Here is a 55,917-nt window from a genome sequence, read left to right on the forward strand (position 1 = left end):
GTTCGCCTCGTGACCTCGGCGCCGCCCGGTGGTTCGGAAACTCACCGACTCGTCGCGCCCGAGGACGACTACGTGGCCGACATGGACATCAGCGACCTGGCGAGGAAGCTGTGGCAGGCGACGGTCACCAGCGACGTGCACTGGTCCGTCATCCGGGGCAGTGCGCTCGAGGCCGTCGCCCGGGAGCTCGTACGACAAGGAGCCCTCACCTTGGACGACCTGCCCCCGGCCGCGGCCTGATACGGACCCGACGTACTTCCGTTACTTGCTCAAATCGCTTGACTGAAAGGCGACGTGACCCGTGATCGTGCCCTTGTTCACGCCCTGAGCCGCTGCTATACAAGATCCCCGAGTCGCTCAACAGAGCGACTCGGAAGGCGACAGAAAGGGAAGCACCATGAGTGACGAGCAGAAGTCGCACAGCGGCGAGAAGGGCAAGAACAAGATCATCCGTGCGGCTGCCACGGCTGCCGCGACCGCCGCTGTCGCCGCCGCGGTGGCGGCGACGGGTGGCACGGCCGCGGCCGCGAGCACCGACGCGCAGGACGGCCGGTCCGCCTTCACGGTCCAGCAGCTCGACGAGATGCTGGCCTCCGCGGACCTCGAGAACACGGACAACGTCCGTGTCGTGAAGGCCCTCGAGATCGCGCCTGGCTCCATCGCCGCAGTGCAGTACGACCGCTGATCATGACTGTCCGGATCGAGGACCTCCTACCTCGCACCGTCCGGGAAGTCCTCGACCGGCAGGACCAGGACTGGACGACACGCTTCCCGCACGCCTCCGGCGACGCGTCGGTTCTCTACCTCGCGAGCTGCGGGACGACCGACATCACTCAGCCCTACCACAGCCTCTCCTACCTCGCCGGTGCGCTGGACGAGTCGGGGCACTCCTATGTGGTGCGGGATCTCGCCATCGAGTTCTGGCACTACATGATGTCGCCGCCGGTCGTCGCGCAGCTGCGTGACGTCTGTGTCCGGCGATACGAAGCGGAGCCCGAGGAGGACTCGCTCCTTCCCTTCTTCATCGACACGCTCGATGACGGCCGGCGCTTCCAGCAGGCGTTCGCGACCCTGCGTGACGAGAAGGCCTTCTACGAACTCCCGGCGTATCTCGATGCCGTTCGCGAACTCAGCCTGCTGCCACGGCTGTTGACGCTGCTGTCCCGGACCTCGGTCTACCGGACCTTCAGCAGCGCCTCGCCTCCCGGCATGGAGCGCGACCGCATCAACCTCGTGACCCTGCGCCGAGAGATCGAGGCAGGATTCGGCATCGACGTCGTCGACGCCTTCTACGACCACCACGCCGACCGGATCGCGGCCATGCGCCCCGGCCTGGTGGGTCTGACGATCCCGTTCATCTCCCAGCTCGAACACACCATGGCCCTCGCGTCCCGTCTGAAGCGGCGCGGTGTCCCGGTGGCCATCGGCGGACCGATTGCCGCCAAGTTCTACAAGTACATCGACGACATCACCGAGTTGAAGGCGCTCGATTTCGCCGTCGACTACCTGGTCACCGGTGAGGGCGAGACGCTCATCAAGCGGCTGGCGGACCACTGCCAGCGAGGGGCCGAACTGGGCGAGGTCGACAATCTCGTCCACGTCCGGGACCCCCGCCCGCTGAAGCGGTACTTCTTCGAGAACGTCAACGCCCTGCCGTCCCCGAACTACGGCGTGTGGGACTACGCCCTCTACGCCTCGCCGAAGCCCGGCGCGCTCTACTCGCCGACCCGCGGGTGCTACTGGAACAAGTGCTCGTTCTGCGACTACGGGCTCGCGATGAACGCGCCGACCTCGCCGTGGCGCACCCGTACGCCGGAACGGGTCATCGAGGACCTGCAGCTCGCCTCCAAGTACTCCGAGCACTTCTTCTTCGCCGTTGACGTGCTGTCACCGGCCTACGCCCTGAAGATCTCCGAGGCGCTCATCGAGAGCGACCTGGACATCAAGTGGAGCGCCGACTTCAGGCTGGAGAAGAGCTACCGCATGGAGAACACCGCGGTGTTCGCCCGTGCCGGGTGCCTCGGCGCGGCGTTCGGGATGGAGAGCACCGACCAGGAGGTCCTCGACCTCATCAACAAGGGCACGGAGGTCCAGCGTCTGGAGACGCTGGTCAGCTCGTTTGCGGACGCCGGCATCCCCGTCCAGCTGATGGGCTTCCTCGGACATCCGGGGGAGACCCGCCGCCAGGCCCAGCTGACCCTGGACACCGCGGAGGCGCTGCTCGAATCCGCCGCGACGGTCGCCCTGGGGAAGTTCGGGCTGACACCGGGCGCGGACATCGCCCTCAAGCCCGACCACTACGGGATCGACATCCACTACGACCCCTCCGGTGACCCGGCGATCCCGTGGGAGCTGGACTGGAGCCACCGCGAACCGGTCGACGCCTACGACGAGGACGACTTCGATCACCAGCTCCGCCTGGTCAGGGGCTTCCCGTACCCGTTCCTCGGCGCCACCTGCACTCTGCACAGCCTGCTGTACTTCGAGAAGCGTCCCCGGGCGCCATTCCCCATCCCGCAGTGGGGTTACGCGGAGACCTGGGAGGCGTTCGACATCATCCCGTTCTACCACTCCCACACCGACGACAAGGGAACCACGCTCTTGAGCGGACTCACCGGGCGCGCCGTCGTCCTCGACGGCGAACGGGCGAAGCTCTTCGCGACCCTGTTCGACCGCGGTGGATGGCTGCGGATCGACGCGCGGGACGGCCTCTCCCCGCAGGTACGGATCCTGCTCGACTTCCTCATCAAGAACGCCTTGGCGATGTTCCTGCCGGCGGAGAAGACCACATGACACAGCCCAAGCTTCTGGTCGTCGTTCCGCCGCAGGCGGTGAGCATGCTCAACGGTCCGCCGCTGGCCCCTGTCCTGCTCGACTACGCGCTGTCGCCCCACGGGGTGGACGTCGAGTTCTTCGACGGCAACCTGAGTTTCTTCGACTGGCTGCAGAGCGATGTCGTACGGGCGGCCGTCACCGCCCGGCTCAAGGCGCTCACCGCCGAGGAACTCTCGCAGGACGTGCTGGAGTCGGGGGACCTCACCCGGATCGGCCGGTATCTGTCGTTCCTGGAGAGCGACTACTGCCGTGGCGCGGCGATCAGTGGCGCCCGGGCGGGGATCGACTGGAACGCCGTCCACGAACTCCTCGTCAACCCCCGGGCCGAGGTGCCGGATCCGGACTTCCGTGATCTGTGGCTCACCCGCGCCATGGACGTGCTCTGCCAGGAGATCCTGCGGCGCGAACCGGACCACATCGCGTTCTCGACCCTGTTCCACACGCAGACCGAGGCGGCGACCGAGCTGTGCGAGAGGCTGCACGGAGCCGGATTCGCCGGGCGGATCGTGTTCGGCGGAGCGGCGATCAAGCTGACGGACGACCTGGACCTCGAACGGCTCATGACCGTCTGCGGCGCCGACCTCGCCTACAAGTTCAGCGTCTACGGGGAGTTCCCCAGCCTGGCGGCGTACCTGCGAGGCGAGTGCCGGGCCGACGAGGTGGCGAACGCGACCTACCTCGACGAGAAGGGCGGACTGCGCCATGCGAAGGCGAAGGGCGGCACCATCCGCTCCATGGTCCGCGGCCTCTCGTACGACCTGGTGGAGCGCGCGGAATACCTGGACGAGCGCATCTACCCGGTCCTGGTCTCGGAGGGCTGCTACTGGGGGAAGTGCGACTTCTGCGACTACCCCTTCCTCGCCTCCCAGGACCCGTTCAAGGTCAGTGCCTTCTTCCGGCGGGCCGGCGACGTGGTGCACGACATCGGCGAACTCGTCGAGAAGCACGGGGTGTCACGGATCGACCTGATCTCGGATGCCGTGCCGATGGGGTACTTCCGGCTGCTCGCCGACGCCGGCGCGAGACGCACGCGTGAGCTCGGCGCACGACTCGAATGCTCGATCCGCGCCGAACCGAAGGCGCAGGCCCACCACTTCGAGGCCATGGCCGAAAGCGGCGTCGACCTGGTGACGATCGGCGTCGAGTCGCTGGCGGACGAAGTCCTCGAAGGAATGCAGAAGGGCAATACATATACCGACATCCTGCGGTCGATGAGGTTCGCCCGTGAACAGGGCATCAAGGTGAAGGCCAATCTCATCTTCGACCACCCGAGGATGCAGCTGCGCCACGTGGACGAGACCCTGGAGAAGCTGGACGAGATCCTCCAGTACGTCGAATCGCTCGGCGTCCACTCGTTCGGACTCACCCCGCACGCCCCGCTCGCGTTCACCCCCGAGAGCGCCAACCTCGTCGTGCTCAACGGCCGGCGGACCACCAACGACCACGGTGAGCACCATCTCCGGTTCGTGCGGACCGACATGACGCCCGAGCTGGAGACGCGCCTCTCGGACCTGCAGACGGCCGTCGAGGCGGCCGCCTATCAGCTGGAGTACGCGCGCCTCGGCGGCACGAAGACACCGGACCGGCGGAAGATCGTCCGTCTTCCCTACCGGTGGGACGGCGAGCGCGCGGTCAGGGACGCCGCCGCGGACCTGAGCCTCAGCATCCCGGGCGAGTCCGCTCCCTTCTCGTACTTCGTGAAGGGCGGTGCCGATGGGTGAGGCGCCCGACGACCCGGACGGCACCGGACGGGTGGGGTTCGGGGGCGCGCCGGTCGTGCCCCTCGCCGAGCTGACGAGCGGCCCGCTCGCGGCGGCCTGCTTCTTCGGCGTCGATCCCGACCTCTCAAGGAGGTTCGGCGAGAACTCCGACGGAGCCGCCGCCTTCGTCCGGCGCTCGTCCGCCCGGATGCGGCCCTGGACCCGCCGGTACCGCCCCTCGGCCGTCGACGTGGGCGTCCTCTCCGGGGACGTGGGCGACGTGGTCCGCGGAATCTCCGAGGTCTCGACGGCGGTCTTCGAGGCGGGGCATGTCCCCGTTGTCGTCGGAGGCGACCACACCGTCAGCTATCCGGTGGCCGTCACCGCGGCCGCGCGGCACGAGGATCTGACCTACGTCTACCTGGACGCCCACCTGGACCTGGGTCTCCATCTCGACGGATCCGGCGAGCTGCACAACGGCAACTTCGTGGCGGCGCTCGCCGCCGGCGGCGCCTTCCGCGAGGTGGTCAACGTGGGCGCGAGGGCCTGGACGACCTACGACGAGGCCTACGATCCCGGCGGCCCCGTCACGGTCGTCCGCGACGTCGACCCGGCGGCGCTGTCCGCGCTGAGGGGGAGGAAGGTGCACGTCAGCCTGGACGTCGACGTACTCGATCCGGTGTACGTGCCGAACACGGGGAGCAAGGAGCCGTTCGGCGCCACCCCGGAGCAGGTCAGATGCGTGATGGCCTGGATCGCGGACAATTGCACCGTCGTGAGCGCCGACGTGTCGGAGATCGTGCCCGATCCCGCCCACTGTGCGACGGCCGAGATCGCGATGCGATGTATCCATGAACTGGTCAAGGAGCGAAAGCGCGATGAATGAGAGGCCGGCGGCCCAAGTGGCCGATGTTGCCGTCGAGTTGCGGCCCCACACGTCGGCGAGCCTCGAACCGCTGCTGCGGTGGAAGAACGACGTCGAGATCCAGCGGCTCAGCGACGACGAGATCCGGACGTACACCCGTGAGCAGGTCGCCGAGACACTGGAACGCTGGATGCGCTCCAGCGACGACATCGTCCACCTCGCGATCGGGCTCGCGGACCGCGCGGAACCCATCGGCTTCCTCCATCTGGCGCTCATCGAACGGGCTCACCGGCGCTGCCGGCTGGGGATCGTCATCGGCGAGAAGGACCTGTGGGGGCGCGGCTACGCGTACCAGGCGGTCGTGCAGGTGGTGAACCATGCCTTCGACGTGCTCGATCTGCACCGGATCACGGCGGAGGTCTTCGCCGACAACCCGCGTTCCGTGCGGCTGTTCGAGCGGGTGGGCTTCGTGAGGGAGGGTGTCATGCGGGAGAACCTCCAGCGGGACGAGGAACGTGTCGACGAGCTGATCCTCGGACTGCTGCGGCACGAGTGGAGCGGGGGAGAGAAGTGACCAGGATCGGGATCAGCGTCTCCGACTTCGTGCCCGCGCTTGGCCACCTCGACGAGACCGTGTACCGGCGGGTCTCATACGTCGAGTACGGCGGCCACCACCCGCCGGCCAACGACGCCGGCATGCGGCGCCTTCTCGACGAGGGGATCGTCGGCGACATGACCCGGCACCTCGTGTCGGTCGAACTGCCCGACGCCCTCGACATCGACAACGAGGCCAGGCTGATCGCGGAGAACCACGTGGGATGCGAGCCGCGCTACATGGTCACCGACTTCGGTTACTGGAGGCTGGGCGGGCGTGGCGAGCGCAACCTCTGGTTCCGCCCCACGTCGCTCGACCGCGAGGTCGCCGGACACGTCGCCCGCAACGTCCAGGGTCTTTCGGCGGAGCTGGGCGCCCCGGTCCACGCCGAGAACCCGTTCAGCCTCACCCATGACGGCGAGCTGAGCCCCCGTGAGTTCATGCAGGAACTTGCCGAGCGCGGCGCGACGCTCTGCTTCGACATCGGGCACTTCTACGCCTGGTGCGTCAACGAGGGACTGGATATGGAGCGGGAGCTGGACCGGGTGCCGTTCGAGGCCGTCCGGGTGGCGCACATCGCCGGACTGAGCGAGGTCCGGTACGGCGACCGGCTGCTGCTGCTCGACAACCACAACGTCCCGCCGCTGCGGGGCTGCCTTGAGGTGCTCCGGACCGTGAAGGAGCGTTGTCCGGAGCTCGGTTGGGTGACTTACGAGGCAGAACTGGCCCCGGCGCAGGTCCAGCACCGCGGTCTCGACGCGATTGAGAGGGTAATGGCATGACCACGTCCGAAGACGTCGCTCGCGAGGTGCCGGAGGCCGACTGTTTCCGGAGTCTGGTCCGGCGGCCCCCGCACGACGAGGCGACGACGGAGTACCTGGCCTGGGCCCGCCTCATGGCACAGGTCGTCGACGACCTCAACCGGTGGGCGCCCAACTTCGCGGTGGCCGTGGCGTCCTCGCTCAGGTCCCTCGACGGGCTGCGGCCCTACTGCGAGTCGGGGGAGTACGAGAGGGCGTACACCGAGCCCCTCGCCCACGCCGTGAACTTCGTGCGCCACTTCGTCGCGCAGGAGCACCCCGAGTGGCTGAAGGACCTCGCCCGCTGCGAGCTGTGGTCCAGCCCCCAGGCGCAGCAGCTGGACGACGTGGAGCGGAAGGCCGTGAAGGAGGCCCTCGGCATCCAGGAGCGAGCGGGCAAGGAGTTCGTGATCGTGGGCCATGACGTCCTGGAGACCCTCCAGCACGTCACCGGCTACCGCGACATGACCTTCGTCCGGTCCGCTCCGCTGATGTGGCTCCTTCGGGTGCCGCCGCTCGACGTGACGCCCGCACCGGAGCCGCGTCCGGGGATCGTCGTCTTCCACCGGCTCGACGACGGCGTCTCCCTGTCCTACGTCCCCGCCGGAGGCGCGCGGTGATCGGCGGCGTCAGCATCGGAGTCGCCGTCGAGGCCGCGTGCGATCAGTACGCCCGCGGAGCGGCCTCGCAGGGCTGGGTCACCGACTTCGTCGAGTACGGCGTCCACACGGCCGTCGGGGTTCCGGACTGGGTCGTCGAGACCCGGCGGGCGCTGGGCTCCGGGCTCACCCTCCACCCGCTCGACCTGAACATGGCCCAGCCGGAACAGGGCACCGGACCCTGGGTGGAGTCGCTGACGTCCCTGGTCAAGGAGCACGAGGTCTCGGCGCTCGTCAGCGACGCGGGCTTCTGGTACCTCGGCCGGCGCGAGGGTACGTGGTTCCGTCCCCCGGACATGAACGTGGCGGCGGCACGGTGCCGGGAGAGCGCCGCCACGCTCGCGGCCGCGTGCGGGGTTCCCTTCCGGGTGGAGAACCCGCCACTGGAGTGGCTTCCGAACTCCCCCTCCCTCTGGTCCTTCCTGGACGAGGCGTCGGACCACGAAGGCGTGCAGATCTGCCTCGACCTCTCGCACGTCCTTCAGTTCGAGCGTAACGTCCACGGACGCAGCCCCGTCCTGCCCCGCTCCTTCCCGTGGGAGCGAGTCGCGGAGATCCACCTCGCCGGCTACGTGAGGGCCGAGTACGGGGGCCGGACCGTGTACCTCGACCAGCACCTCGCCGACATCCCGGCGGAGGAGTACCGCCTCCTGTCCCAGGTCGTCGAACTACGCGGTACGCAGACCCCCTTGGGTATCTGCCTCGAAATGGAACCGCGCGAGCCGGGGGCTTTCGTGGCCGCCGTCGACAACATCCACGCGGCGATCGGCGCGGCGGCCTACTGAGGTTGAACTCGTAGTGGCGGGGCGGTCGATCATCCGGCAGCCGTGATCAGTCCGGTCTCGGTGAGACAGCCGTCGATCAGCTCGGCTCGGTACGGGATCTTCTTGAGCTTGCGCTTCATGACGGGGACGAGGTGGTCGAGGTTGGCGGCGGCGAAATCGACCAGCCCGCGCTTGATCATCGACCAGACGCCTTCCTGCGGGTTGAGCTCAGGGGCGTAACTGGGCAACTGGAACACCGTCAGCCACTCCTGGTTCTCCACGAAGAACAGCGCGAACTCCTCGGCGAGATGGATGTTGAGACTGTCCCAGACCCAGACCGCGGGGGCCTTGAGCTGGTGGTGCGCCACGACGATCAAGTCGCGGTAGTCCTGCCAGACGAGGCTCTTCACCTCGTCCTTCCGTCCTCGGTACACGTGCAACCGGTAGAACAGGCGGGAGCGTTCGCCGCTCTTGTAGCAGACCACGCCGGCCACGGAGACGCGTCCCCGGTTCGCGCCGCGCACCCGTACCACCGGTGTCTGTCCGCGCGGTGCCCACGTGTGTCCCTTCGGCGGCCTCAGTCCCTGTCCTGCTTCGTCCTCGAAGCAGATGTAGGCGCCCTGGGCCGCCGCGGTGGTTTTACGGTCTCCCACACCTCGCTCCGCCACCGCTCGACACTCGCGTCGTCCCGCTCCAGCGCCCGCCTTGCCGGGACCTGCGGGGACCAGCCGTGTCGCCGCATCAGCTTCCACACCCCCTGCACCGTGTACTCCACCAGGAACAGCCGGATGATCAGCGCGCGGATCCGTACCAGGGTCTAGCCCCAATGCCGTGACTCTGTTGGCGATCTTGTGTGGGGTGCTGACAGGTCGTCCGTTCGGCGGTTCGCTGGAGTGGAGCGGGGTGGTTTCGGGGAGAGGGGCGGAGATGTCCTTGCGGGCCAGGAGTTTCCAGCGCATACCGACGCGGACAATGGTGACGGCGTGGGCGGCGTGTCCGAAGGGCACGCCGGCGATGCTGATACGGGACCGGCTGGATGTGGTGTTCGAGGACGGCGAGTTCGCTGACCTGTATCCGAAGGACGGTCGTCCGGGACTGTCACCTGGGCAGTTGGCGCTGGTGTCGGTGCTGCAGTTCGCGGAGAACCTCTCGGACCGCGCGGCCGCGAACGCGGTCCGCACCAGGATCGACTGGAAGTACGCCCTGGGCCTGGAGTTGAACGATCCCGGCTTCGACCACTCGGTGCTGTGCGAGTTCCGGGCCAGGCTGGCCCAGGACGACGCGGCCGACCGGCTGCTGCGAGTGATGCTGCATCGGCTGACCGAGGCCGGGCTGCTTAAATCCGGCGGTCGGCAACGCACGGATGCGACCCATGTGCTTGCGGCGGTGCGCACGCTCAGCCGGCTGGAGCTGGTCGGCGAGAGCCTGCGGGCCGCCCTCGAGCAGCTCGCCCAGGCGGACCCGGACTGGCTGCTGCCGCTGGTCGAGCCGGAGTGGGACAAGCGCTACGGGCGCAAGATCGAGATCGGCAAGGTGCCCGGCGGGAAGGCCGGGGTCACCGCGCTGGCCGAGACCTTCGGCCGGGACGGACACAAGGTCCTGGCCGCCGCGTGGGCGGCCGACGCCCCTCCCCAGCTCCGGGCGTTGGCGCAGGTGGAAATCCTGCGCCAGGTCTGGGTGCACCACTACGTCTGGGATACCCGCGGGCGGCTGCGCTGGCGCGACGGACACGCGCTGCCTCCGGCATCGCTGCGGTTCGACTCCCCGTACGACACCGACGCGCACTACTGCGTCAAACGTGACACCGCCTGGTCCGGCTACCGCACTCACTTCACCGAGACGTGCACGTCAGACCTGCCGGAGGTGGTCGTGCATGTGGCCACCACGATCGCCCCGGTCCAGGACGGCGAACTCACCGCCCAGATCCACGACGATCTGGCCCAGGTCGGCCTCATCCCGGCCGAGCACGCCGTCGACGCCGCCTACATCAGCCCCGCGCAGATTGAACGCGCTCACCGGGTACACAGCATCACCCTGCTCGGCCCGGTCGTGCCCGACCACAGCCACCAGGCCAAAAGCGGGGCCGGCTTCGACAAGGCCGCCTTCGCCATCGACTGGGACCGCTGCCAGGCCACCTGCCCCCAGGGCACCGTCAGCCGCGAGTGGCGTCCCCTGCACATCAGCGGCCACAACTACATCCAGGTCAAGTTCGACAAGGCCACCTGCCTGGCCTGCCCCGTCCGACCCCAGTGCACCAAGGCGGTCAGTGGTCCGCGCTCGCTCGCACTGCTGCCCACCCGCGAACTGCACGAGATCCAGCAGCGCAACCGCCTCGACCAGCGCACCGAAGACTGGCAGCGCCGCTACGCGATCCGCGCCGGCATCGAAGCCACCCTCTCCCAGAACGTCCGCACCTGCGGCCTGCGCCGGACACGCTACCGAGGCCTGCCCAAGACGCACGTCCAGCACGTACTGACCGGCCTGGCCTGCAACGTCACCCGCATCACCGACTGGATCGCCGACCCTACGCGCCCCCGGCGAGCACCCAGCCACTTCCACGCCCTCTGCACCGCCGTCACCTGACCCCCACAAGATCACCAACAGAGTCATGCCGTTGCTTTTGCCGTGGGCGTAGGCTGGTTGGCAGTGGGTCCCGGGGGTGGTGTGGGTGGCTGCGAGTGCGTCTGACTTATCGGGTCTTGGTCTGTTGACCTGGGTGTATCCGCCGGGGTTGGTGGACCGGGTGGTGGCTGCGTGCGGACGTTTAGAGCAACGTAGGCGACTGTTTCCTGCGCGGTTGGTCGTGTACTTCGTATTAGGGCGCGTATCGAGTCGTGATCAATGGGTGGTCCGGGTGAGGTCTTTGATCCAGATCATCGAGGCGCGCAGGTGGAGGCCGGCGAGGTAGCTGTCCGGTGTCTTGTCGTAGCGGGTGGCGATGCCTCGCCAGGCCTTGAGCTTGTTGATCAGGCGTTCGACGGTGTTCCGCTCTTTGTAGAGGTCCGCGTCGTGACTGACGGGCCGGCCGCCCCTGCTGCCCTTCTTCGTCCGATTGGCGGCCTGGTCCTTCTTCTCCGGGATGACTGCCTTGATGTGGCGTTTCCGCAGGTGGGCCCGGTTACCGCGGGACGAGTAGGCCTTGTCCCCGGCGACCGCGTCCGGCCGGGTGCGGGGGCGGCCGACGGGCCCGCGGACCCGTATCTTCCCCAGCACGGGGATGAACTGCGGGCTGTCGGCGGCCTGTCCCGCGGTCAGGACGAACGCCAGCGGGCGGCACTTGCGGTCGGCGGCAAGGTGGACCTTGCTGGTCTGCCCACCTCTGGAGCGTCCGAGGAGGGCGGCCTTCAGTCGGAGTTTTCGGCGACGCCGGATGCGTCGTCGCTCTTCCCGCTCGGGATCGGATTCTGTGTCCGGCCCGGTTTGTTCTTCGAGGCCGCCCCCTTTGATCTGGCCTTCTCCTCCTCGGCGGCGGCCTTCTCCAGCGCGGCGACGACGTCCTGTTCCAGATGCATCCCGGCAGCGTCGTGGTGAGCCCGCGCGGTGGTGGAGTCGACGCTGACCAGGGACAGGTCTACCTCGCCCCGCTTCGCGGCTTCCGCGATCAGGCCCTCCAGCAGGGCCTCGAAGACCCCCGCGTCACGCCACTGCCGGAAGCGGTTGTGGACGGTCGACCAGGCACCGAACTCCTTCGGCATCTCCCGCCACTGCCCGCCCGTCTTGAACCGCCAGATCACGCCCTCGAACTGCTGCCGAAGCCGCTCGGGATACGGGCCGTACTCGCCGATGGGCAGGTACGGCTCGATGAACTCCCAATCCGTGTCCGCCAGTTGCACTCGCGTCATGCAAGAACATCTACCGGTCCAGGCGCCGCCGCGAGGGCGAATCCCGCAGATTGATCACGACTCGATACGCACCCTAGGGCTGGCGCTGTTCTCGCCTGCTCCCTATCTCGAGGTCATGCGGCATCTGGTCGCGGGTCTGCGGGGGCTGGGACTGCTGGGTAAATGGCACGTTCCGGCGAAGTCTTCGCTGTTCAGAGCCCGGCAACGGCTCGGCTTCGAACCGCTCCAGGTGCTGTTCGCGGCGACCGCAAAGCCGATGGCCAACGAGTCGACGCCTGGCGCATTCTGGCGGGGCCTGCGGCTGCTGGCCGTCGACGGGACCTGCTGGGACGTCGCCGATACCGAAGCCAACCAGGCCGCCTTCGGCCGTCCCGGCAACGGCCGCGGAACCAGGCGCAGTGCATTCGTCCAGGTGCGGATGGCGGCCCTGGTGGAAGTAGGCAGCCATGCGGTGCTGGACGCGGAACTCGCCGGCTGCCGGACCGGTGAAGTCACCCTCGTCGGCCGCCTGCCCCGGTCCTGCGACGCGGGCCAGCTGGTCCTGGCCGACCGCGGGTTCCTCGGCGTCCCGCTGTGGCGAGCCTTCACCGCCACCGGGGCTGACCTGCTGTGGCGGGTGACTCAGCTTCCGTGCACCACAGGTGTTGCACCCGATATGATCACCTCGACCGCCTCTGAGCTGCGTTGATTCCTCCCGCACGCTCGCGGAGCCCCGGAGAAGCGTCGGAGACTTCGACTGCTCGGGCGACGACATTCAACGTGACTGGGTGGCGCGCACCCACAGCTGGTCGACGGTGGAGCGGGTCCAGGTGCACTCAATGACCATGAGTCGGATGGGGGCATTGACCTTATGCCCATCGCTCATGGACGCTTCCCGCACGCTCGTCTCCTGCAGGTCCTCAGCCAGCGCGCGCATCTCTCCTCGTCCGGGCTCCCAGGTCCACGATCCCGAGTTGATCATGAAATGTCCGTTTGTCCATCGGGTCATCTGTGAACTCTTCACGTAGCACCCGATCTTGATCTGCCTCCCGTCGACGAGGCTTCTTGCGAGCCGTCGCTGGCCCCAGTGGAAGAGCCGAAGGGCCAGGATTCCGCCAAGCGAAACCTCCAAAATGAGCAACTTCAGCGAATCCATGCGCGCATTCAAGCAGACAACCTTGGTTGTCAGGTCGTCCGTACGGCGATTACCGCAGCCGTGACCTGCAGTTACAGGTGTGATGATCTTGTAGAGGCTGGTGTGATCGCGGCATCGGAGCCGTCTTGGACGGCGCTGTTCACCGGCCTGAGTCCACGCCGTCTCATGGATCAGTTCCACATGATCGCTCTGGATATGCCTCCGGAGGCCGACCTTGCGAGGGTTCAACGGCTCCTGGACCATGGCGAGTCCAGGGGTGGTGAGAGTTCGAGGGGGATGCGTAACCCGCGCGTGTAGGGCAACTCGGAAGTCGGCCTGACATCCGCAGCTGACTGTGAGGATGTCGATGGCGCTTTCTCTACGGGTTCACGGCTCACCGCTCCGCTCGTCGCGCGCTCCCCGGCTCACCGCCGGGGCCCTGCGCTCCTGTTTCCGCCCCGCACTGGGCCCCGGCTACGCCGGTCGCGCAACTAGAGCGAGACAACCTGGACGAGGTGGCTACGCTCACGAGTTCCGACAGGAGCGGCGGATGCGGCATTCGGCAGCTGGAGCATCCCGATGGTGCCGCTGTCGCCGAAATCACAACGGTGGGTCTAGCCGTCCACAGCAGGAGTGGCCATGATCGGGAACATGGACGAGGGGGGTTCGATGCTGCACGTCATTTCGCTGGTCGCCCTGGGGGTCGCCGTGGTGCTCTACGCTGCGGCGGGTGTCCTGGCCCTCACAACCGGCCGGGCCGTGCCGTGGCAGCGGGGGTACATCCTGCGGCCCCGGCTGTGGGGCTCCGGAGCCCTGGCGTTCGGCGCGGGGATGGCGCTGACCCAGTACGCCGGCACGGTGCACGACCTCACCACCTCCGACGCCCTCTTCGCCTGCAGCATGCTCATGCTGATCTGCGGTGGGATCCTGCAGTACGTCGGCCAGCGCGTCGGCCGCCTTCGCAAATGACAGCTGCACGGCACTCACCCTCCTGAAGGACACCGGATACCACCTGGTAGCTCGGTGGCGACGCACTCCGGGCCGACGCGCCGAGAGCTGTCGTTACTCGTGAATAAAGACAACGAGGGACACGGAAGGCACAAGACATGCCTCCGGCGGGGGCGCTCAGACTCCGGGATGGACGGGGCGCCGTTCGCGAGTGCCGGCCGGAGAGTGGCGTACGCGGGGAGCTCCCATCCCGTCTGCCATCGACCCAGGCGGAGCCGAGTAGACGCGGCCCCTGGCGTCCAGGTCGTACGTACAGAGGCGCGCTCCACCTGGACGCCAGGGACCACGCCCGCTCCACGGTGTGTGGGTCGACGGCACCCGGGATGGGAGCTGGGGAGAGTGGTGGCTTGAGGTGAGAAACAGAGCCAGGGTTACTGCAAGTCTGCCGCGCTCCGAGCATCAAGGTCTGAGAAGAAGCGGTCCACGATCTCACTGGTGACGGCACTGTCAATCGGCTCGCCGAGCACCCGACCGGCCAACTCTATGGCCAACGACACGACGTCCCCCCGTAGCTCTGTCTCCGCTATGACGCGGTCGGCCTCGAACCGCGCCTGAGCTTCCGTAATCATCACCTCGCGTTCCCGCAGGCCCTCAGTGCGAATCTCGGCGATCAGTCGCGTGCCCTGCTCCAAAGCCTCCTGACGCAGGTGAGCCGACTCGTGTCGGGCCTCAGCCAGCTCCTCGCGATACCCGGCGAGGACTTCACCCGCCTCCATCGTCAACTGTTCAGCACGTTCCACCTGGCCCTCGATAGCGTCCTTCCGCTCATCGAGGACCTTGTTGACGCGCGGCAAGAGAACCTTGGCCATAGAGACGAAGACCACCGCGAAGGTCACCACACACACGACTGTCGGCGCGAGCCCAGGTATCAGAATGCCCATGCCAAGATCGTATGGGAGTCACCTGCACGTTGAGGAGCACTTCAAGTAAGAGCTCTCTCCAATCTGGTGGGCATCAGATAACTGACGGCCTATGTGCCCGTTGCGTGCCCGTTCCGGCGGGACGCAGCGGGGACTCACGGGGAACAGCGGCGCCGATCGATCTCCGGCCCAGGTCAGTGCCTTGCCAGGTCAGCCGTCATCCGCATACGGCGTCTTCCGAACTGGTGAAGCAGGGAAGTTAGCAGTTGAGACGTGTCGCGGATTGCCCGTACTTCATCCCGAAGGAGTACATCACCGAATCACGGGTGTCGCGTCCGGTGAACTTGATGCCATTGAGACGGCGCTCGACTTGGGCCAAGCGGATAGCACAGCTGCCGTATAGAGTCGACAACTCCACGACGTTTCCGGATTCGAGGCTCTCGGCGAGCACGATGACAGTCATCCGCCTCTTAGTTTCCCTCGCGCTCGTTCAGTTGCGGTTGTACAGCAGCGGAGTACAGCAACCACGGCCGTCCGTAGTCAACCGGTATCGGCCCCAGGCGCCCAAGTGACCGGCTCAGCAGACCTCGGCGACCAGCGCGAGCATAGTTCGCATCGAGAGGGTCAGTCCGTGCCACAGGCGTGCCAGGAGCGGGGACTCACGGGGAGCCGCGGTTGCCAGCGGAGGTGAGGTGTTGTTGGCGCAGGAGCTGGCGTTACCCAGGTCAACGCCCAACTCACCCCACCACACTCCTAAAGCGGGGTCGCAGTTCGGATACTCCTCCGGTCGAGATCAACGCCGGACGGCGTCGCTCATCCCTTCCTCGGGCGTATCAAGGGCACAGGCGCCAGTCGCGCCACGGAGGAGACCAGCCCTGGAATGAGGAACCACGCCGGCAGATTCTCCGCCGGCATTCGCCGAAGAGGGCCGCCACGGACAGCATCAGCTGCGCCGCTGCCACGAAGCAGCCGAGCGTCCGGTTCGGAGGCAGCCAGGGCAGCGCCGCCCAAGCGACGGGCAGCAGTTGTGAACTGGCCCTGCATGACAGTCCGGCCGAGCTCAGAAGATCCTCAAGCTTTACAGCCCTGGATACCGCGAGCCCGAAGAGCATGTCATGGTCATCCCACGCTGAATGGATGAGCAGCCACAGAGGGGGATCCTTGATCGAGCTTGGCGTCATGTTCGGACTCATGGGTGTGACGGCGGTTGCCCTGATCGTCAAGCTGCTGCGGCGCAACCGCACAGAGAACGTCGACGGACTCCTCATCGAGCAAACGAGCCGGGCACAGGCGCACAACGACCGAGTTACCTACAGCTCCGCCGCAGTGCATAACTCTTCACCGACTGTGCGCGACCACTACCGCCCCTAGCTCCGAGACCGTCGGGCTCGTCGGTAGGGAAGGGCCGATCCGTGCCTCTTCGCGCCCGATCAGCCCGGCAGTGAATCAGGCAGTACAGCAGCTCCGTGCCCGATCCTGCCCGACAGGGCGGGGAACCACGGTCAACTACGGGTGCTAAGGCGAGCTCCGCGGTTCTCCTTGGCACCCATTCCCGCTGGTCAACTCGCCGATGGGGAACAAGGCCCGGTGATTCCCAAGCTCAGACCCTCCTGCATCACCTCTCGGGACCGATCGTCAAGTCCTGACTTCGGGCAAGGTTGCTCCTTACCATCACGTGATGAGCTAACGACCTCGGGGGAAATTGAGGTCGGGACGTGCTGGCCTGGCGGTTCGGCTGGTGTGATCAGCAGGCGCCTTTGCGGACGAGGATGAGTGCGGTGCTCGTCCGGCGCCGGGTGGGCCGCTGTGCGGAGCGGTCGGAGACCAGGCCAGCGATCGCCAGGTGGGTCTCCTCGTAGATTTCAGGGCGTCCGGTAAAGCGCCGCAGGGGTGCCCACTGCCGCAGCTCGGCGTTGGTGTGCTCGACACAGATCCGGGCTGAGGACTCGTGCCGCCGCGCCTCGTGCCAGGTCCGCTTGTCACCGTCGCACGCGTCGTTCTTCGGCTTCTTGGGCGGGGCGGTGACCTGGCGGGGGAACTCCTTGGCCAGCCCCGCGTACCCGGCGTCGACCTGGGACATCACCGAGGGGTGGATTCGGAGCTGTTCGGCGAAGCCCTCGGTGCGCAGGGCCGTCTGGTCGTGCATCCGGCCGGGCCGGACCACCCCGGACAGCAGCATGCGGCCCTGCCCGTCGCTGAACGTGGTGGTCTTGATCGTGTTCTGCCGGCGCTTGCCCGAGACGAAGGCCCGCCGCCCGGGTCGGCCCGCCCGCGGGCGTCTGACCTGGGTCTCGGCGCCGTCGAGCCGAAGCTCGACGTCCTCGGCCTCGGCGTAGGCGAAGAGGTCCTCCAGTGTCCGTAGCCGCACTCCAGGCCGGTCGGGCACTGCGAAGCCCCGGGCCGCAAGCAACGGCTGCACCTGCCGAATCGCCGTCGAGACGGTCGAGCGGTCGACGCCGTACAGCTCGGCCAGGACCTCGTGCGGCAGTTGATGGCGCAGGTGCACCAGGGCAAGAAGCAGCCGGTCGCAGAAGACCAGCTTCGGCTTGCGCCCGGCGCCGGCCGCCCTGCGGCGTTCCCCACCTCGGGCTTCGCGAAGTCCGGACTGCCGCGCGGCCTCCCACGGGGCGGCGAGTTCGGCGAACAACTCGCCGAAATGTGCGCGGGAGACACCAGACAGGGCAGGATGGGAGCAGGCCGCGCGGGCCCAGGTCAGCTTCACAACTCACCCAACCCGCACGGCCCTTGCTACGGCACGACCAAATCAGCCGGAACGTCGCTGCGAGCGGCAACCGCTTCACATGGGCTCAACCAGAGCCGCCCGCCACTCCGGGCGCGGATCAGCCCCAACACTCGTCCAGTACTCCCGGCCACGCACGATCCGTCCCTGCTGGATGGTCCAGAACGAGGCCACGCGGAACACGCCGAACTCGTCATGCGGCACCTCGACTTCGGAGACCACCTCGCTGCCGTCAGCCACGATCCGCAGCACCCGAATCGACCAGCCCCCCGGGTATTCGCTGTTCACCGCGACGAAGTTCTTGTTGCCAACGATGCGCTCCGCGCTGACCGGCCACTCGACCACGACGTCCTCTGCGACCAAGTCGGCGACACCTGACCAATCGCGCGCCTGGATCCGATCCCACAATGCCTCAATCACTCCCGAAGGTTCCATGGGGGCACCCTTGCATGAACCACTGACACCCCGGCCCTGGGAGCCCAGAGGCGACCCGGCACATCGCCCCTCAAGCAGCCGCTCTGCCGCTAATAGATCCCAATGTCGTAAGAAGCCGTATCTCAACCGATCTTGGCTCGTGCAGATCGAAGAGGCGTCTCGCCCGGGTGATCTTCCGACTGAGCGCGCATGAAGGCAGGGCCTCTCTGTAGCTCGGGGGTGCGATCCCATCCGAGCGGCTCCAGGAGGCCCTGTTGTTCTTGTTGTACGCGCCCGAGCCCACCGAGTTCAACTCGTCCTCGGTGTCGTGCGATTGCCTCGCGCACGTGACGGCAACGCGGCCGATCACCCGGACCGGGTGCGCCGGTATCCATCGGACATGACCGACGCAAAGTGCGCCGGACGGGTCATGGACTTGCGCGTCTACGGGCACGAGCGCTTCCGGCAGTGCTGCATGCTCGTGAGGTTCCCGGACCTGCAGGTCGACGCTCACGGAGTCAGGCCCCCAGATGGCGATCACCTCGGTGCGGTCAAGCTGACTCCGGAGTTGCGACGCGCCAACGAACTCCGCGGACAGGATGTGTTCAAGCACTGCGCGCTCGTCGGCGTTCAACGGGCGCGGGTCGATGGAAAGAGGAGCCATGCGCCCATTTTGAGGTGGCGGGGGCAACCAGCCCAACGCCTACACCGACCTTCGCCGGGGCCGACCGGCAGCGGCATCATGACCGTTCATGGGCGGGGATCTGTCGCAGCGGCTCGTGCCGGATGATCTATGGGCAATGGTCGAGCCGGTACTGCCGTCCTTCCGCTCGCGCCCGCAGAGCGGTGGCACCGCGCGGATTGACCAACGTGCCGTGTTCACGGCCGTCGTGTACGTGCTGACCAGCGGGTGCGCGTGGCGGTATCTGCCACCGACGTTCGGAGTGCCGCCGGCGACGGCTCACCGGAGGTTCTCAGTCTGGACCGCATCCGGAGTGTGGCGTCAGCTGCACCGCGTGGTTCTGGACGAGATCGGTGCCCGTGGTGGACTCGACTGGAGCTCAGTGATCGTCGATGCCGCCTCGGGAGGCGGTCGTCGCCGTACCGGACGAGTTGCCGGACGAGGACGCCGCGCACAGAGTTGAAGAGCCCCCACGCCGCATCAAGCTCGCGGTCCGCTACGAGGCAACCGTTCTTACGCTGCGGCCATGCCGAAGCGGACGCTCCGGAGACGATCTCTAGCCGACCAGACGGCGGCGCCACTGCAGGGGGGTGACGGTGATGGCCCGGCCGGGGTCACGGTCCCAATCGGCAACGAGGCCGGCTGCTTCCAGGGCGGCCACGACCTCGTGGCCGATAGCAGCGGTGGTCTCGGACGAGCCGTCGAAACCGCCGTAGAGGAGCATCAGTCCGTGGCCGGCCGCGGCGGAGTCCGTGCACTGGGAGTGGAAATAGACGAAGCCGCGGGCGTCGGCACCGCCTTCGCTGCCGATCTCGGACTGGCCGCAACTGCGGCAGCAGGTGAAGTTCTCACGGGCGGTGATACCGGCCTCCTGCAGGGCGGTGAACGCGCGGGTGAGCCGCTCAGGGTCGGTCTCGCCTTGCCATTCGGCCTGCTCCGCGACACGCTCCAGCCACATCCGGTCGGCCATCGCCTCCGCCTGCTCGCGCGACACGGGCCGACGGTCCGCGGTGACCAGGTACTCCTCAGCGAGCTCCGCCAGTTCGGCGCGGGTGGCGTAGCCGCCGACCAGCACCTCGCGGACCCGCTTCTCCAATTCCTCGCGCTTGTCTTCGTCCAGGTCGAGCGGCGGAACCTCGCAGGTGAGGCCCATATCCAGCAGCAACCAGCTCAGACCAGTGCCCCAACCGGACCCCTGTCGGGCCCAGCCGGTCATCGCCGCAATCACTGCCTCGGAACCGTCGACCATCACCTGGAAGTGCCGGTTGGCGGCACCGTCGCGGTGCTCCAGCGTGTAGTTCCCGCCGGCCTCGTGCCAGACCTGGGCGAAGACGTTGGGCACGTCGGGTATCCGATGGATCACCAGAAACCGGTCACTATCACCGCCGATTCGCCGGACCAGCCCAGCCAACTCCTCGGCGGACACACGAACGTGCCGCTCCCCGTTCTCCGTCTTCACCACGATCTCGAGCATGCGCAGACTCTGGCACACCCCCCTGACAGCATGCCTCCGGGGACCTGCGACGCAGCCCACTGCGACGGCCCAGGAGCACCCCGATCCCGCGCAGAGGTCCGGATCGGTGGATTCTCTATCCATTGGCTGCAGTTGCCGGTTGGGGCTGGTGTTGAGCGTAGTAGTTGGCCTCGTGTTCGTGGGGCGGGTTGGTCCCGATCGCGGTGTGGAGGCATTGAGATCCCCGAATACCTGCGCCAGCCGACCGCAGACAGGCGACAGCCCCGAACGTTCAATCCCCCCACACGAGGTGGTCCAGGCCCCACCAGAACGGCATGCCAGAGCCCTCATCCCCCGTCCGGCCCACTTCGACCGCGGGATGGGAGCACTACGCGGACACATTGCCGGTCTGTAAGAGACAGCAGCAGAGCTTCAGAACTGAAGAACACCGAGGGACTTGCAGCTCCGTAACACGTCGCGGTTGCTCACCAGGAGCGGTGGGTCAGTCAACCGCCACGACGTTCGGCCTCTGGACCGTTATCAGGCTTCTGCTCCTCCGGGGCAGCAGGGTCACTGGCTGCCCGCCGGGTTAGCGTCTTGGCGTGATCGCAGAGAGCGCCTCCGTGCGGGTCGACATCCGGAAGTACGACGGCAGCCTGAGCGCCCAGTGGACTGCTACCCGGCTCGGTGAGGACGAGCACGGCGTGTGGTTGGGCACGGCTCAGGGTGTCCCCGTCAGTTCGGACACGGGCGGCTGGAAAAGCCGGTTCGCATACGTGATGTTGGTCCCGCGCGGTGAGTGGTGGACGGCCACGTTCTGTGTGGACCCGGGCCCCGAGATGTACTGCGACGTGTGCACGGTGCCCGAGTGGAGCGCGGACGGGACCGTCGTGCGCATGGTGGACCTCGATCTCGATGTCGTGCGGCCTCGTGGCGGTGAGGCCCATGTCGAGGACGAGGACGAGTTCGCCGAACACCGGGTGCGCTATGGCTACCCCGATAGCGTCTTCGACAAGGCCCAGCAGACCTGCGAGTGGTTGATGGAGGCGGGCCGTCGCGGTGGTGTTGGCATCGAACCCTTCGTTTCGGTGCATCGCTACTGGCTCGGCCTCATCGGGTAGCCAACGGGCGACCGACGCTCTGCTCGGCACGCGCGTCACCCTCCTACCGGGGTTTTCCGAGAGGACCCTGAGTCGCTTCAGGCACGCCGGCACAGGCATCTCCGCAGACCTTCGATCTCGACGGGCCGAGGCCGCTCAGAGGCGTGAACAATGAGGACGGGGCATTGGACGCAAGCGTCTTCGTGAGCACAGTCGGTTCCGTCAGCGCGGCCGCAGTCGCCCAGTGCGAGCTTGCGACGTTCGCCCTCTTCCCCACCCCCGTCGTCGCCGGATCCCTCCTGGACCGGGCTCATCAACACCAGCCACTCGGTCATCATGAACGGCCCCAGCTGCCGTCCGAACAAGCGGCCCAGGAACACCACTGACAAAGCACGCTAGTTCCGTCTTTGCGGCTGCTGTCGGTGGTTTCTCAGCGGCGCAAGCCGGCTTGTCAGAGGCATCCGTTAGCTTGCGGAGCATGGGAAACTCAGGCGGATCATTGACGACCCGGTCCACGGGGGAACTGCACCAGCTCATGCGGGCGGCCGGGTTCACGGGCATTGACGGCACGGAGGCGTTGGCGGAGGGCTGGCAGACGACGCACTTCGCCGACGCCGGACGGCGGAGCCTGACGGCCCTCGTCCAGAGAACTGGGACACCAGCCGTGATGGTGTCCTTCCTCGACAGCGACGTGGGGTTCATCGAGGCGGCCACGCCGGAGGGCAGCACCTGGGAGGGTCTGCTCAATCGCGACATGGCGACGAGCTACGAAATACCTCTGGAGCAGTTCCCGATCGAACCCGCCGTGGTCGGCGCGCTCGCCTGGGCGGCGACTTCCGGGCTGACGCCCGATGAGGAAGCTATCCGGCAGACTCTCACCGGGTCGGCCCTGTTCGCGGAAGAGCTCTCCTCAGCCCTCTTGGCCGCTCTGGGTCTACCCGGCGCAACCTAGTCCACTCAAGCCAGCACCTGGGGAACGTGAAATTGCAACTTCAGTCATGGGAGAGATCCTCTTGTCCCGAGGTCGAGGTCTTGGCTGTGGCAGGTGAGGCAGCGCCAGCATGCGCGGTGGTGGTAGGCAGCTGAGCAATTGCGGTGAGGAAGCGGACCGGTTGCCGCGCCACCGCGCCATGTGACGAGCGGCAGCGTCCGGTTCTGCTGACGTCGTGCCTCCGGTGAGACCCGACTGGACTGAGTGTCTCCGTCGAGTAGCCGATAGCCGGCGAGCGTGCCTCCGCAGAGCGCGGTGCCCGGGCCGGGACCTCGCTGGTCTGCCCGGGACTCGTTGGCGTACGGCCGGTGCTGAGCATCGCAGCAGTGGGCGGCAGTGCGCAGACTGGACGGTGGTCGCGGACGGTGCACCGGGGCGAAGCCGAGTGCCGTGGCCTGGGCCGCTGGACGACGCATGGCCAGACGGAGCCGGTCCATTCACTGCCAGCGACCTGTCGTTCGGCGACTGGACGCTGCCGGGCGGCGGAAAGGACCCGGTGCTCGACAACACGGTTGTGGCCCGCACCAATCACCGCAACGAGTCGGGGGGCCGCGGGCCTGCCACCTATGCGTTTGCGACAGCACCCGTCTCCGTGCCTGACGGAAAGCGGATCAAGAGTGTGACGCTGCCCGACAACGCCAACTTGCGCGTCTTCGCTGGGCACTGGATGACGAGCCGTTGCTGCACTGACCGGCGGGGATGCCGTCAGGCGACCCAATGCGGCCGTCGGCTGGCGGACGAGGGCGGGAGGCCGTCGGCGAGCGCGGTGGCCATGCGACGCACGGCCTCGCGCAGGATGTCGGGAGGCGTTGTGTACGGGATGCGGAGCCGCTGTTCGAAGATGCCGGGGTCGGTGGCGAAGTAGGCGCCGCCCTCGATCCGCACCCCGTAGTCCAGGGCGCGCTCGGCCAGCGGTGAGGCGATGGGCTCGCCCAGGTCGACCCACAGGGAGAGACCGCCGGGCGGCAGCTGCCAGGTCCACTGCGGAATGTGCTCGGCCAGGGCAGCAGCCAGGGCAGCGCGCTGCTCGCGCATCTGTTGCAGGCGTGGCGGCAACAGCTCCCCGGCCCGCGCCAGTAGGGCGAGGGCCAGGAGCTGGTCCAGGACCGAGCCGCCCATGTCGGTGGCGATCCGCTGGCCGGCGAGCTCGGTCACCAGCTGCGACGGGGCACGCAGCCAGCCGATGCGCAGACCGCCCCAGTGGGTCTTGCTCATCGAGCCGATGGTGATGACCTGGCCGGTCCCCCCGGGCGTGGCATGGGCGGCGAAGGGCAGCGGGGCCGGGACGTCGAGGGCGAGGTCGGTCAGGGTCTCGTCGATGACCAGCCAGGTGCCGGAGCGCTGAGCGGCGCGCAGGATGCGGACGCGCTCCTCATCGGGCATGAGGCAACCGGTCGGATTGTGGAAGTCAGGGATCAGATAGGCCAGTTGGGGCACCACTTGGTGCAGGGTCGATTCGATGATCTCGATATCCCAGCCGGTGTCGGTCACCGGGACCGACACGGTACGGAGGTGGGCGCGGCGCATGGCCTCCAGGGCGTTCGGGTAGGACGGATTCTCGACCATGATCCGGTCGCCAGGTCGGCACAGCAGTCCCATGACCAGCGTGAGTGCGTGCTGGGCGCCGGAGGTGAGCAGGATCTGTTCGGGCACGGTGGCCAGGCCGCGCCGAGTGAAACGCTCGGCGATGGCGGCGCGCAGTTCCGGAAGGCCGTAGGGGTGATAGCCGGGCGTGTGAGCGTGTTCGGCCAGCCGAGGGGAGACCTGGACGAGGGCGTCGACGAGGCTCTGTTCCGGCAGACCGGGGGCGGCCCTGGCCAGGTCGATCGCGGTGTCCTGCGGTTCGAGGAGTCGGTTGATGCCGCTGGGCGTACGGCCTTCCGGAAGGGCCGTCCAGGTACCGGAGCCCTGACGGCTGTGCGCGTAGCCGCTCTCGCGCAGCAGGTCGTACACGGCGGTGACGGTGGCCCTGCTGGTGTTCAGAGCGGTGGCCAGCTCCCGCTCGGCAGGCAGTCTGACGTGCAACGCGATCCGTCCGTCCAGGATCAGCGCGCTGATCGCCCGGGCCAGGTGACGGTAGGCGGGCCTCATTCCCGTCGGGTCGGGCAGCAGCGCGGCGAGCTGTCGGCTTCCCAGGGTCCGGCCGGTGCGGTTCACCCGGTCCACCAGCCGGAACGGATTCGAGTCAGCCATACCACTCTCTCCACATTGGCTGTGTTGTCTGGGCCAATCACTGTACAGACTCGCCGCCTGTGGCCTTGAGTCACCCGAACTCGCTGGAGGCGACTGGTATGCAGCAGAAGAAAACGGACCGCTGCGAGCGCGGACTCCGGCGCCGTCACGAGGGACGCAGTGCCGCTCCACCGGTGCCCATGACGCGCCCGTCTCCGCCGTCCCTCACCTATGTCCCCCTCGGTGAGCACTTGCGCAGGCGTCTTCCCCAACTGTTCCTCGGCCTCGCCCTGTACGGATTCAGCCTCTCGCTCATGGTCCGTGCCTCGCTGGGCGTCAACCCCTGGAGCGTCCTCAACGAGGGTCTGGAGCACCACACCTCCCTGAGCTTCGGTACGATCACGGGCGCCGTCGGTGTTCTGGTGCTCCTGCTGTGGATCCCGCTAAAGCAGCGGCCGACGTTCGGAACCGTCGCGAACATCGTCGTTCTGGCGTGTTCATCCGACCTTGGTCTCCTGCTCATCCCCGAGCACCTCGCCTTCCCCGCCCGGGTCGGCCTGCTCGTCGGGGGTGTCTTCCTCAACGGGTTGTCCGTCGCCGTCTACGTCGGCGCGCGCTTCGGCCCCGGCCCCCGGGACGGGTTGATGACCGGTGCGTCCGCCGCAACCGGGCTTTCCATCCGGCTCATCCGCACCCTGATCGAGATCACCGTGCTCGGCGCGGGCCGGCTGCTCGGCGGGAGCGTGGGCGTGGGCACGGTGCTGTACGCGCTCGCGGTCGGCCCGACCACGCAGTTCTTCATGCCGTGGTTCGCCTACCGGAGCGCTGCCGAACGCGCTGCGACGGAAGCGCGATCCGCGAGGGCGACCCGGACTGCACCGGTCAAGGCTTGAGAGGGACGCGCGGGAGCGGCTGAATGACGGTGACTCAGTCACTCCTGCTCGGGGCGAGGGCCCTTAGCCTGGAGCCCGTCACGAGAGTGCGTGCCCGAGATTTCCTGGGGCGGCTCATAGACATGATTACTTCATGGAGGCGTTGATGGCCGTTCGCCGTGTCGTGCCCAACATCCAGTCGGAGACCGTACAGGAGAGCCGCGACTTCTACGGTCTGCTGGGCCTCGAAGAGGTCATGAACCACGGCTGGATCATGACGGTTGCCTCTCCGTCCGCTCCGACGGCACAGGTCAGCTTCATGACGCACGACAAGACCGCACCGGTCGTGCCCGACATGAGCGTCGAGGTGGACGATGTGGACGCGGCCTACGCGGTCGTGCGTGACAGCGGTGCGGAGATCCTGCACCCGTTGCAGGACGAGGAGTGGGGAGTGCGCCGGTTCTTCGTCCGTGACCCCAACGGTCGGGTCGTCAACGTGCTGGGCCACCGATAGCGGTCATCGCGACTGCCGTTCCGGGAACCGGTGCTTCCCCGGCGCGCGGTCCGCCGCAGCCACTGCCCTTCCTGACCGGTCGGTCTGCGAACCCGGATGGACCAGCACCGTTCGCGTCGGCCGGCGGCAGGCATTAGGACAGAGATGACGGGTGGCAGGGAGGAGCGGGCCGAGATGCAGATCGTCGTCGACCTCAATCGCTGCCAGGGGTATGCGCAGTGCGTGTTTCTCGCACCGCAGGTGTTCGAGCTGCATGGCGAGGAGGCCCTGATGTTCACGCCGACTGTGCCCGACGATCAGCATGAGCGCGTCCGCCGGGCAGCGGCGGCCTGTCCGGTACAGGCCATCCTCGTCGGCGAGCCGGCGGGCGTCGGCGCTCCGTGAGCGGCGTCGGCCGGATCGTCGTCGTCGGTGCGTCGCTGGCCGGTCTGCGCGCCGCCGAGACGTTGCGTGACGAAGGCTTCGCCGGATCGCTGACCCTCGTCGGTGAGGAGCCACACCCTCCTTACGACAGACCACCGCTGTCCAAGCAGGTGCTGCTCGGGCGGGTACACGCGCATGACGTCGGGCTGCCGAGCCGCCGCGAGGTGGACGCGCGATGGAAGCTCGGTGTCCGTGCCGTCGGGGTCGACCCGATCAAGAAGCGGGTGGTCCTCGCCGACGGCGAAGAGCTTCCCTTCGACCGGCTGCTGATCGCCACCGGGACCCGGGCCCGCCCCTGGGCGAACTCCGACGAAGCCCGCCTGGACGGCGTACTCACCCTGCGTACGAATGACGACGCGGCCCGCCTCGCCGAACTCCTCGACGCGGGACCGCGCCGCGTCCTGGTGATCGGCGCCGGATTCATCGGCTCGGAGATCGCGTCCGCCTGCCGGGAGCGCGGTCTCGACGTGACGGTCGCCGAACGCGGACCCTCGCCTCTCGTTGGGGCGCTCGGCGGGACACTCGGCAGCTATGCGGGGCGGCTGCAGCGTGCACACGGGGTCGACCTGCGCTGCGGCGTGACCGTTACCGCTCTGAAGGGCAGCAACGGTCGGCTCACGGGCGCCGAGTTCTCCGACGGCCGCCGGATCGACGCCGATGTCGCCGTGGTCGCGTTGGGAGCCATCCGCAACACCGAATGGCTCGACGGATCAGGCCTGGCCGCGGGCCCCCGCGGCGTCGCTTGCGACGCGGGGTGCCGCGCCTTCGACATGTACGGGATCGTCACCGACGACGTCTTCGTCGCCGGAGACGTGGCACGCTTCCCGCATCCGCTCTTCGAGTACCAGATGCTGTCCCTCGAACACTGGGGCAACGCGGTTGCACAGGCCGAAGTGGCAGCCCACAACATGATCAGCCCGGGACCGCGCAGGCGCCCGCACCTGTCGGTGCCCGCCTTCTGGTCCAGCCAGTTCGGCCTCAACATCAAGTCCGTGGGCGTACCGACCTTCTCCGATCAAGTGGTCATCGCCCAGGGCTCGTTGCACGAGGGCCGGTTCGTTGCCGTCTACGGCTACCGGGGACGTGTCACCGCGGCGGTCAGTGTGAACCGCGCCAAGTGGCTGGAGCACTACCAGTACCTCATCGAGACGGCGGCACCGTTTCCACCCGCCCCCGGTGCCGCCGACCGGTCCGGTTCGCCCGCGCCCGTCCCCTCCGACGTGCCGTCCCCTCAGCTGCTCTCGCACGGTCCGACCGTGGCTCTCACCGGTCACCTGCCGGACCGGCACCTGATTCTGGTGCGGGCCGAATCACCCCCGACCGCCGCCCACGCTCGATGAGGAGCCTCACGCATGCCCCCGGACACCCTCTTTGAACGCATCACCGACTACACGACCCGCGCCGACCCGTATCCGCTCTACGCAGAACTCCGCGAGAACGGCGTGTCACGACAGAGCGATGGCAGCTACCTGGTGGGCACCTACCATGAGATCGCCGCCCTGCTCCACGACCCGCGGATCAGTTCGGACCTTCGTAACCGAACAGATCCGGACGAACTGCTGGCCAGGTCGGACGACATGCCGCCGGCCTTCATCGGTGTCGACGACCCCGAACACGACCGGCTCCGCCGCATCGCCATGCGCCCTTTCGGTCCGCCGCACTCCCCGGGACGGATCGACGCCCTGCAGGGCGACATCACCCGGATCGCCGAGGAACTGATCCACGAGTTCCGGGGCAGGGACCGGATCGACATCGTCGACGATTTCGCCTACCCGCTGCCCGTCACCGTGATCTGCGGGCTCCTGGGCGTGCCCCAGGAAGATGTGCCCCGCATCCGTGTCTGGACGAACGCGATCATCGCCGGCTTCGACTTCAGGCACGGGGAGCACCCGGAGCAGCGTCGACAGTCGGCCGTGGAGGCGCGGGAGGCGATGGCGCACTATCTGGGGGACCTCGCCGAAGAGCGGCGTGGCCACCCGACCGGCGACATGCTCTCCGCGCTGGCCAACGACGAAGGACCCGAAGGCCGTCTCACCCAGCCGGAACTGATGGCCACAGCTGTACTGCTGCTCATCGCCGGCCACGAGACGACCGTCAACCTGATCACCAACGGCATGCTCACCCTCCTGCGCCACCCCGACATCCTGGCGAAGTTGCGCGCCGAGCCCGAACTCATGCCGAGGGCCGTGGAGGAACTGCTGCGCTACGAGCCCCCCGTCCAGTTCCTGCCGCAGCGCTCACCGCTCACCGACATCGAAGTCGCGGGCGTCACCATCCCCAAGGGCGCCTCTCTGATCCTTGTGCTCGCCTCCGGCAACCGGGACCCCCTGAGGTTCGACGACCCGGACCGTTTCGACCCGATGCGTGAGGACAATCAGCACTTCGGCTTCGGCAGTGGTATCCACAACTGCTTCGGCGCCCCGCTCGCCCGTGTCGAGGCACAGATCGCACTCAATGCGCTCCTCCGCAACCTCGACGACCCCCGCCTGGTCGAGGACCCGCCCCCGTACCGGCGCAGTCCCGTGCTGCGCGGTCCTCGTCATCTCGTGATCCAGCACGCCGCAGGAACGTAGTCGGCAGGTCGTTGTGGCCCCGGCGAAGCAGCGAACGTGATCGTGGGCACGGGATACCGGAAGCGCTCATGCCACCAGGGGGCGATCCCTCGGGGCTACGGGGGCCGGCAGCTCCGTGGAGCCGCTCAGATAGCGGTCCGCTGCGGCCGCGGCGGACCGTCCCTCTGCGATGGCCCACACCACAAGGGACTGGCCACGTCCCGCGTCGCCGGCGATGAAGACCCCTTCCGCCCCGGTCCGGACCGTCCGCTCGGCGCTCCGGGCCCGCTCCGTCGTCTCGGCGGCGAAGTCGGCATGCCGCGCGAAGTTGCCCCGGTCGTCCAGCGTGAGCGCGAGCTGCTTCATCAGACCGGTGCCCCGTTCAGGACCGTAGAAGCCGAGCGCGAGCAGGACCAGATCCGCCGAGATCACGTGCTCGGTGTCCGGCCGCGGCCTTCTGTCCTCGGGTTCCACTTCCGCCAGGCGGATGCCGCGAACGTGACCGTGCCGGTCCCCTTCGAGACGGAGGGTGGCGGAGGAGAAGATTCGCGGATCCGTACCCTCCCGTTCCCGGCCCTCTTCATGGGCATGGGAGATCCGGTAGACCTTCGGATACGTGGGCCAGGGCTCGGTGTCCCGCCGGGCCTCGCCGGGCTCCGGATTGATGTCCAGCTGGACCACGGACGTCGCCCCCTGACGCAGGGCGGTGCCCAGACAGTCCGAACCGGTGTCCCCGCCTCCGATGATCACTACGTGCTTGCCCTCGGCTGTGACGGGGGACGAGACGTAGTCACCCTCCCTGACCCGGTTGGCGAAGGTCAGGTAGTCCATGGCCTGACAAATGCCGTGCAGCTCACGGCCGGGGACAGGCAGCTCCCGTTGTCCCCTGGCTCCGACGGCCACGACCACCGCGTCGTGACGTCTTGTGAGCTCGAAGGCGTCGAGATCGCTGCCAACATCCACACCCGTGCGGAACTTCGTGCCCTCCGACCGCATCTGCTCGATGCGGCGGTTCAAGTGCTGCTTCTCCATCTTGAACGCGGGTATGCCGTAGCGCAGCAGTCCGCCGATACGGTCGGCGCGCTCGTAGACGGCGACGGTGTGACCGATGCGGGTGAGTTGTTGTGCTGCCGCCAATCCGGCAGGTCCGGAGCCGATGACGGCGACGGTTTTCCCGCTGAGCCGCTCGGGCGGTCGCGGTGACGCGTACCCGCGCGCCCAGATCTCGTCGGCGATCGCCTGCTCGACGTTCTTGATCGTCACCGGATCAGCATTGATGGTGAGCACGCAGGCGTCCTCACATGGCGCCGGGCACAGCCGCCCGGTGAACTCCGGGAAGTTGTTCGTCGCGTGCAGTCGCTCGGCGGCGGCCCACCAGTCGTCCTTCGCCGCGTACGCGTTCCACTCGGGGATCAGATTCCCCAGCGGACACCCGCTGTGACAGAACGGTATGCCGCAGTCCATGCAGCGCCCCGCCTGCTCGGACACGAGCGGAAGCCGTGCCTGACCCGCATAGACCTCGTTCCAGTCGCCCAGCCGTTCCTCGACGGGGCGCGCCGGAACGGGCCGACGGGGAACTTTGAGGAAGCCGTGGGGGTCGGTCATGCTCCGCCTCCATCACCCAATTGCGGTGTACCGGCGTTTTGCTCAGGGTACGCCTGGTTTATGCCCCTTTCATCGGGCTGTGGGCGTCATTCGCACGTCGGCAGTCGTTCCGCCGCCGCTTCGATGCGCTGCACGCGTCTCACCTGTTCCAGCGGACACTCGGGCGGAAGGAGCGCCGACCGCGCGGCTCCCGGCCCCGGCGCGCCCGCCCCCGGCACTCGTGCGGATACGGCTACTCGAAGCGTGTGGTGTCGCCTGCTCCCCGCCGTACGATCTCCGCTTCGCCGCCGGAGAAGTCGATGACCGTGGTCGGTTCGGTGCCGCAGTCTCCCGAATCGACCACGGCGTCCACCACATGGTCGAGCCGCTCCTTGATCTCCCAGCCCTGAGTCATCGGCTCGTCCTCGTCGGGAAGGAGCAGCGTGCTGGACAGCAGCGGCTCACCGAGCTCGGCGACCAGGGCCTGAGCCACAGCATGGTCGGGAATACGGACTCCGACCGTCTTCTTCTTGGGGTGCAGCAGCTGGCGCGGCACCTCCTTCGTCGCAGGGAGGATGAAGGTGTAGCTGCCGGGCGTGGCTGCCTTGATCGCGCGGAACACATCGTTGTCGATGTGCACGAACTGGCCCAGCTGCGCGAAGTCCTCGCACACGAGAGTGAAGTGGTGGCGATCGTCGAGGTTCCGGATCGACCGGATCCGGCTGATGCCGTCACGGTTGCCCAGCTGGCATCCCAGGGCATAACAGGAGTCCGTCGGGTACGCGACGAGCGCACCGGAGCGGATGCTGTCAGCCACGCTGCTGATGGCGCGCCGCTGAGGATTTTCGGGGTGCACGTCAAAGTACTTTGCCATCCGCCGAGCCTATGCGATCCGGACAGCCGTGGTCAGTGACTGGATCGCAGTGGTGAGGCGGCAGACCGCTCCGGTGCTTGAGCGCTTTCACGCTCCTGGTGAGAACCGGCTGCTACCGTTAATGGCCTCCATCATCTTCACTTGCCCGTTCTTGCGGTTTGCCGGCTTCTCCGTCTGCCGGGAATTCCTCGATACGTGCTGTACATCGAGGAAGGCTCTTCATGACGCGCTCAGCTCGCACGAACGCCCCGACGGGTGAATTTGCCCTGCCGGATACGGTCACCCCGGCCCTCCCGGCGGCGGCGTCGTTCGCCGACCTGGACCTGCCGCTCGAACTGCTGGAGACGCTCACCGGCCTCGGCGTGAACCACCCGTTCCCGATCCAGGCGGCGACGCTGCCGAACTCCCTCGCGGGCCGGGACGTCCTGGGCCGGGGGCGCACCGGATCGGGCAAGACTCTGGCTTTCGGCCTGGCGCTGCTCACACGGATCGCGAGCCGGCGTGCGGAGCCGAAGCAGCCGCTCGGGCTGATCCTCGTCCCCACCAGGGAGCTGGCCCAGCAGGTCGGCGAGGCGCTCACACCGTACGCCCAGGCTCTGAAGCTGCGGATGGTCACAGTGGTCGGCGGTATATCGATCGGCAGGCAGGCCGGTGCGCTGCGGGCCGGGGCCGAAGTCGTCGTAGCGACCCCCGGACGCCTGCACGACCTCATCGAGCGCAAGGACTGCCGGCTGGACCGGGTGCGTATCACCGTGCTTGACGAGGCCGACCAGATGTGCGACATGGGCTTCCTGCCCCAGGTCACCGAACTGCTCGATCAGGTGCGCCCCGACGGGCAGCGGATGCTGTTTTCGGCGACCTTGGACCGCGATGTCGACCTGCTGGTCCGCCGCTACCTGCACGACCCGGTGGTCCACTCGGTCGATCCGTCGGCGGGGGCGGTCACGACGATGGAACACCATGTGCTGACCGTCCACGGCGCCGACCGGTACGCCGTCACGACCGAGATCGCGGCCCGCGACGGCCGGGTGCTCCTCTTCCTGGACACCAAGCATGCGGTCGATCAATTGACCAAGCACCTGCGGGCCAGCGGTGTCCGGGCGGCCGCGCTGCACAGCGGAAAGTCCCAGCCCCAGCGCACGCGCACCCTGGCCCAGTTCAAGAACGGTCAGGTCACCGCACTGGTGGCCACCAATGTCGCAGCCCGGGGCCTTCACGTGGACGACCTCGACCTGGTGGTCAACGTCGACCCGCCCAGCGACCACAAGGACTATCTGCACCGTGCAGGGCGCACCGCCCGTGCGGGTGAGTCCGGGAGCGTCGTCACCCTGGTCCCTTCGAGCGGGCGCCGCGAAATGAGCAGGCTCATGGCTGACGCCGGCATCACGCCGAAGATCACCGCGGTGCGCTCGGGCGAGGCGGAACTGAGCCGGATCACCGGTGCCCGGGCCCCTTCCGGTGTGCCCCTCGACGGCGGTCCTGCCGCAGCGCGCCCGAAGAACGGCAATGCCCCGTTCCGCGGCATGGGGACCACCCGGGGCGAATCCGGGCGCACCGGTGGCGGGTCCCGTCGGGGCGATGACGCCCGCAAGATGGCCGAGGCCCGCAGGGCCGCACGGGTACGCCGCGGCTCCGAGTAGGCACCGGGCGGTAACAGTGCAGATCAGATGCCCTTATCGGATCTGTAGAGGGCAGGCGGGACCGGCTTCTTCGGGCAGTGCGACAGGAGGAGAGTCTTCGTCCGCGGCGGTACATGTGGCGCAACTCCGCCGAGTGCGGTAGGCAGCCGTTGAACGCGCTGCGTCGAGTGGCTCGGGCCAACCGTCAGTTCCAGAGCCGGTAGGTCACTTCTCTCGGCATCTGCGGCGGCTTGTGGCCGGTGTAGACGAGGTGCATCCGGGTGTAGTGCTGTTGCCCAGCATGCTTCTGCCATGGCTCTGGACGGTCGAGCCTGACGGCCACGGGGTAGGAGTGGAACTTGCCTGCAGCACAGTAGGGCCGGCAGTCGTTCAGTACGTTGAGCCCGCTGCCCGTGGCGAACTTCGGTTTCCAGGCGGACCACCGGAGCGCGGTGAGGATGCTGTTGCCGTCCCCGCAGGCAATCAGGAACGTGCCTGGGCGTGCTTGAGGGTCCGAGAAGCAGTCGATGATCACGGTGTCGGGCGACTTCGGCTTCGTGGAAGCCGATGCCGGTACGACTGCTGTTGCGAGAGATACCACGGCACAGATCAGGACCGCTGTCTTCAGTTTGAGTCTCTGCATGTCCGCTCCCCAGCAGTCGCTCTCCGGGCCCATGAGGCCTCGCGTACGCCCTGCCCGCTCCGCGGTGCGGTCCGCGGATCCGGAGCAGGCGTCCGACGGCGCTTCCGGCCTCTCCTCAACGGATGTTCCGCTATCGACGCTACGGCCGAGCCCGGGGACGCACCACCCACACAGGTAACAACTTCGCAAAGTAGTAAATATGCACCCATCGGCCTCGTTTTCTCTCAGCCCGTGCGCCCAGAGGAATGTGCGCTCCTCCTGGCCGCTCAGCTTCGCAGCCTGCAGGAGCAGGCCGAACGCATCCACCTGCTCAGCAATCGGATTCACGGGTTGGTGCGTCGGCTGGACGAATCGTCGATGCCCGATCCGGATCAATTCATGACGACCTTGGAGATGATCTCGGTGTACGAGACCGGTTTCACGCAGGACCAGCGGGAGCAACTGGCCGAGCGTAGGGCCGAACTCGGCCCTGACGCAGTGGAGGCGGCCAAGAGCCGATGGGCGGAGCTCGTCGAACGGCTCTTCGACCATGTGCGGGACGACACCCCCGTCGACGATCCGCAGGTGCAGGACCTCGTCCGGCGCTGGGATGAACTGGGCGCCACGTTCCACGCCGTCGGCGAGCGGGGCGAACGGATCAAGGCCGCAGCTCGGCGCATGTGGCAGGACAACAGCGCCGAACTCAGCCGGAGTCTGCCCTGGCCCGCTGACCGGATGGCCGCTCTGGTCGGCTATCTGGAACGGGCGCGGCAGGCCCGCTGACCAGTCGGCCCCGGCGGCACAAGCGGCCGATGAAAGCCGCGCCGCCAGAGCGTTTCAGCAAGATCCGGCCGTTTGCCTGCTTGACAGCGTGTCAGCCTTCGACGGCATGGACGAGGACGTGTGGAACGAGCAGGTGGCGCAGGGCTACGACGAGTCGCCCGCGCACATGTACACGCCCGAAGTCCTGGATCTCACGGTCGATGTCACCAGTTGCGGACGAGGCCCAGCAGGTGGTCCCGGACTCGCGTGACATTCGGGTTGTCGGGGGTACCCGGGCGCTGCACGAGGTAGCTGGTGTTGATGGGCGGGTCGTCCGTCTCATGGAGGAGGGCCAGGGAGCCCCCGGCCATGTCGGTCAGGCACAGGTAATGCGGGAGGACCGAAAACCCGGCGCCAGCCTTGACCGCGGCAAGCACGGCCCGCAGGTCGGGGACGGTCACGGCAGCCTCGCGGTTCAGACGGGCACCGAAGACGTGACGCCAGTAGCGGCGGACGATCGGAAGGTCGTCCGCGTACGCGATGAGCGGCACCGTCTGCAGTGCGGCGGGGCCCTCGGCAGCCAGAAGTGGCTTGGTGCGCTCGGCCACGGCGGGTGCGGCGACCAGGAGGAACTCCTCGTCGACGAGGGGCACCGAGGCCAGGGTCCGGCCACGCGGGCGGACAGTGGCGATGACGAGGTCGTGTCGGCCGTGCCGCAACTCGTCCAGGAGCGGGTCGGTCAGTCCTGTCGTGACCCGCAGCCGTACGCCGTCGGCGACGAGCGGGGCGAGGCCCGGCAGGACGCGCTCGGCGAGGAACTCGGCCGGCCCTGCGAGGTGGACGGGGTCGGGGCGCGCGTGCGGTTGCGCGGCGGGATCCTGGCCGGTGGCGGCGAGGGCGTCGAGCGGGCCCGCGACGCGGGTCGCGAGGTCGTGAGCGATCGGAGTGGGGGCGACGCCGCGCGGGAGCCGTTCAAACAGCTCGCGCCCGGTCTGTCGTTCCAGGGAACGGATCTGTGTCGTCACCGTCGGCTGGGACAGGCCCAGCAGATGGGCGGCAGCGGTGAAGGAGCCGACGCGGTAGACGGCGAGGAAGGTACGCAGCAGGTTGAGATCCGCGAGCGGTGCCGGACCGGAGTGCGGCACCACCCGCAGCTCATCTGAATCCCTATGCTCCATAAAGATAAATATAGGCATTCTTATGGGAGCGAACCCGGCCGCGCAGATGCCCGGCCCGCTGCCGGAAGGCGTCGCCCTTGCTCCGGACGTGTTGATGGACTGCTGACCGGGACACCCCTGTGGTGGATGCGATCTCGTCCATCGTGCGCCGTACGCCATACCTGGTGAGGCAGTTGTCATTGGCGGCGAGGACCCCTGCGAGCCGGTCGGCACTCATCGTCAGGCCAGCTTCTTGAGGACCTCGGTGGCGAGCGGGGCGGACGAGGCGGGGTTCTGGCCGGTGACAAGGTTGCGATCGACGACGACGTGCGGGACCCACGGCTCGCCCACCTGGACCTCCACGCCCGCCTCGGTCAGACGGTCCTCGAGCAGCCACTTCGCCTTGTCGGCGAAACCGGCCTGGGTCTCCTCGGCGTTCGTGAACGCCGCCACCTTGTAGCCGGCGAACGCGTTGGAACCGTCGGGCTTCTCGGCGGCCAGGAGCGCGGCCGGGGCGTGGCAGACGACCGCGAGCGGCTTGCCGGAGGCGAGGGAGTCGATCAGGATCCGGCCGGAGACCGGGTTGACGGCGAGGTCCTCCATGGGGCCGTGGCCGCCGGGGTAGAACACGGCCACATAGTCCTCGAGATTGACGTCCGTCAGCGTGATCGGGTGCTGGAGCTCGGTGATCGAGGCAAGCGTGGCAGCGACCTTGTCCGCACCCTCCTGCCCTCCATTGAACTCGGGCGCCAGGCTGCCCTTGTCAACGGTCGGGACGACGCCGCCGGGCGTGGCGACAACGATCTCGTGCCCGGCCGCCTTGAACGCCTCGTACGGGGCGACGGCCTCCTCCGCCCAGAAACCGGTGGGGTGCTTCGTGCCGTCGGCCAGCGTCCAGTGGTCGACGCCGGTCATCACGAAAAGGATCTTCGACATGAGTTGTCTCCGGGAACGGGGCCCGCTCGGGCCCATGGGATGGGGGAGATTCGGATCGCACGCTCCTACGTTCTGCGAACTCTGACCCTCCGGGTCCAGATCGTCGGTGCGGCGATGTCCTCGAAGTTAGGGCCGCTATCCATGCATTTCCAATGGGGATCCCAATGGCAGCCATCGAAATTCCAATGGCTCAGAAGAAATATCGTCCGCCCGGCCGACTTGCGCTGATTCTCAGTCCCTGCGTGCAGGGCGCGCCGGGATCCCAACGAAAGATCGCATGCATCCCATGGCACGGAACGGCGACGACCGGCACGCTGGACGCATGACGAACAACACCGACCAGGCCATCATGCGCGCGATCAGTCAGGACGCCTACGGAACCCCGGACGTACTCAGGGAAGTCCGGCTCCCCAAACCTGTCCCGGGCCCGAGCCAGGTTCTGGTCGCCGTCCGGGCGGCCAGCGTCAATCCCACCGACTGGAAGCACCGGGCGAACCGCCTGTTCCTCGACCGCCTTCCGCTCGTTCTCGGCTGGGACGTCTCCGGGGTCGTCGAGGCCGTCGGCTACGGGGTCACCCTCTTCAAGCCGGGCGACGAGGTCTTCGGCATGCTGCCTTACCCGTACGGCGTCGGCTCCCACGCCGAGTACGTGATCGCCCCCGCCCGCGCCCTTACCCACAAGCCGGTCGGCATCGATCACGTCCAGGCGGGCGCACTTCCGCTCGCTGCCCTCACCGCCTACCAGGCACTCGTCGACACCGCCGAAGTCCGTCCCGGGCAGCGCGTCCTCATCCACGCCGCGGCCGGCGGCGTAGGCCACCTCGCCGTACAGATCGCCAAGTCCCTTGGCGCGTACGTGATCGGCACCGCGAGCGCGCCCAAGCACGACTTCGTACGCGAGCTGGGTGCGGACGAAGTCATCGACTACCGCAGGGTCGACTTCGCCGACGCCGTTCAGGACATCGACATGGTCCTCGATCCCCTCTCCGGCGAGACCCGGGCCCGCTCCCTCGATGTACTCCGTCCCGGTGGCATCCTCGTCTCCCTCCTGAACGGCGGCTCGCCGCAGGAGGCAGCGAAGGCCGCCGGGCTGGGCATCCGCGTCGAGACGCTCCTGGTCGAGTCCGACCACGCCGGCATGAAGGCGATCGCGGATCTCGTGGAGGCCGGCTCTCTCCGCGCCCACATCGAGGCCACCTTCCCCCTCGCGGATGCGGCCAAGGCCCACGCGCTCGGGGAGACCGGCCGAACGACCGGCAAGATCGTCCTGGTCGTGGAGTAACTAATCCCGGGGTCCGGCCCGCGGCTGCCGGGCTTGACCGTGCTCGTCCTGACCTTCAGGACGGTGCGTGCCGGTCCTGGTCGGTGCTCAGCCAGAGCCGGACGAGGTCACGGCGGCGCTCCGGCTCGGGGTGGTCCACGTACTCGGTGCGGCTGTGCAGGGTGACGTGGTTGTTCAGGAACTGCATGTCGCCCGCGCGCAGGTCCATGGCGAGCGTGAAGCGGCGATCGTTGTTGAGGCGGTCGAGCAGCTCCATCGCCTCCAGTTGGGCAGGGGTGAACGCTGGCACGTGGGCGCCGCGCAGCGCCGAACGCATGTAGTCGGGGCCGTAGGACGTGGACAGCCGCCCTGCACTGTCCACGGCGTAGACGGGGCTCTGAAAGAAGCTGTCGGGACCGTCCCCGGAGCGCCGGTCGCGCCACCACGGCCGGTACAGCACCCCAGCCAGGTCGGGGCGGGTGCGCACGACCTCGTTGTGCACCGCGACCGAGCTGACGATGCAGCTGAGCCCGCCGGACTTCGCCGGCCGGATGCACAGCAGCGCGACGACGTCGTTCGGATCGGCGTGGTAGCCGAGCCGCCCGCTGTGCTGATAGCTGTAACTCGTCGAACCCGACGGGGAAACGCCCAGGTCGAGCACGTGTTGCACGTGCTTGCCAGGACCCTGCGGAACGGTGCGGCCCACGTGTCGGCCCACTCCCAGGGCGAGGATCTCGCATTGCTGCTCGGTCAGATCGACGACGGGCGCGCCCTGCAGCAGCACGAAACCGCGGCCGTCCATCAGTTCGTCGACAAGGCTGTGGAGCAGGGGACCGAGCGTCGGCAACGGGAAGTCCTCGCGTGAGAAGTCGGCGAGACCGAGGCCGGCCGACTCCACGACGCCGACCGCTGCGCGCAGTTCGGCCTGATGAACGGCGCTGAGCTCGACCCGCCACTCGTCGCTGTCGGCGACCTCGGCGCCACACCAGCCACCCGCTCCGCGCACTTCCGCGATCACTGTCATGCCGACCCCGATCCCGAACCCGGGTACCCCCGCGGGCACTCTCCTCGATGTGTGCTTCCTTGTCGGCAACGATCGTGAACGGCTCCGAGTGCCCCGATGGTTCAGGCAGGCACTGGCGTCCGCCAGGAGGCCGACGGGCTTTCGGGCGCCCGTACGCGAAGAGGCGGTCACCGGAAGATCCGGTGACCGCCTCCGACACGCGGCGGATGTTATTCGCAGGTGCCCGCGAAGGTGGCTCGGGTCACCACGTCGGTGTCGGCCGCGGTGGTGTCGAGCCAGGCCACCCGCTGGCCGTCACCGAGGGACGGGGCCAGCTGGGCGCCGGACGAGCAGGAGGCGCGGCTGAAGGCGCCGGTCCCTGCGACCACGTCGGCGGTACCGGCGACCTGGACCTTGATCATGTCCGGCCCGCTCCAGCCACCGAGGCCGCTCCAGGCGTCGTACGTCGAGTAGGCGAAGTAGTCGTCGGTGACGGAGAACTGGGCGAAGTAGGTCCCCGTCGGGAGGCGCAGCTTCGCCCACTTGGCCAGGTCGTTCAGCGGCGCGGACATGAAGTTCGTGGAGCCGAACAGGCTGATGTTCTCCCGCCAGAAGATGCGGTCGGAGGTGAACTGGATGTCGCCGACGGAGTTGAAGAGGAAGCCGCCGATCCGCTTGCTCTGGGTGGTGCCGGCGGCGATGTCGTAGAGCCTGACGTAACTGCGGTCGGCGCCGTCCGCCCAAGCGATGCTGCCGTGCTTCATCGCCAGTCGGCCGGCCCTGGTGCCGGGCTCGGGTGTCACGTTGACGGTGGTGCCGTCGGCCCTGCGGAGCATGACGTCCTGCTCGCCGTCGGGGGTGGTGCGGATCCAGGCGAGGCCGCCGTGGTCGGTGACCGGCTCGGTCTCGTCGGCGTCGGGGTCGTCGACCAGCTTTTTGATCGCGCCCTGCCCCTTGTGCCCCGCGGCGTAGATGCCGATGCCGTCGGCGGCGATCCGGGTGAAGACGATGCGGTCGTCGTCGAGGGACGGGTCGAGCAGGTAGGCGTCGTCCTGAGCGAGCTCGTGCTCCGAGTTGCCGTGCTGCTTGCTGAATCGGCCGACGGTGATACCGAAGGCGGCGCCACCCCGGTCCCAGGCGATCGCGTCGCCGTGGCTGATGGCGTAGACGTCGCCGTTGATCTGCGCGGCCTGCTCGTCCACGCCGCCGTACACCTCGTAGGCGGGCAGCACCTGGGCGCCGATGGCGGTGCCGTCGTGGGTGCCGGCCTTCTGCTCCCAGCTGTCCTCGATGCCGTGGGCGTCGAAGGCCTTGCGGATGACGGCGAGGTCGCCTCCGGAGACCTTCAGGGACTTGGCGGCGAGGGTCATCGCGTTACGCATGTCGGTGAAGCCGGACAGCGGCGTGAGGTAGTTCTGCGCGGCCCGGTAGACGATCTGGTCCGCGAGCTCAGGGGCGAGGCTCTTGCGGATGTCCCACATGGCCCCGCCGACGATCGTGGAGTTGGCGTGCACGCCCCCGTTGTCGAAGTCGAGCGTCATGGGGTCGTAGTCGGTCTGCGCGCTGCGGCCGTCGTTGAGATCGCGTAGAGCGCACTCGTCCAACGGCTTGGTGCCGTTGCACAGGTACTCGCCGATGAGGCCGGAGGTGGGGTCGCTCATGGGGATGCCCTTGTCGGCGGTCTCCATGGCGTTACCGAAGTAGTCGGAGATCGCCTCGTTGAGGGCGCCCGACTGGTTCAGGTAGACGAGCCCGGCGGAGTGCTCGGTGACGCCGTGGGTCATCTCGTGGCCGACCACGTCCAGCCCCACGGACAGCGGCACGCCGTTCATGTGGCCGTAGACCATCTTGGACCCGTCCCAGAAGGCGTTGGCGTAGTCCTTGCCGTTGCTCGCGACGTTGACGACGGAGTAGATCGTGCCGCCCTTGCCGTCGATGCCGTCGCGGCCGATCTCGTTCTTGTAGAACTCGTAGACCTTGGCGGCGTTCAGGTGTGCGTCGACCGCGCCGGAGGAGGTGTTGGTGCCGTCGAACCGGTCGCTCGCGGCGGTCGCCAGCGGAATGTCCGCCGTGACCGGGCCACCCGCTACGACCGAGTAGCTCTTGCGCTGGGCGTCGTACGTGCGTATCTGGCCGCCGGTCCGCGCGAACATGTCCCGGGTGGAGTCGACGAGGGTGTACGACCCGCCCGTCTCTTTGTTGATGTTCAGCTCCGCCTCGGAGCCGTCCACGCGCACGCCCGTCCCCTTGGCCGGCGCGGCGTCCGCGGCGTCGATGTTGTTGTACGAGAGGGCGATGCCGCCGATGTTCGCGTCGACGTACACCTCCTGGCGCACCGGGCTGCCGTTGGCTTCGGCGCCCGTGACGGTGAAGTGCCAGGCCAGCTTGCCGCCTCGGGCGTCCGGCAGGACGATGAGGCCGTGGCCCTCGGTCTTGGCACCCTTGACCCGCGACAGCTTCGCGTCGAGGGAGAACATCCGCTTCTGGGCTGCGGCCTCGGTGACGCTCGGTGTGGTGGAGACCGACAGGTCCGTGTAGAGGGTGCCTGTGGCGGAGATGACGTTCTGACCGCCGTCCGCCGCCTCGGTCTGCACGGCGTATTGGGCGCCGAAGACCGGTACCCCGTCGTGCTCCTGCTGGAAGCGGACGGACGACTGCTTGCCGTCCTTGCTTGTGCTCACGGTCTCAAGATCCGTGACCGGAACCTTGTACGTGTCCTGATGGGCCTTCAGGTGCGCCCGTGCGGCCTGGGCCGGAGTGCCCTCGCGGACCGTGTCGTCGAGACGCTGAGTCATGGTGGGCGCGACGGGCACCCGGTCGCCGGCCACGGTCGTGGCAGGCGGCGCTTCCTCCTCGGCCCAGGCCGGTGACGTCAGCAACGTCGAGCCGGTGGCCGCGACGACCACTGCGGCAGCCAGGACACGGCCGAGCCGTCTTTGTCGTGTCGGGAACACGTTAACCCTCCCCTATCGCACAGATGCGTGAACTCGCCCACCTGCGTGAGGTGTGGGGCCCCCATGCGGTCGGTGCCTAGATGGTTCGGCACGCTCGGTGGGGTGTACAAGGGATGCCTCTGGCGTGAACACGCCGAGGCGTAAATACGCCTCAGACGGCGCTGTGTTCACTCCGGTTCGGGAGGTTTTGCGCGTCCGCCCCGTCCAGCCAGCCGCTGCGCGCCGCACGCCAGCCGAGCTGGAAACGGGTGGCCGCCCCCACCTCGACCATGAGGGACTGCAGGCGCCGCTGGACGGTACGGTGCCCCATGCCGAGCTGACGGGCGATGGCGGCGTCGGTGAGTCCCACGTACAGCAGGGAGACGATCTGGCGGTCCACGGCGTCGAGTTCGCCTCCGTCGGTGCGCCCGGTCCCCGGGTCCGTCTCGGAGGGCAGCAGGCGCCAGCCCCTCTCGAAGTGCGCTTCGAAGAGCGAACTGAGCGCGGTGAGCAGTCCGGTACCGTGCACGGCCAGCGCGACCGGGTCGACGTCGTCGCGCTCCGGGGCGAGCGGCAGCAGGGCCATCCGACGGTCGACAATGATCAATTTGGTGACTCCTCCCCGCCCTGAAGGGACGGGGCTTCTCGCTATGCCGTGTGGGCGTTGCGACGGACCAGCCCGGCCCGTAGAATATTGAGTGCTCCCACTGTGTCGGCGTGCGCCGTGTGTCCGCACGACTGGCAGAGGAAGGTCTCCTGTGTGGGCCGGTTCTCCTTGGAGACGTGCCCGCATTCGGGGCAGGTCCGGGAGGTGTTGCGGGGGTCCACGGCGATCACTTCCCGTCCGGCGCTTTCAGCCTTGGCGTACAGGATCGTCAGGAACACCCCCCATCCGGCGTCGGCAATGCTGCGGTTGAGTCCAGCCTTCGCCGCTGCCCCATTGGGCAGGAATGCGCCCGCCTGCTCGGGGTCGGGCTTCGGTGCGGGGGCCCTGCTCATGTTGCGGATCTCGAGGTCTTCGTGCGCGATGACATCGTGCGCCCGGACCAGGTCGAGCGCGGTCTTGTGCGCGTGGTCGAGCCGCTGGCGACGGACCTTGCCGTGCCACCGGGCGACCTGGTCCACTGCGCGCTGGTGGTTCCTGGTGCGGTCCTTGGCCTTGCGGCGCGGGAACCTGGACAGGGCCTGCTGTGCGGCTTCGAGTTTCGCAGCAGCGCGGTGGCCGTGGCGCGGGTTGGAGACGAACTCGCCGCCCGAGTCGGCAAGGAAGTTGGCTATGCCCAGGTCGATACCGACCACGCTGCCGGTCGTCGGGAGCGGTTCGGGCTGCTCCTGTTCGGCGGTCAGCACGACGAACCACTTGCGGCCCTCACGCTTGACCGAGACGGTCTTGACCCTGCCGACCACCGCACGGTGCTGGTTAACCCTGACATGCCCGACCCCTTGCAGCCGCACGCGGGTGACAGGGTCGTGCGGGGTGGAGTCCCACCGGCAGCCGTCCCCGTCCTTCGGGAACTCCACCGTGTCGAACCAGCTCACCGAACGAAAGCGCGGATAGCCGGGCGTCTGACCGGACTTGATCCGGCGGAAGAACGCGGCGAACGCTTTGTCCAGCCGGCGCAGCGTCGCCTGCTGCGAGGAGAACGACCAGCGCCCCTGACGCTCAGGATCGAACGCCCTAATGTCCTTCAACTGCCCGGACTGCATCCCGTACCGGACGGTGGTCCTCGATACATGCCGGTAGGCATCCCGTCGCTCCTGTAACGCCCCGTTGTAGAGCGAGCAGTGATCCCGCAGCATCTCGCCAAGCGCGATCTGCTGGCCCGTGGTGGGCCGCATCAGGAACTTGTACGCACGAATCATCCAGCCCACCCCCCCTTTTGGGTCAGTCCGGTCAACATAGCTGGCGCCACTGACAACGCAGAGAACTCCGGCGCTCCACGCCTCCGGGCCAGGGATCGCATTCCCGCCCGGCCTGAAGGCCGGGATTCCCCGCGAAGATCAGGGATGGGAAGTTCGTCGACCACGGAGATGTGCTGCCCCTGAGCGGCGTAGGCGGCTGCGGTCGCTGCCATTTCGGGACGTTCGAGCCAGTCGCGCTCGATGACGCTCCGAAGGGCGATCCCGCGCCGCATCAGCACGTCTTCGATCGCGTCGGGGTTGTCCTCGACGGTGATCAGTGAGTGGACCTCACGCAGCGGCATCATGGTGCACACCTCGATGGTGGCCTGATCCTGCATCAGCAGGAGCCTGCGCCGGATCGCAGCCGCTCCCGACAGGACCTCGACCGGCGCTCCCGACGCGTGGGCCTGCGCGGAGCGGTGCCGTTCGGCCAGAGTTGTCACGAGCGACTCGACGCGGCGCAGGGACGCCCGGCGGGATTCCAGCAGGGGGCCGAGAGCGAGCACGGGGGAGGCGGCCCGGTAGTGGATCACGTCGTCGCCGTCGGGTCGGGCGCTGGCGAGACTGCGTTCCACCAGGACGTCGAGGGCGCGCGCGATATCTTCGGCGCACCCGGTCGACTCGCCCGCGAGCGTGCCGGGTTCACTGTCGGGCCGGTCGACGAGGAGCCGGTACACGGCGTCCTCCAACGGCTCCAGGCCGAGAAATGTGAGCAGGGATGCCTCTGCCGCATCCGGGACGACGGGGGTGCCGCCGGACGGGCGAGGACCGTCGGCGCTCAGTGCCGTCCCTCGACGCAGTCGCGCACGGGAACACCTGACCCTCGCATCGGACACATGCCTCGACACCGGAGTGTCCTGGTCCCTGCCGCACCGTCGGCCACTGTTCCCCGCCCCCTGTCGTCGTACCGTCGTCGCCCAGATGATCACATGATCCGGCTGGCTCCGTGCGTGATACGACGGCATTCGGGACGGGCGGAAGGCGATCCGGGTGCGCCGGCGCCGCTCGGGGAATGGCCGGTCCCGGGCCTGCCTTCACGAACGCGATCCACGCCGGCCGTGGAGCGCCGCGACCACCGCGCCAAGGCCGTCGTGACCACGGACTGACCAGTTTCCGACCAGGGCCTGTGCACGGGCAGCCGGCCGAGTGGACCCGGGGACTCGTGCCGTACTGCACCCGGCCGAGCGCTGCGGCTCTGCCGTGCGGCGGCACGGAAGCGAGGGGCGAGAGACGGAGCGTCTGCGCGACCGGAGTGCCGAGCCGATCCGGCTGAGGGAGCATGCTGCTGGAGCCCGAGGACGAGCGACGATGTGACCGGCCGGCCGATCGCCCGCATTGTCTTCCGGGTGATGTTCCTCCCGCGGACGGGTGTCGGAAACCACAGCCGCCCGGCCGGTGCACAGGCTGTTCGAACAGGATGAATCGGCTCTCAACGGTGGCCGAGCCGATCCCCGTCAGAAAGGAACTCTCCATGGATGAGCAAGGTGAGCACTTCGACGTCGTCGTACTCGGAGCAGGCCCGGGCGGATATGTCGCCGCCATTCGAGCAGCCCAGCTGGGCAAGCGCGTCGCTGTTGTCGAGGCCAAATACTGGGGCGGGGTCTGTCTGAACGTCGGTTGCATCCCCACCAAGGCCCTGCTGCGCAACGCCGAGCTGGCGCACATCGTCACACGCGAGGCCAAGACCTTCGGCATCAAGGTCGAAGGGCAGGTTTCCTTCGACTACGGTGAGGCGTTCCGGCGCAGCCGCCGTGTCGCGGACGGCCGGGTCAAGGGTGTCCATTACCTGATGAAGAAGAATGGGATCACGGAGATCAGCGGCCGTGGCACGTTCGTGGACGCGCACACGCTCGACGTGGCCCTCTTCGACGGCTCGACCCGGAGGATCGGCTTCGACCACTGCATCGTCGCCACCGGAGCGACTCCGAAGCTGCTGCCCGGAACCCGCCGCACCTCACGCGTAGTGACGTACGAGGAGCAGATCCTTGCGGAGGACCTGCCTCAGTCCATCGTGGTCGCCGGCGCCGGGGCCATCGGTGTCGAGTTCGCGTATGTCTTGCACAACTACGGGGTGAAGGTCACCGTCGTTGAATTCCTGGACCGGATGGCGCCGCTGGAGGACGCGGACGTCTCTGCCGAACTAGCCAGGCAGTATCGGAAGTTGGGCATCGATGTGCTCACGTCCACCCGCGTCGACTCGATCGACGAGTCCGGTCCGCAGGTCCGCGTCACGGTCATCGGCAAGGATGGTGCACCACAGGTCCTGGAGACCGACAAGGTTCTGCAGGCGATCGGCTTCGCACCGAACGTCACCGACTACGGCCTGGAGAGCACCGGCGTACGCATCACCGAGCGCGGGGCGATCGATATCGACGGCCGCTGTCGCACATCCGTACCGCACATCTACGCGATCGGCGACGTCACCGCAAAGCTGATGCTCGCGCACGCCGCCGAGGCGATGGGCGTGGTCGCGGCCGAGACCATCGCGGGAGCCGAGACCATGGAGCTCGACTACCCGATGATCCCGCGCGCCACGTACTGCCAGCCGCAGATTGCCAGCTTCGGCTGGACCGAGGCGCAGGCACGGGAGAAGGGCTTCGACGTCAAGGTTGCCAAGTTCCCCTTCACCGCGAACGGCAAGGCCCACGGACTGGGCGACACGACCGGCTTCGTGAAGCTGATCAGCGACGCGAAGTACGGAGAGATCATCGGCGCTCACCTGATCGGCCCGGACGTCACCGAACTGCTGCCGGAGCTCACCCTGGCCCAGCAGTGGGACCTGACGGTCCACGAGGTGGCTCGCAACGTCCACGCGCACCCGACGCTGGGCGAGGCGGTCAAGGAGGCCGTGCACGGGCTCGCAGGGCACATGATCAACATGTGAGAAGGCGGCGCCACCCGTTGCCCCCGGACTCCGTCGGCTCCGTCGCCAGGGGCCGGGGAAGACCATGAAGCCGCCCCGGACGGCACCTCGCCCGGCGGTGGCTGCGGCATGCCCGCCTTCTGCAACCTCCCGGACGGGCGCGGCAGCATCCGCCAGTCGGAGGCGTGGTGGCCGGAGCCGTGCACCTGCCTTTCGGGGAGCCGGCGACTGTCTGCGCGACCCCGCGCCGCGCCACGCGGGGCGCACACCGCTTCCGGCGCCGCAGTAGCGGCTCCGGGATCAGAGTCCGAGGTCGCTGAGACTGGGGTGGTCGTCGGGGCGGCGACCGAGCGGCCAGTGGTACTTGCGGTCGGTTTCCTTGATCGGCAGGTCATTGATGCAGGCGTGCCGTACGGCCATCAGCCCGTTCTCATCGAATTCCCAGTTCTCGTTGCCGTAGGAGCGGTACCAGTTGCCGGAGTCGTCGTGCGATTCGTACGCGAACCGCACCGCGATCCGGTTGCCGTCGAACGCCCACAGTTCCTTGATCAGCCGGTAGTCGAGCTCGCGGGTCCACTTGCGCGTCAGGAACGCGACGATCTCGTCGCGTCCCGTTACGAACTCCGCCCGATTGCGCCAACGCGAGTCCTCCGTGTAGGCCAGGGAGACCTTCTCGGGGTCACGTGTGTTCCAGCCGTCCTCTGCCTGGCGGACCTTCTCGATTGCGGTCTCCCGTGTGAACGGGGGGACGGGCGGGCGTGCGGTCATGACTGCTCCTTCAGGACTGGGCGCTCTGACGTCGACGCTAGGGCTGCCTGTACCCGCTTGCCAGTCGACCGCACCCACTCCGCATGGCGTTTCGCGGCACCGACGTAGTGCCGGCCGTCCTCGCCGGGCGGCCCGCAAGGGGAGTCTTCGCGGTCTGGGTGAATTCGGTACCGACACGTGCACCGGCTGTCGTGGTGTCGGCCACGCGCCAATCCCGATCGATCCCGGGACACCCGCCGATCCGACTGACGCTTCCATGCCTGACCTGAACGAGTGCTTGCGGCATTGCGTGCTGGTTCACGCGCTGAGGCCGGCTCCGGGCCCGTCACCGCAGCAGACGGATCTCCGACAGAGGCAGCCGCCACTCGCCCAGCAGCACGACAGGATCCGGCGGGCCGAAAACGCGGAGGGGGCCAGGACGCCGCGCGCGGCAGCTTCAGGCGACAACGGCGCCGGCCCGACCTGCTGGGTGGCCGTCAGAGCTGCACGCGCCACCTGGCGATCATTGCAGAGGCTGATCGCCTTCGGGGATCGACGCCAGACCGGTCACGGACAGGATCGCCCCGACTGTTTCCTCAACCGTCTGATCAGCGTTGTCGATCCAGGTTCCCTGCTGCCCGAGTTCGGAGCGCATCGCCATATCCAGGGGCGACCAGTCCGTGGTCAGGACCTTCTCCCGTGTCTGGTTGCGCTGCCACGCGACCGCCGGGCCGGGAGCCAGAACGATGACGTGGAGCGGCACGGCGGCCAGCGTCGTGCGATAGAAGTCGAGGTGGGCACGGCGGACCACAACATCGTCGAGCACCGGGATGAAACTTGCCCGCGCGAAGCTCTCCGCCAGAAGGCACGCGTTGCGAGCCCGCAGGAAGATCTGCCGGTCGGCTTCCGCGTTTTCGGCCGGAGAGGGCCATTGCCCACCGCTGACGATCATCTGCTGGAGTGCGTCCACCTGGATATGGGCCGACATCCGGACCCGGCCGGCCAGCGCTTCGGCCACCGTGGACTTCCCACTCCCGGGGATACCGGTCAGCAGGACAGCCCCGGCAGCCGGCTCGCGGTCGATGGGTACCGGATTCAAGCTCATACGAGGTCTCCGATGAAATCGATAAAGGCCCTGAGCTTACGCGCTGCCCGTGATCCGCCGATTCGACGACTACTCGGTCCAGGCGTGAGACGAAGAGTGGGGCGCAGCGAGGCGCCCGGCGATGCGCGTCGCCCGGTGAAATCAGTTGACGGGCTTGGCTCCTCGGGCATTTCTTTGGCGGATGGTCAAGATGCATGCTGATGAGACGGACATCGACGCAGACCTCGTCAGGCGGCTGGTCAGTGGACGGTTTCCGCAGTGGGCGGATCTGCCGGTCGAGCGGCTGACCTCTGGGGGTACCGTCAATGCGGTCTACCGGCTCGGCGACACACTGACGGTCCGGCTTCCTCTCACGGAGGGCGGCGCCAAGGATGTGGAGCGGGAGGAACGGTGGCTGCCCAAGCTCGCTCCCGGTCTGCCCGTCACTGTTCCGGCCGTGGTCGCAACGGGGCAAGCCGCCGAGGGATATCCGTGGGCCTGGTCGGTGCATCGGTGGATCGAGGGTGAAAGCCCGGTCGAGGGACACCTCGACAAGCCCGAGCTCCTCGCGTGCGATCTGGCCGAGTTCATCAAGGCGATGCGAAACACCCATGTCGAAGGCGGGCCCAGCGCCTACCGAGGGTCTCCGCTGGCGAAGGTCGATGCCCGGACACGCGCCGCGATCGAGGAACTGCGCCACGCCGACGAAGTCTTCGACGCCGACGCGGCGGTGGCTGCCTGGCAGGACGCGCTCGCCGCGCGGCCGTGGAGCGCAGCACCCCGCTGGGCGCATTCCGACCTTATGCCGAGTAACCTGCTCGTCGCCCGAGGCAGGCTCACCGCGGTGCTTGACTTCGCCACCGTCGGCGTCGGTGACCCCGCCTGCGACCTGATCCCCGCGTGGAACCTGCTGCCGTCCTCGACCAGGGACGCGTTCCGGGACGCCGTGGACGTCGACGACGCGACATGGGCGCGCGGCCGTGGCTGGGCCCTGGCCATGGCCGTCATCCAACTCCCGTACTTCCGCAATACAAACCCGATCATTTCCGCCAACGCCCGCCACGTCATCCGCGAGGTTCTCGCCTCCCGGTGCGCTGATCGCCAGGAGACGCTGCGAGGGCACGGACACCGTGAGGGACCAGGTTGAATCATCTTTCGAGGCCCCCACGAGCGGCGGCCGTCGAGCTGTGTGACCGGTTCGATTCCCCGGCCCGTCTCGCTGCCGGAGGCACGACAGGGCCTCTGCCGGCTCACCGGCAACGAGTTCATCGACCGCCTGCGCGAAGCCACTCCCACGAGATGGTCGCTGCGGGGGATCGTGGCGTTCGTGACCTGTCAGGGGAGGATGGAGTCGACGTATCCACCGTCCGCGCGCACGGCCCCGCCAGTCGTCGCGGAGGCGAGGGCCGAGCTGAGATAGACGGCCATGTTTGCAATCTCTTCCGGTTCGATCAGTCTCTGCAGGAGGGACTGAGGCCGGTGCTTGACCATGAACTCCCGTTGCGCTTCGTCCCAGGGAAGACCGGGGTCGACGAGTTCGTACACAAAATCCTCGACGCCGCCCGTGTGAGTCGGCCCGGCGATGATCGAGTTGACGGTTACTCCGGTGCCGGCGGCGTCCTTGGCGAAGCCCCGCGTGACAGCGAGCAGAGCCGTTTTCGACACGCCGTAGTGGATCATCTCCACCGGGACGGCCACGGCCGAATCGCTTGCGATGTTCAGGACTCGCCCCCAGGAGCGGTCCTTCATGGCGGGGAGATAGGCGCGGATCATTCTGACGGCGGACAGAACATTCACGTCGAAGTACTGGCGCCACGCCTCGTCGCTGATCTCCAGGGCAGGGGTCGCCCCGAAGATGCCCAGATTGTTGACAAGGATGGCGACGTCCGGGGCTGCCTCGATGACCTGCCGGGCGCCGTCGTCGGTGGTGATGTCGCCGGGCGCGGCGATGAAGCAGTCACGGTCCGTTTCCTGCCGCAGTTTCTCGATGGCATTGTCCACGGACTGCGGGCGGCGTCCATTGACAGCCACGCGGGCGCCGGAATTGGCCAGTCCCGCGGCAATGGCAAAGCCGATACCTTGCGTGGATCCGGTGACGAGCGCGGTCTTGCCGGTGAGATCGATGAGCACGGTTTCTCCTCAGACACGTGGTTGGTGCGACACGGCCCGTGGCCGCCGGTCGGTGCGAAGGTGTTCAAAGGCCGGCAGCCGGCGAGCGTGCGACGGGCTCCTCGTTCCACAGTTTGGTGGTGACGAACAGTTCCTCGCGGGGGATGCCGGAGGACGCCTGAGCCCGGCCGACGCCCGTCTCATTGCCGTGGACCACTGCCGTGCCGATGCTCCGGTAGCCGCAGTCGAGGGCGGTGGTGACGGCGGTGGCGGCTTCCTCGTCCGGAATCTGGAAGACGCCGAAACCGAGCTGCGGCATCACAACACCGTTGTCGAGCGTGACGGTCGGAGTGGGAATGCTCATGGACCGATCCTTCCGCGTCGTGGGTCGGCAACGACGGCATGGCGCGTGCAGGGGATCGGGAAAGACCCTGAAGGGTGATGGCGGGCCTCCCGCAAGGGCCACCGGCAGGGCCCGTCGACCGGTCCCCGCGGCGGTTCGGCGGACCCGATCGCCTGATGGAGAGGGGTGTCTCGGCCCGGCGACGGGCCGGCACACCCCTCGGGCCCTCAAAGTGGGGTGAGGACATCGCCGGATCGCGGGGAGTTGGACCGAGATGAGTGTCGAGCGGGTGGGAGTCGTCGTCCACCAGGGCCGCCCCGAGGCCGTTGTCGCGGCGCGCGTCGTACGCGATTGGTGTGCCGGTGAAGACATTCCATGCACGGACATCGACGTGTGGCGCGACGACGAACGTCGGCGCGGCGGGCGGGAGGAGGCCGATGTCGCAGGCAACCCGGGTCTCATTGTGACGCTCGGGGGCGATGGGACGTTTCTGCGTGGTGCCAGGATCGCTGCCAAGATCGATGGCGCCGTTCTGGGGATCGACCTGGGCCGTGTCGGCTTCCTGACCGAGGTGCCGGCCGAGGACGTCGTCCGGGCGCTCGACGCCGTCCACCGCGGAAGGGCGGCGGTCGAGGAGCGCATGCTGCTGACGATGAGGGCCTCCCGGGTGCTCGAGGTGCCCAAGGACATCGACGCTCTGATGGGCTACGGACGACGCCCGATGCTGCCGCCGCCTCAGGTCGACCGGGACGCGGAGGCCGGGGCGGAGGGCTGGGGTGTGGCGTTGGATGTCACCGCTCTCAACGACGTCGTCGTGGAGAAGCTGGCGCGTGACCGGCAGGTGAGTCTCGGCGTCTATGTCGGCGGCCGGCTTCTCGCCTCGTACTCGGCCGATGCCGTCATCATGGCGACCCCCACCGGGTCGACCGCCTACAGCTTTGCCGCAGGCGGTCCGGTGGTCTCACCTCGCATGGATGCCGTCATCTTCACACCCGTCGCGCCGCACATGACCTTCGACCGCACGGTGGTCGTAGCGTCGGACGAACCGATCGCGGTCCGGGTCCTGCCCCATTCGGGACAGGGCGCGGTGACGATCGACGGCCATCTGCGTGGCGTGTTGGATGCCGGGGACTGGCTCGGGGTGTACGCGGCCCCGCGTCGTCTGCGGGTCATCAGACTCGGCCCGCACGACTTCTACGGGCGGCTGCGGACACGTCTTCGCCTCACGGATGCTCCGGCCACGGCCGCCTATGGGGAGAGTGCACCGCTCTTCCGTCCTGACGGTCCGGTTCCGCGTGACCTGGCCCATCTCCATTTGTCCCTGGCGGACAGGGACGCGGCCGGCGGTGGTTGAGGCGGGGCGGGGGACACTCATGGGTTGTCGCGCTCCGTGATGACCGCCGCGTTCGCCGGTGCTTTCGGCTTCCGCGGGGACACTCTCCTGTGCTGCTGCGCAACGCTTCCGGGCAGCCGCTGCGCCAAGGCCGGCTGTCGGCCCGTCGGGATCACGCGGGGTGACACATGCGGTCCCGACGGGCCCTGGATCAGCTCACGGCCGACGGATCCCCACCCGGGCGCGCCGAGCGGCCGACGTGGCGTCAGGACGTGGGCGTGACCGCGGGTTCACCCGCTCGCGCCGTCGCACTCGAGGTCCCCGAGGTCGATCGAGTCCGCCATCGCCTGCATGCCCTTGTCGTTGGGATGCAGATGGTCCCCTCCGTCGAACGTCGGCAGCAGCCGCTGCGGGTTGTACGGGCTGCGCAGGACCTTGTCGAAGTCCGCCACCGCGTCCACCGCACCGCTGGTGCGGATCCACTCGTTCACCTCCATGCGTACCGCATCCCCCTGTGGATCCCACTCCGACCAGCCCTGGTAGGGGAGGACGGTGGCGCCGACGACGCACTTCCCCGCCGCGTGGGCCCGGTCGATGATCCGGCGATAGCCCGCCGTCAGCGAGGCCGCCGTGACACCGCTGTGGGACTTGATGTCATTGACGCCCTCGAACAGGACCACCGTGCGCACCCCGGGCAGCGACAGCACGTCGCGGTCGAGACGCGCGAGCGCGCTCTGCCCGGCGCCGTCCACCAGGACCTGGTTCCCGGATATCCCCGCGTTGGCCACACCTTGCACCGTGGAGCCCGGCGTCCCGTGCAGCCGGCGCGCCAGGAAGTCGGGCCAGCGCAGGTTCTTGTCGGTGGTGGACTGCCAGCCGTCCGTGATGGAGTCGCCGAGGGTGACCACGGCGCCGGTGCCGGGGCCGGTGTCCACGCTGACCGCGTCGAGGTAGAACCACGACCCGATCTGTTCCGTGTACGCGCCGTCCCGTTCCTCGGCCGCGTGGTCGCCGGCGGTCGCGTACGACGTCTGGAGAGCCATCCCGTGCCCGGTGGCGGGACCGCCCGCCGTCCGTACGTACAGGCTGACCGCCAGATCGCTGCCGGCCTCGGTCCTCCCGGGCAGCGGATCGCTGTAGCGGATCTCGCCCGGCGCCAGGGTCACGGACGCCGCCCGGTCGAAGCGCAGCTTCCTGTTGGAGCCCGCGACCAGCCGGGCACCACTCTTGCGCAGCCCGGCGTATGCGCTGCCGATGACCAGTGGCCGGTCGCCGAACGCGTTGGACACCCGGATGCGCATCCCGCTGCCGCTCACGCTGGTCCGGACGACCAGACGGTAGCTGCGGTCGGACGGGGACTCGCCCAGTCGGTCCGCGCTGGCCGCCCAGGTGACCACCGATGGGTCGGGCACGGGAGTCGACGCGGCGGCGGAGGAGGTGGCGTGGGCGGGGGCGAGAACTGTGGCGGCGAGGGCCACGACCGCGATCAGGGCGCGGTGCGCTGCGCCGCTCATCGGAAGTTCCGCAGCGTGACGGATTCCCCGGCGCGGAGGTCGACGTCGTGCGAGATGCCGCCCGCCGTCACCGTGGTCCTGCGCCCGCCGACACTGTGGATGGTGGCCTCGCGGACCCTGCCGTCGCGCCAGCTCAGGTCGACGACGAAACCGCTGCGCGCCCCGATGCCGGTGACCGAGCCGGAGCGCGCCCAGGCGGCGGGCAGCGCGGGCAGCAGTTCGATGTGTCCGGGGCGCGAGTAGAGCAGCATCTCGATCATGGCGGCGGGAGTACCGAAGTTGGACTCGATCTGAAAGATCCCGCGGCCCTTCCCGGTCTCGTAGATGTCGAACAGATTCATCGCGCTGCCGTTGCTGCCGTCGACGGACGGCCGCAGATTGGTGATCACCAGCTGATACGCGTTCTCGGCGTGCTTCAGTCGTGCCCAGCACAGGGACCGCCAGGCGTTCGCCCAGCCGAAGTTCTCCATCCCACGCGCGGTGAGGAGTTCGGTCGCGCCCTTCACCAACGCCGCGGGCGACGCGTCGGGTCGGATGCGGTCGCCCGGGAACAGGCCCACCAGCGGGGAGAGATGGCGGTGAGTGGTCTCGCCGAGGTTGTCCGGGGACATCCATTCCTGGAGCCAACCGGTCTTCGGGCTGACCTCGGGCATGTACAGCCGCTCCTGGAGCCCGGCGACGGTCTTGCTGTACGCGGCGTTCCTGCCGAGCAGCGCACTGGCCTCGCGGTAGTGCGCGAAGAGGTCCCGCACCACTTCCTGGGCGTAGGTGATGCCCTTCGCGTCCTGGGGGCCGTGCTCCGGCGACCAGTCCTTGTCGGCGACGAGGACCTCACGTTCCTTGCCGGTGTCCGCGTCGGTGACCGTCATGGTCAGCAGCCGGGTCTCCCAGAACTCGCAGGCACCGTGGAGGAGCGGGTAGATCTTCGCGAGATGCTGCCGGTCCTGGGTGTACTCGTAGTGCTCCCACAGGGTGTTGCACAGCCAGGCACTGCCCGAGGGGTGCCACCACCAGCCCAGGCCGCCGTAGATGTTCGTGGAGAACGCCACGGTCCAGCCGGCGATTTTGCCCGAGGAGTTGCGGAACCGGTTGCGCGGATCGTTGAACAGGCTCTGGGTGAGTTCCGTCCAGACCGGGAGCTGGGAGAGGCAGTAGTCGGTGAACGCGTCGAAGTTGCGGGAGAGCGCGGTGCGGTCGGCCATCCAGTAGTTCATCTGGATGTTGATGTCGGTGTGGTAATCACCCATCCAGTCCGGGTCGTTGCCGTCCAGCCACGGGCCCTGGAGGGCGACCGGAAGGCCGCCCCGGGAGCTGCTGATCATCAGATAGCGGCCGAACTGGAGGTACAGCGCTTCGAACTCCGGGTCGGGCTCGTCCTGCTGGGTACGCGCCTTCAGCCGCTCCCAGGTGTCGAGTGCCCGCTGCTCGGCCGTGGAAGGGCCCAGCGAGATCTGCATACCGTCGAACTGGTCGCGGTAGTCGGCCACATGGGTGTGCAGCAGTTCGGTGGGTGAATGCCGTACGGCGGTCCGCACCTTGGTCCTGGCGAGTGCGGCCGGGTCGAGGCCCGGGTCCCGGTAGCCGGCCTTCGGGTCGGGGGAGTAGTTCGTACCACCGCTGATCACGACCGTCAGGTCCGCACACCGGGTGAAGACGATCTTCGAGCCCTGGGTGGTGACCGATCCACTCGTGCTGTGCGCGGTGACCGCGGCGCCGTAGCGGAGCCCGTTGGTGAACTCGGCGCCGAAGGAAAGACTGTCGTGCGCGCCGTCCGCCGATGTCGTCTCGTCGTGCGTGCCGTCGAGCGAGACGGTGCCGGTGTAGTGACCGCCACCGCGCTGGGAGAACTGCACGACGATCACGTCGTCCGGCTGACTTGCGAAGACGCGGCGTTCGAAGGACACACCCGAGCGGATGTAGCTGGAGGTGACCAGGCCCTGGGCGAGATCGAGGTCGCGGCGGTAGGTGTTGACCGTGCCGAGATCGTGCTCCGGGATGTCTACCGTCACGTGCGCCAGCTGGGTGAGACTGCCGAAATCCGCCCGCCCGTAGGGGAATTGCCCGTCCTGCTCCAGTACGTCATTGATCCCGCCGGTCCACATGGTGGCGTCGGAGACGAAGAGCAGTTCGTGCGAGGGGTCGTTGCCGACGAGAGCACCGAGCCGGCCGTTGCCGACCGGCAGTGCCCGCTCCAGCATCGTCTTCTCGCCGGCCGGTGCGCGGTACCACATCCGCGTCGTCGAACCTTGGCCCTCGGCAAGCATCGGGGACGTGGTGGGGCGCTTCGGCGGGGCGGTGGCGGCGAAGGCGGGAAGG

General features: G+C 68.0%; 54 protein-coding genes and 2 pseudogenes (2 of these 56 only partly in view). 29 read left to right on the forward strand and 27 right to left on the reverse strand.

All coding sequences use genetic code 11. The annotated features are described in order from the left end of the window. From OHA03_RS39235 to OHA03_RS39275, 9 genes are all read left to right on the forward strand, one after another. Positions 1-240, forward strand: the 3' end of a protein-coding gene (locus OHA03_RS39235; protein ID WP_267008758.1) for a methyltransferase. It extends 1,257 nt beyond the left edge of the window; the window shows 240 of its 1,497 coding nt (coding positions 1,258-1,497); its start codon lies beyond the left edge, outside the window; the stop codon is at positions 238-240. Positions 241-397: 157 nt separating this feature from the next. Beyond that, positions 398-685, forward strand: a complete 288-nt coding sequence (locus tag OHA03_RS39240; protein WP_267008759.1) for a hypothetical protein — start codon at positions 398-400, stop codon at positions 683-685. 2 nt (positions 686-687) lie between these two features. After that, positions 688-2,793 carry a radical SAM protein gene (locus tag OHA03_RS39245; RefSeq protein ID WP_267008760.1) on the forward strand — a complete coding sequence of 702 codons (2,106 nt, stop codon included), beginning with the start codon at positions 688-690 and terminating at the stop codon, positions 2,791-2,793. After that, entirely contained in the window at positions 2,790-4,556 is a 1,767-nt protein-coding gene (locus tag OHA03_RS39250; RefSeq protein ID WP_267008761.1) for a radical SAM protein, read from the forward strand. The genes OHA03_RS39245 and OHA03_RS39250 overlap by 4 nt, the downstream gene beginning before the upstream one ends. Further along, positions 4,549-5,421 carry an arginase family protein gene (locus tag OHA03_RS39255; protein ID WP_267008762.1) on the forward strand — a complete coding sequence of 291 codons (873 nt, stop codon included), beginning with the start codon at positions 4,549-4,551 and terminating at the stop codon, positions 5,419-5,421. Before OHA03_RS39250 ends, OHA03_RS39255 begins: the two co-directional genes overlap by 8 nt. Then, on the forward strand, positions 5,414-5,974 hold the full coding sequence (locus tag OHA03_RS39260; RefSeq protein ID WP_267008763.1) for a GNAT family N-acetyltransferase: 561 nt from the start codon (positions 5,414-5,416) through the stop codon (positions 5,972-5,974). The genes OHA03_RS39255 and OHA03_RS39260 overlap by 8 nt, the downstream gene beginning before the upstream one ends. Beyond that, positions 5,971-6,777: a DUF692 family multinuclear iron-containing protein gene (locus OHA03_RS39265; protein WP_267008764.1), complete on the forward strand. Its 807-nt coding sequence runs from the start codon at positions 5,971-5,973 to the stop codon at positions 6,775-6,777. Before OHA03_RS39260 ends, OHA03_RS39265 begins: the two co-directional genes overlap by 4 nt. After that, complete coding sequence (locus OHA03_RS39270) at positions 6,774-7,415, forward strand: hypothetical protein (RefSeq protein ID WP_267008765.1); 642 nt, start codon at positions 6,774-6,776, stop codon at positions 7,413-7,415. The genes OHA03_RS39265 and OHA03_RS39270 overlap by 4 nt, the downstream gene beginning before the upstream one ends. Further along, entirely contained in the window at positions 7,412-8,239 is an 828-nt protein-coding gene (locus OHA03_RS39275) for a DUF692 family multinuclear iron-containing protein (RefSeq protein WP_267008766.1), read from the forward strand. The genes OHA03_RS39270 and OHA03_RS39275 overlap by 4 nt, the downstream gene beginning before the upstream one ends. Before the next feature lie 29 nt (positions 8,240-8,268). Here OHA03_RS39275 and OHA03_RS39280 read toward each other — a convergent pair whose 3' ends face one another. Then, positions 8,269-8,799 carry an LpqB family beta-propeller domain-containing protein gene (locus OHA03_RS39280; RefSeq protein ID WP_267009630.1) on the reverse strand — a complete coding sequence of 177 codons (531 nt, stop codon included), beginning with the start codon at positions 8,797-8,799 and terminating at the stop codon, positions 8,269-8,271. Beyond that, on the reverse strand, positions 8,796-9,032 hold the full coding sequence (locus OHA03_RS39285) for a winged helix-turn-helix domain-containing protein (protein WP_323181404.1): 237 nt from the start codon (positions 9,030-9,032) through the stop codon (positions 8,796-8,798). Before OHA03_RS39285 ends, OHA03_RS39280 begins: the two co-directional genes overlap by 4 nt. 158 nt (positions 9,033-9,190) lie before the next feature. Here OHA03_RS39285 and OHA03_RS39290 point away from each other — a divergent pair, with 158 nt between their 5' ends. Continuing rightward, the gene (locus OHA03_RS39290; protein ID WP_267009632.1) at positions 9,191-10,801 is read left to right on the forward strand and encodes an IS1182 family transposase; all 1,611 of its coding nucleotides are present in this window, start codon (positions 9,191-9,193) and stop codon (positions 10,799-10,801) included. 163 nt (positions 10,802-10,964) lie between these two features. Beyond that, on the forward strand, positions 10,965-11,126 hold the full coding sequence (locus OHA03_RS39295) for a transposase domain-containing protein (protein ID WP_267009633.1): 162 nt from the start codon (positions 10,965-10,967) through the stop codon (positions 11,124-11,126). Here the strand turns inward: OHA03_RS39295 and OHA03_RS39300 are convergent. Next, positions 11,057-12,060 (reverse strand): annotated as a pseudogene (locus tag OHA03_RS39300) (IS5 family transposase). The gene OHA03_RS39295 and the pseudogene OHA03_RS39300 sit on opposite strands and share 70 nt — an antisense overlap. Here OHA03_RS39300 and OHA03_RS39305 point away from each other — a divergent pair. Continuing rightward, the gene (locus OHA03_RS39305; RefSeq protein ID WP_267008767.1) at positions 12,059-12,748 is read left to right on the forward strand and encodes an IS4 family transposase; all 690 of its coding nucleotides are present in this window, start codon (positions 12,059-12,061) and stop codon (positions 12,746-12,748) included. The pseudogene OHA03_RS39300 and the gene OHA03_RS39305 overlap by 2 nt on opposite strands. Positions 12,749-12,814: 66 nt before the next feature. Here the strand turns inward: OHA03_RS39305 and OHA03_RS39310 are convergent, their stop codons facing one another. Next, positions 12,815-13,375 (reverse strand): hypothetical protein, encoded by a 561-nt coding sequence (locus OHA03_RS39310; RefSeq protein WP_267008768.1) that lies wholly within the window; start codon positions 13,373-13,375, stop codon positions 12,815-12,817. A gap of 438 nt (positions 13,376-13,813) precedes the next feature. On the opposite strand from OHA03_RS39310, the gene OHA03_RS39315 reads away from it, so the two are divergent. Beyond that, positions 13,814-14,143: a hypothetical protein gene (locus OHA03_RS39315; protein ID WP_267008769.1), complete on the forward strand. Its 330-nt coding sequence runs from the start codon at positions 13,814-13,816 to the stop codon at positions 14,141-14,143. Between the two features lie 410 nt (positions 14,144-14,553). On the opposite strand, the gene atpF is transcribed toward OHA03_RS39315, so the two are convergent. Beyond that, positions 14,554-15,063, reverse strand: a complete 510-nt coding sequence (gene atpF / locus OHA03_RS39320; protein WP_267008770.1) for a F0F1 ATP synthase subunit B — start codon at positions 15,061-15,063, stop codon at positions 14,554-14,556. 238 nt (positions 15,064-15,301) lie between these two features. Then, positions 15,302-15,505, reverse strand: a complete 204-nt coding sequence (locus OHA03_RS39325; RefSeq protein WP_267008771.1) for a hypothetical protein — start codon at positions 15,503-15,505, stop codon at positions 15,302-15,304. Between the two features lie 698 nt (positions 15,506-16,203). Here OHA03_RS39325 and OHA03_RS39330 point away from each other — a divergent pair. Further along, the gene (locus OHA03_RS39330; RefSeq protein WP_267008772.1) at positions 16,204-16,413 is read left to right on the forward strand and encodes a hypothetical protein; all 210 of its coding nucleotides are present in this window, start codon (positions 16,204-16,206) and stop codon (positions 16,411-16,413) included. Positions 16,414-16,786: 373 nt separating this feature from the next. Here the strand turns inward: OHA03_RS39330 and OHA03_RS39335 are convergent, their stop codons facing one another. The 3 genes from OHA03_RS39335 to OHA03_RS39345 all read right to left on the reverse strand — a co-directional run bounded on the left by OHA03_RS39335 (position 16,787) and on the right by OHA03_RS39345 (position 18,860). Beyond that, on the reverse strand, positions 16,787-17,764 hold the full coding sequence (locus OHA03_RS39335) for a transposase (protein WP_267008773.1): 978 nt from the start codon (positions 17,762-17,764) through the stop codon (positions 16,787-16,789). A gap of 75 nt (positions 17,765-17,839) precedes the next feature. Beyond that, positions 17,840-18,217 carry a nuclear transport factor 2 family protein gene (locus tag OHA03_RS39340; protein WP_189280303.1) on the reverse strand — a complete coding sequence of 126 codons (378 nt, stop codon included), beginning with the start codon at positions 18,215-18,217 and terminating at the stop codon, positions 17,840-17,842. A 70-nt stretch (positions 18,218-18,287) separates the two neighbouring features. After that, positions 18,288-18,860 (reverse strand): hypothetical protein, encoded by a 573-nt coding sequence (locus OHA03_RS39345; RefSeq protein WP_267008774.1) that lies wholly within the window; start codon positions 18,858-18,860, stop codon positions 18,288-18,290. An 88-nt stretch (positions 18,861-18,948) separates the two neighbouring features. On the opposite strand from OHA03_RS39345, the gene OHA03_RS48125 reads away from it, so the two are divergent. Continuing rightward, the gene (locus OHA03_RS48125; protein WP_354006171.1) at positions 18,949-19,341 is read left to right on the forward strand and encodes a transposase; all 393 of its coding nucleotides are present in this window, start codon (positions 18,949-18,951) and stop codon (positions 19,339-19,341) included. 93 nt (positions 19,342-19,434) lie between these two features. Here OHA03_RS48125 and OHA03_RS39350 read toward each other — a convergent pair whose 3' ends face one another. After that, positions 19,435-20,352, reverse strand: a complete 918-nt coding sequence (locus tag OHA03_RS39350; protein ID WP_267008775.1) for a hypothetical protein — start codon at positions 20,350-20,352, stop codon at positions 19,435-19,437. A gap of 581 nt (positions 20,353-20,933) precedes the next feature. Here OHA03_RS39350 and OHA03_RS39355 point away from each other — a divergent pair. Together OHA03_RS39355 and OHA03_RS39365 are read left to right on the forward strand one after the other, a co-directional pair. Then, positions 20,934-21,452, forward strand: a complete 519-nt coding sequence (locus OHA03_RS39355) for a DUF402 domain-containing protein (protein ID WP_267008776.1) — start codon at positions 20,934-20,936, stop codon at positions 21,450-21,452. Between the two features lie 457 nt (positions 21,453-21,909). Beyond that, positions 21,910-22,383, forward strand: coding sequence for a hypothetical protein (locus tag OHA03_RS39365; protein ID WP_267008777.1), 474 nt, complete (start codon positions 21,910-21,912; stop codon positions 22,381-22,383). A gap of 744 nt (positions 22,384-23,127) precedes the next feature. Here OHA03_RS39365 and OHA03_RS39370 read toward each other — a convergent pair. Beyond that, the gene (locus tag OHA03_RS39370; protein ID WP_267008778.1) at positions 23,128-24,615 is read right to left on the reverse strand and encodes a PLP-dependent aminotransferase family protein; all 1,488 of its coding nucleotides are present in this window, start codon (positions 24,613-24,615) and stop codon (positions 23,128-23,130) included. Between the two features lie 179 nt (positions 24,616-24,794). Between OHA03_RS39370 and OHA03_RS39375 the strand changes: the two genes are divergently transcribed. The 5 genes from OHA03_RS39375 (at position 24,795) to OHA03_RS39395 (ending at position 28,976) form a co-directional block, all read left to right on the forward strand. Further along, positions 24,795-25,487: a YitT family protein gene (locus tag OHA03_RS39375; protein WP_267008779.1), complete on the forward strand. Its 693-nt coding sequence runs from the start codon at positions 24,795-24,797 to the stop codon at positions 25,485-25,487. 145 nt (positions 25,488-25,632) lie between these two features. Next, positions 25,633-25,980, forward strand: coding sequence for a VOC family protein (locus OHA03_RS39380; protein ID WP_267008780.1), 348 nt, complete (start codon positions 25,633-25,635; stop codon positions 25,978-25,980). Between the two features lie 174 nt (positions 25,981-26,154). Next, entirely contained in the window at positions 26,155-26,364 is a 210-nt protein-coding gene (locus OHA03_RS39385; protein WP_267008781.1) for a ferredoxin, read from the forward strand. Continuing rightward, positions 26,361-27,743, forward strand: coding sequence for an NAD(P)/FAD-dependent oxidoreductase (locus tag OHA03_RS39390; protein WP_267008782.1), 1,383 nt, complete (start codon positions 26,361-26,363; stop codon positions 27,741-27,743). The genes OHA03_RS39385 and OHA03_RS39390 overlap by 4 nt, the downstream gene beginning before the upstream one ends. Positions 27,744-27,755: 12 nt before the next feature. Beyond that, positions 27,756-28,976 (forward strand): cytochrome P450, encoded by a 1,221-nt coding sequence (locus tag OHA03_RS39395; RefSeq protein ID WP_267008783.1) that lies wholly within the window; start codon positions 27,756-27,758, stop codon positions 28,974-28,976. Positions 28,977-29,042: 66 nt separating this feature from the next. On the opposite strand, the gene OHA03_RS39400 is transcribed toward OHA03_RS39395, so the two are convergent. After that, complete coding sequence (locus tag OHA03_RS39400; protein WP_267008784.1) at positions 29,043-30,560, reverse strand: glutamate synthase subunit beta; 1,518 nt, start codon at positions 30,558-30,560, stop codon at positions 29,043-29,045. Between the two features lie 232 nt (positions 30,561-30,792). Then, positions 30,793-31,413: an L-threonylcarbamoyladenylate synthase gene (locus tag OHA03_RS39405; RefSeq protein WP_267008785.1), complete on the reverse strand. Its 621-nt coding sequence runs from the start codon at positions 31,411-31,413 to the stop codon at positions 30,793-30,795. Positions 31,414-31,634: 221 nt separating this feature from the next. Here OHA03_RS39405 and OHA03_RS39410 point away from each other — a divergent pair, with 221 nt between their 5' ends. After that, positions 31,635-33,053, forward strand: a complete 1,419-nt coding sequence (locus OHA03_RS39410; protein WP_267008786.1) for a DEAD/DEAH box helicase — start codon at positions 31,635-31,637, stop codon at positions 33,051-33,053. Positions 33,054-33,237: 184 nt separating this feature from the next. Here the strand turns inward: OHA03_RS39410 and OHA03_RS39415 are convergent, their stop codons facing one another. Beyond that, a complete protein-coding gene (locus OHA03_RS39415; RefSeq protein WP_267008787.1) occupies positions 33,238-34,002 on the reverse strand; it encodes a hypothetical protein in 765 nt (254 codons plus the stop codon). Between the two features lie 51 nt (positions 34,003-34,053). Between OHA03_RS39415 and OHA03_RS39420 the strand changes: the two genes are divergently transcribed. Further along, the gene (locus OHA03_RS39420; RefSeq protein ID WP_267008788.1) at positions 34,054-34,437 is read left to right on the forward strand and encodes a TipAS antibiotic-recognition domain-containing protein; all 384 of its coding nucleotides are present in this window, start codon (positions 34,054-34,056) and stop codon (positions 34,435-34,437) included. Positions 34,438-34,525: 88 nt separating this feature from the next. After that, positions 34,526-34,687 carry a hypothetical protein gene (locus OHA03_RS39425; RefSeq protein WP_267008789.1) on the forward strand — a complete coding sequence of 54 codons (162 nt, stop codon included), beginning with the start codon at positions 34,526-34,528 and terminating at the stop codon, positions 34,685-34,687. On the opposite strand, the gene OHA03_RS39430 is transcribed toward OHA03_RS39425, so the two are convergent. Continuing rightward, complete coding sequence (locus tag OHA03_RS39430; protein WP_267008790.1) at positions 34,641-35,594, reverse strand: LysR family transcriptional regulator; 954 nt, start codon at positions 35,592-35,594, stop codon at positions 34,641-34,643. The two genes, OHA03_RS39425 and OHA03_RS39430, sit on opposite strands and share 47 nt — an antisense overlap. Before the next feature lie 219 nt (positions 35,595-35,813). Then, positions 35,814-36,509 carry a type 1 glutamine amidotransferase domain-containing protein gene (locus OHA03_RS39435; RefSeq protein WP_267008791.1) on the reverse strand — a complete coding sequence of 232 codons (696 nt, stop codon included), beginning with the start codon at positions 36,507-36,509 and terminating at the stop codon, positions 35,814-35,816. 349 nt (positions 36,510-36,858) lie between these two features. Between OHA03_RS39435 and OHA03_RS39440 the strand changes: the two genes are divergently transcribed. Next, positions 36,859-37,791, forward strand: a complete 933-nt coding sequence (locus OHA03_RS39440) for an NADP-dependent oxidoreductase (protein ID WP_267009634.1) — start codon at positions 36,859-36,861, stop codon at positions 37,789-37,791. 55 nt (positions 37,792-37,846) lie between these two features. On the opposite strand, the gene OHA03_RS39445 is transcribed toward OHA03_RS39440, so the two are convergent. From OHA03_RS39445 to OHA03_RS39465, 5 genes are all read right to left on the reverse strand, one after another. Beyond that, the gene (locus tag OHA03_RS39445) at positions 37,847-38,794 is read right to left on the reverse strand and encodes a TauD/TfdA family dioxygenase (protein ID WP_267008792.1); all 948 of its coding nucleotides are present in this window, start codon (positions 38,792-38,794) and stop codon (positions 37,847-37,849) included. A gap of 209 nt (positions 38,795-39,003) precedes the next feature. Next, complete coding sequence (locus OHA03_RS39450) at positions 39,004-41,727, reverse strand: M4 family metallopeptidase (RefSeq protein ID WP_267008793.1); 2,724 nt, start codon at positions 41,725-41,727, stop codon at positions 39,004-39,006. A gap of 151 nt (positions 41,728-41,878) precedes the next feature. Further along, entirely contained in the window at positions 41,879-42,313 is a 435-nt protein-coding gene (locus OHA03_RS39455; RefSeq protein ID WP_267008794.1) for a hypothetical protein, read from the reverse strand. Between the two features lie 41 nt (positions 42,314-42,354). Further along, complete coding sequence (locus OHA03_RS39460; protein ID WP_267008795.1) at positions 42,355-43,569, reverse strand: transposase; 1,215 nt, start codon at positions 43,567-43,569, stop codon at positions 42,355-42,357. Next, positions 43,566-44,444, reverse strand: coding sequence for a hypothetical protein (locus OHA03_RS39465; protein WP_267008796.1), 879 nt, complete (start codon positions 44,442-44,444; stop codon positions 43,566-43,568). The genes OHA03_RS39460 and OHA03_RS39465 overlap by 4 nt, the downstream gene beginning before the upstream one ends. 635 nt (positions 44,445-45,079) lie before the next feature. On the opposite strand from OHA03_RS39465, the gene lpdA reads away from it, so the two are divergent. Next, a complete protein-coding gene (gene lpdA, locus OHA03_RS39470; protein ID WP_267008797.1) occupies positions 45,080-46,492 on the forward strand; it encodes a dihydrolipoyl dehydrogenase in 1,413 nt (470 codons plus the stop codon). Positions 46,493-46,771: 279 nt separating this feature from the next. Here lpdA and OHA03_RS39475 read toward each other — a convergent pair whose 3' ends face one another. Both OHA03_RS39475 and OHA03_RS39480 read right to left on the reverse strand, forming a co-directional pair. After that, positions 46,772-47,239 carry a nuclear transport factor 2 family protein gene (locus tag OHA03_RS39475; RefSeq protein WP_267008798.1) on the reverse strand — a complete coding sequence of 156 codons (468 nt, stop codon included), beginning with the start codon at positions 47,237-47,239 and terminating at the stop codon, positions 46,772-46,774. A 502-nt stretch (positions 47,240-47,741) separates the two neighbouring features. Further along, the gene (locus tag OHA03_RS39480; protein ID WP_267008799.1) at positions 47,742-48,323 is read right to left on the reverse strand and encodes an AAA family ATPase; all 582 of its coding nucleotides are present in this window, start codon (positions 48,321-48,323) and stop codon (positions 47,742-47,744) included. Between the two features lie 190 nt (positions 48,324-48,513). Between OHA03_RS39480 and OHA03_RS39485 the strand changes: the two genes are divergently transcribed. Next, positions 48,514-49,449: an aminoglycoside phosphotransferase family protein gene (locus OHA03_RS39485; protein WP_267008800.1), complete on the forward strand. Its 936-nt coding sequence runs from the start codon at positions 48,514-48,516 to the stop codon at positions 49,447-49,449. Between the two features lie 188 nt (positions 49,450-49,637). Here the strand turns inward: OHA03_RS39485 and OHA03_RS39490 are convergent, their stop codons facing one another. Beyond that, a complete protein-coding gene (locus tag OHA03_RS39490; protein ID WP_267008801.1) occupies positions 49,638-50,432 on the reverse strand; it encodes an SDR family NAD(P)-dependent oxidoreductase in 795 nt (264 codons plus the stop codon). A 97-nt stretch (positions 50,433-50,529) separates the two neighbouring features. Then, positions 50,530-50,775: pseudogene (locus tag OHA03_RS39495) on the reverse strand (aldo/keto reductase); the annotation flags it as partial. A 253-nt stretch (positions 50,776-51,028) separates the two neighbouring features. On the opposite strand from OHA03_RS39495, the gene OHA03_RS39500 reads away from it, so the two are divergent. Next, on the forward strand, positions 51,029-52,108 hold the full coding sequence (locus tag OHA03_RS39500; RefSeq protein WP_267008802.1) for an NAD(+)/NADH kinase: 1,080 nt from the start codon (positions 51,029-51,031) through the stop codon (positions 52,106-52,108). A gap of 269 nt (positions 52,109-52,377) precedes the next feature. Here the strand turns inward: OHA03_RS39500 and OHA03_RS39505 are convergent, their stop codons facing one another. Together OHA03_RS39505 and OHA03_RS39510 are read right to left on the reverse strand one after the other, a co-directional pair. Then, complete coding sequence (locus OHA03_RS39505) at positions 52,378-53,601, reverse strand: SGNH/GDSL hydrolase family protein (RefSeq protein ID WP_267008803.1); 1,224 nt, start codon at positions 53,599-53,601, stop codon at positions 52,378-52,380. Beyond that, positions 53,598-55,917, reverse strand: partial view of a glycoside hydrolase N-terminal domain-containing protein gene (locus OHA03_RS39510; protein WP_267008804.1) — the 3' portion only. It continues 107 nt past the right edge of the window; the window shows 2,320 of its 2,427 coding nt (coding positions 108-2,427); the start codon falls outside the window, past its right edge — the gene reads right to left on this strand; the stop codon is at positions 53,598-53,600. The genes OHA03_RS39505 and OHA03_RS39510 overlap by 4 nt, the downstream gene beginning before the upstream one ends.

Origin of the sequence: Streptomyces sp. NBC_00154, from assembly GCF_026342835.1 — a bacterium.
Lineage (GTDB): Bacteria > Actinomycetota > Actinomycetes > Streptomycetales > Streptomycetaceae > Streptomyces.

What these genes read in the sequence shown, in the direction of transcription:
- OHA03_RS39240 (WP_267008759.1), top strand. Translation starts at nt 398, where the DNA reads ATGAGTGACGAGCAGAAGTCGCACAGCGGCGAGAAGGGCAAGAACAAG.
- OHA03_RS39245 (WP_267008760.1), top strand. Translation starts at nt 688, where the DNA reads ATGACTGTCCGGATCGAGGACCTCCTACCTCGCACCGTCCGGGAAGTC.
- OHA03_RS39250 (WP_267008761.1), top strand. Translation starts at nt 2,790, where the DNA reads ATGACACAGCCCAAGCTTCTGGTCGTCGTTCCGCCGCAGGCGGTGAGC.
- OHA03_RS39255 (WP_267008762.1), top strand. Translation starts at nt 4,549, where the DNA reads ATGGGTGAGGCGCCCGACGACCCGGACGGCACCGGACGGGTGGGGTTC.
- OHA03_RS39260 (WP_267008763.1), top strand. Translation starts at nt 5,414, where the DNA reads ATGAATGAGAGGCCGGCGGCCCAAGTGGCCGATGTTGCCGTCGAGTTG.
- OHA03_RS39270 (WP_267008765.1), top strand. Translation starts at nt 6,774, where the DNA reads ATGACCACGTCCGAAGACGTCGCTCGCGAGGTGCCGGAGGCCGACTGT.
- OHA03_RS39290 (WP_267009632.1), top strand. Translation starts at nt 9,191, where the DNA reads ATGGTGACGGCGTGGGCGGCGTGTCCGAAGGGCACGCCGGCGATGCTG.
- OHA03_RS39305 (WP_267008767.1), top strand. Translation starts at nt 12,059, where the DNA reads ATGCAAGAACATCTACCGGTCCAGGCGCCGCCGCGAGGGCGAATCCCG.
- OHA03_RS39315 (WP_267008769.1), top strand. Translation starts at nt 13,814, where the DNA reads ATGATCGGGAACATGGACGAGGGGGGTTCGATGCTGCACGTCATTTCG.
- atpF (WP_267008770.1), bottom strand. Translation starts at nt 15,063, where the DNA reads ATGGGCATTCTGATACCTGGGCTCGCGCCGACAGTCGTGTGTGTGGTG.
- OHA03_RS39325 (WP_267008771.1), bottom strand. Translation starts at nt 15,505, where the DNA reads ATGACTGTCATCGTGCTCGCCGAGAGCCTCGAATCCGGAAACGTCGTG.
- OHA03_RS39340 (WP_189280303.1), bottom strand. Translation starts at nt 18,217, where the DNA reads ATGGAACCTTCGGGAGTGATTGAGGCATTGTGGGATCGGATCCAGGCG.
- OHA03_RS39345 (WP_267008774.1), bottom strand. Translation starts at nt 18,860, where the DNA reads ATGGCTCCTCTTTCCATCGACCCGCGCCCGTTGAACGCCGACGAGCGC.
- OHA03_RS48125 (WP_354006171.1), top strand. Translation starts at nt 18,949, where the DNA reads ATGGGCGGGGATCTGTCGCAGCGGCTCGTGCCGGATGATCTATGGGCA.
- OHA03_RS39350 (WP_267008775.1), bottom strand. Translation starts at nt 20,352, where the DNA reads ATGCTCGAGATCGTGGTGAAGACGGAGAACGGGGAGCGGCACGTTCGT.
- OHA03_RS39365 (WP_267008777.1), top strand. Translation starts at nt 21,910, where the DNA reads ATGGGAAACTCAGGCGGATCATTGACGACCCGGTCCACGGGGGAACTG.
- OHA03_RS39370 (WP_267008778.1), bottom strand. Translation starts at nt 24,615, where the DNA reads ATGGCTGACTCGAATCCGTTCCGGCTGGTGGACCGGGTGAACCGCACC.
- OHA03_RS39375 (WP_267008779.1), top strand. Translation starts at nt 24,795, where the DNA reads ATGACGCGCCCGTCTCCGCCGTCCCTCACCTATGTCCCCCTCGGTGAG.
- OHA03_RS39380 (WP_267008780.1), top strand. Translation starts at nt 25,633, where the DNA reads ATGGCCGTTCGCCGTGTCGTGCCCAACATCCAGTCGGAGACCGTACAG.
- OHA03_RS39385 (WP_267008781.1), top strand. Translation starts at nt 26,155, where the DNA reads ATGCAGATCGTCGTCGACCTCAATCGCTGCCAGGGGTATGCGCAGTGC.
- OHA03_RS39395 (WP_267008783.1), top strand. Translation starts at nt 27,756, where the DNA reads ATGCCCCCGGACACCCTCTTTGAACGCATCACCGACTACACGACCCGC.
- OHA03_RS39400 (WP_267008784.1), bottom strand. Translation starts at nt 30,560, where the DNA reads ATGACCGACCCCCACGGCTTCCTCAAAGTTCCCCGTCGGCCCGTTCCG.
- OHA03_RS39405 (WP_267008785.1), bottom strand. Translation starts at nt 31,413, where the DNA reads ATGGCAAAGTACTTTGACGTGCACCCCGAAAATCCTCAGCGGCGCGCC.
- OHA03_RS39410 (WP_267008786.1), top strand. Translation starts at nt 31,635, where the DNA reads ATGACGCGCTCAGCTCGCACGAACGCCCCGACGGGTGAATTTGCCCTG.
- OHA03_RS39420 (WP_267008788.1), top strand. Translation starts at nt 34,054, where the DNA reads ATGACGACCTTGGAGATGATCTCGGTGTACGAGACCGGTTTCACGCAG.
- OHA03_RS39430 (WP_267008790.1), bottom strand. Translation starts at nt 35,594, where the DNA reads ATGGAGCATAGGGATTCAGATGAGCTGCGGGTGGTGCCGCACTCCGGT.
- OHA03_RS39435 (WP_267008791.1), bottom strand. Translation starts at nt 36,509, where the DNA reads ATGTCGAAGATCCTTTTCGTGATGACCGGCGTCGACCACTGGACGCTG.
- OHA03_RS39440 (WP_267009634.1), top strand. Translation starts at nt 36,859, where the DNA reads ATGCGCGCGATCAGTCAGGACGCCTACGGAACCCCGGACGTACTCAGG.
- OHA03_RS39445 (WP_267008792.1), bottom strand. Translation starts at nt 38,794, where the DNA reads ATGACAGTGATCGCGGAAGTGCGCGGAGCGGGTGGCTGGTGTGGCGCC.
- OHA03_RS39460 (WP_267008795.1), bottom strand. Translation starts at nt 43,569, where the DNA reads ATGATTCGTGCGTACAAGTTCCTGATGCGGCCCACCACGGGCCAGCAG.
- lpdA (WP_267008797.1), top strand. Translation starts at nt 45,080, where the DNA reads ATGGATGAGCAAGGTGAGCACTTCGACGTCGTCGTACTCGGAGCAGGC.
- OHA03_RS39475 (WP_267008798.1), bottom strand. Translation starts at nt 47,239, where the DNA reads ATGACCGCACGCCCGCCCGTCCCCCCGTTCACACGGGAGACCGCAATC.
- OHA03_RS39480 (WP_267008799.1), bottom strand. Translation starts at nt 48,323, where the DNA reads ATGAGCTTGAATCCGGTACCCATCGACCGCGAGCCGGCTGCCGGGGCT.
- OHA03_RS39485 (WP_267008800.1), top strand. Translation starts at nt 48,514, where the DNA reads ATGCATGCTGATGAGACGGACATCGACGCAGACCTCGTCAGGCGGCTG.
- OHA03_RS39500 (WP_267008802.1), top strand. Translation starts at nt 51,029, where the DNA reads ATGAGTGTCGAGCGGGTGGGAGTCGTCGTCCACCAGGGCCGCCCCGAG.
- OHA03_RS39505 (WP_267008803.1), bottom strand. Translation starts at nt 53,601, where the DNA reads ATGAGCGGCGCAGCGCACCGCGCCCTGATCGCGGTCGTGGCCCTCGCC.